This is a genomic window from Actinophytocola gossypii (assembly GCF_025165815.1).
Taxonomy (GTDB): domain Bacteria; phylum Actinomycetota; class Actinomycetes; order Mycobacteriales; family Pseudonocardiaceae; genus Actinophytocola; species Actinophytocola gossypii.
In genome coordinates this window covers 226,887-283,473 of the sequence record NZ_JAFFZE010000012.1, presented here as the reverse complement: position 1 = coordinate 283,473, position 56,587 = coordinate 226,887, and the positions used below count along the sequence as shown (strand labels likewise).

Below are 56,587 nucleotides of genomic sequence, written 5' to 3'. Positions count from 1 at the left end.
CCTGTGCTTCCTGCAGCGCGTCCAACAGTTCCGGGCACCGTGCCGCGTGCGGGTAGAAGTCGGCGCGCAGCCCGAGCACGACCACCATCGCCCTCGGGCCGAGTTGTGCGGCGGCCAACGCGGTCAGGAACGCGCGTCGCTCGTCGTGGTCGGTGCACAGGATGAACAGCTCCTCGAACTGGTCGACCACGACCAGGAGCCCGCGGTCGTCCGGCGCAGCGGCGAGCTGCCTGGTCAGCTCCATCGTCGGGTACGCGCCCGGAGTGAAGAGGACCTCCCGCCAGGCCGCGACGCCCGGCACCGGCGATTCGCCGGCGCAGAACGCCGGGATCAGTCCGGCGCGCAGCAACGAGGACTTGCCAGACCCCGACGGCCCGACGACCACCACCGGTCCGGTGCCGGGCCACCGGCCGGCCACACGCTCGACCAGCGTGCGGGTCAGCGCCTCGCGGCCGTGGAACCACTGCGCGTGCTCCGGCTGGAAGCTCTCCAGCCCTCGGTAGGGAACCGGCGCGTCGGACGGCCGTCGACCAGGCGCGCGCCGCACTCGACCGAGCGCTCGCCGCCACTGGTCCACCTCGTCCTCGGCGCGGACGCCGCAGGCCCGGAGAATGTCGGTGAGCAGGCTGACCGGCTTGATCGGGGGCAGGTGGCGACCGCTGAAGTACCCGCCGATCGTGCTGTCCGGGATTCCCACCTCTTTTGCCACGTCACGAATGGTGAGACCGGCGCGCTCGCGGAGCGCGGTGAGTACGCCGGCGAACTCCTGCCGCGATGCCACCGTCGCCAAGGTCATTTCCTCGTTGCCGTCGAAGGCAAGGTCCGACACGAGTTCCTCCAGGTTTCCCCCGCCTGCCCCGTCCATCGCCAAACCGGCGTCCGTGGTTACCCGAGGCCTGTTTCCGGGATTTGTCCGTACAACCCCGTACGGCGGGTTCCGCACGGACTTGTCCGGCCATTTTTCGATCTCTTCCTGGCGCGGGCGCGAACGACTTGACTCCACCTCGGTGGCGGAGGAGACGGAGGAGGACGATGACCGACCGAGTGGGTGTTGCGGGCGCGTGGGACCAGAGCGAGGTGCGCTCCGCCCGACGGTATGTGCTTCACGTCAGGAAATCAGGCGATCGGGTGGCGGACCGCCGGGCGCCGGCGGCACTCGTGCCGGATCAGGTGTGTGCGCCGGTTCACCGGGCCATCGTCGCGCTGGACATCGCCCGATCCACGGTTCGAGCGGACCCGGTGAAGGCCCGGCTCCGGCGACGCATGTACCACATTCTCGACGAAGCCATGTGGTCGAGTGGAATTTCCGGGCAGCACCATGATTTTCCGATCGACCGCGGCGACGGCGCGCTGGTTCTGATCAAACCTTCCGACCAGGTGCCCAAGACAATCCTGCTGGCCAGGCTGATGCCCGCACTCGCCTGTTTCCTCGCCGACTACAACGCACGATATCCGCACCAGGCGTTTCAACTTCGCGCGTCGGTGCACGCCGGAGAGGTGAACTACGACCGTTGGGGTCCGTTCGGCGAGGCGCTCGACATCGCCTGCCGGTTGCTGGACGCCCCCGAGTTGAAGAACGCGCTCGCCGGGTCGACGGCGCCACTCGCCTTGGTGGTGTCCGACGACATCTACCGCTCGATCGTCAGGCACGGCTACGACCAGATCGACAGCGAGCACTTCAGCCCGGATGTCCGGGTCGAGGTCGCCGGCATACCGCATCTCGGCTGGGTTCGCGGGTCCGGATGAGCAATGCCCTGAACGACCCTCTTGGGACGCTCAGTGACGCAAGAGGGTCGTTCAGGGCATTCGGGTCAGGAGTGGGTGACCTCGATGTCGTGGATGATCACCTGGCCGTAGTTGGAGTCGCTGCACGGGTCGGAGCGGTCGCAGTTGGCCTGGGTGTAGGCGCCCGCCTTGAAGTAGCCGGAGTCGAAGTCGGCCTCGAGGGTGGTCTCCAGTTCGCCGTTGTAGTAGGCCTCGATCTCGCCGTCTCGCACCACGAACTTCGCCTCGAACACGGTGCCGAGCTCGTAGTCCTCGGTGATCAGGTGGTGGTCGGAGGTGTCGCCGTCGGTGACGTAGAGGTTGCTGCCCTCCAGCCGGAACACCGACACGTCGTCGTCACCGCCGTGGATCTGGCCGGCGACCACGTCCGGCTTGTCGTTCGGCACGTCGGTGATGGCCTGGCGGATCACCATGGTGTGCGTGCCGTCGTTCGACGACCACGCCGTCTCGTCGGAGCCGTCGGCGGTCATCTCGCGCAGCTCGGAGCGCGGGTAGCTGGAGCCGCCGGTGGTCACACCGTTGACCGCGGACCGGAACTGGACGCCGTCGCAGGCCTCGGTCGGGGTGAACCACGGGTCGACGGCGAAGGTCGCCAGGTCGGGTTGGGTGATCTCCTCGGGGTCCTCGTCGTCGCCGGTGGGCAGCGTGACCTTCCAGCCGGTCAGGTCGAGCACGTCCGCCGGGTACTCGCAGTCACCCGGGTCGGGGCCGGGGTCGTCGCCGCCGCCGTCCGCGCCGAAGATGTCGACCTCGGTGATGCTGGTCCAGTCGTTGTTCGTGTTGCCGTAGCCGACCACCCGCAGGTACCGGGCGTCGCGGTCGGCGAAGTCGTAGGTCTCCTGCTCCCGGGTCTCGCCGCCGGTGGTCCGCCTGCTCACCGCGGTGTCCCAGCTGTCGCCGTCGGTGGAGGTCTGCACGGCGAACGTGGTCTCCCGCTCGTCGCCCTCGTGCCAGGCGACGGCGACCGAGCCGACGCTGACCGCCGAGCCGAGGTCGTACCGGATCCACACCCCGTCGCCCTCGTCGGACCAGCGGGTGCCCAGGTCGTCGTCGAGAGTGTTCTCGGGGACGTTGCCGTCGTCCCCGCTGGCGCTCACCGCGTCGACGGTCAGCGACTCCTCCGCGTGGGCGATCCCACCCACGCCGAGTACCGCCACGGCCGGCACCAACGCCGCCGCCGCGAGCCGAACCCGATTCATGTCCCAGCACCTCCGTGCTCGTTCGACTACCCCTCTCACCGTGATGATTACGGATCGTCGCCACGCGCACGTGTCGCTGGCCACATCCGGCCAGTACCCTGGCCACCCAGAGGGCCTGGCGCTGAGCCGTCGCCGTGAGCCGGGCGCGGTCGGTGTCCTGACGGAGGCGGTGCGCCTGGCCGAGGACGTCCAGCTCGAGGCGACGGCGGTGGAGGGGCTGGGGCTCGCGCTGGTCGCCGAGGGCAGGTTCGCGAAGGCCCGCGCGCACCTGGGACCGCAACCTGGAGCTGGCGCGGGGAATCGACGACCCGCGCCGGACCGCGCTGGCCCTGCTGCACGCCGCCAAGACGCGCGAGCCGGCCGTGCACGGCGGACGCGCACAGCGGCCCGGCCCAGCGCGGGGTGTCGAACGCGACCGCCCGCTCGGCGGTGCCGACTACCCAGCGGCCGTCCGGGCCGAGGGCGCCGGCGAGCAGGGAGCGTTCGCCCCAGGTGGAGGACAGCACGGCGAGGCGCTGACCGTCGCCCGCCCCGAGGGAGTCCCGGTAGGAGGGCCGCAGCGGGCGGCTGGCGAGGAGGCGGTCGAAGCAGACGTCACCGGCGACGACGGCCGCCGGAACGGCCTCCGGGCACGCCTTGCGCAGCCGGTCGAGCTGCTCGTCGTGGGAGAGCACGATGTGGGTCGGAACCAGCCGCCCTCGGTGAGTCAACCGTTCCCGCGAAAGCCAGAAGACCGATTTTCGATTTCGATTTTCGAGGAAGATGTTATAGCCCGTTCCGTGTGGAATGGTCAGCAAAGGCGCGGCGATGTCGTGCAGGTTTCCGCCGTGCTCGCCGAGATCGCCAGGTCGAAGTCCGCGCCCGCGGCGTCGGCCCAGTCCAGGACGTGCACCTCGCGGCCGACCAGCGCCTCGACCGTTCCGGCGTGGAAGGCCGACGAGCCGGGCAGTACGTCGAGCAGACGGGTGAGCGCGGTCAGGTTGTGCACCACGGCCAGCACCGAACGCTCGGGACGGAAAGTGCGCCAACGCGGTGGCGGCACGGCGTCCATGATCGCGGTGGTAACCCACGTTACCGTCCGGTCATGAGCTTCTCGCTGGAGCAGGTGCGGGGGTTCGTCGCCGTGGCCGACGAGCTGCACTTCGGGCGGGCGGCGGCCCGGCTGCGGATGACCCAGCCGCCGCTGAGCCGGCAGGTCCAGAAGCTCGAACGGGCGGTCGGCGCGCGGCTGCTGGAGCGGGACAACCGGCGGGTCACGCTGACCGCGGCCGGGCGGGCGTTCCTGGTGGAGGCGCGGCGGCTGCTCGCGCTGGTCGAGGCCGCTCCGGAGCTGGCCCGGCGGGTGTCGGCCGGGTTCAGCGGGCGGGTCCGGATCGGGTTCACCGCGGCGTCGGCGTTCGGGGTCCTCGGGCGGCTGCTCAACGAGGTGTCCCGGGAGCTGCCGGACGTCGACGTCGACCTGGCCGAGCTGGTGACCCGCGAGCAGGTCGCCGGGCTGGTCACCGAGAAGATCGACCTCGGTCTGGCGCGCCCGCCGTTCGACCTGGAGACGTTCGGCTCGCGGCTGCTGCACCGCGAGCCGCTGCTGGTCGCCGCGCCGGTCGGGCACCCGGTGCTCGCGCTCGGCCGGGACGTGCGGCCGGCGGACGTGGCGGCCGAGCCGGTGGTCATGTACTCGCCGACCGAGGCACGCTACTTCTACGACCTGGTCGCCGGCGCGGTGCCGATCGCGCCGGAGAACACCGTGCACACGGTCAGCCAGGTGCTCACCATGCTGTGGCTGGTCGCCGCCGGCCGGGGCATCGCGTTCGTGCCGGCCTGCGCCGCACGGATGTCGGTCGAGAGCGTCGGCTTCGCCCGGCTCGCGCTGCCGGTGCCCGAGCCGGTGGAGCTGCATCTGCTGTGGCGCCGCGACTCCGCGAACCCGGCCCTCTGGCGCGTCCTGGACGTGCTCGACAGCACGATGCCGTGACGGCATCGCGTCATGCGGAAACGCTCCTGGACGGGCATCGATCCGGAGGTCTTGGATGGGACGTGTGACGCCACTGCCTCCGCAGGCCCTCGCCGAGCGGCTCCGGTCCGGCCTGCTCTCCTTCCCGGTGACCCATTTCGACGCCGACCTGGAGTTCGACGAGCCCCGCTACCGGGAGCACCTGGCCTGGCAGGCGGGCTTCGACGTCGCCGGCCTGTTCGCCGCGGGCGGCACCGGCGAGGGCTTCTCGCTGACCCCCGCCGAGGCCGACCGGGTGGTCCGGGCCGCGGTGGCCGAGGTCGCCGGCCGGGTGCCGGTCGTCGCCCCCGCGACCGGCGCGACCGCGGTCGCCGTGGCGCAGGCCAGGGCCGCGCAGGACGCGGGCGCCGCCGGTGTCCTGCTGTTCCCGCCCTACCTCACCGAGGCCGGGCAGCGCGGGCTGGCCGAGCACGTCACCGCCGTCTGCCGCGCCACCGACCTCGGCGTGATCGTCTACAGCCGGGCCAACGCCGTGTTCACCGACGTCACCGTGGCCGAGCTGGCCGAGCGCAACCCGAACCTGGTCGGCCTCAAGGACGGCGTCGGCGACATCGAACGGCTGACCCGCACCTACGCCAAGGTCGGCGACCGGCTCGTCTACATCGGCGGGCTGCCGACCGCGGAGACGTTCGCGCTGCCCCTGCTCCAACTCGGCGTCAGCACCTACTCCTCGGCGCTCTACAACTTCCTGCCCGAGTTCGCGCTGCGGTTCCACGCCGCCGTGCTCGCCCAGGACCGCCCGGCCGTCTACCGGATGCTCGCCGACTTCGTCATCCCCTACCTGGACATCCGCGACCGGGGCCGCGGCTACGCGGTGTCGATCGTCAAGGCGGGCCTCACCGCCGTGGGCCGCGACGGCGGCCGGGTCCGCCCGCCGCTGACCGACCTCACCCCCGACGAACTCGCCGACCTGACCGCCCTGATCAAGAAGGTCACGTGACCCCGACGATCGCCGGGGTCGAGGCGGTGCCCGTGGCCGGGCACGACAGCATGCTGCTCAACCTGTCCGGCGCGCACGGTCCGTTCTTCACCCGCACCATCGCGATCGTCACCGACAGCGAGGGCCGCACCGGCGTCGGCGAGGTACCCGGCGGCGACGCGATCCGGCAGACCATCCTCGACGCCGCCGACCTGCTCGTCGGCCGGCCGGTCGCGCAGCACAACCGGCTGCTGCGCGCGGTCGCCGGCACGTTCGCCGACCGCGACGCCGCCGGCCGGGGCGCCCAGACCTTCGACCAGCGCACCACGGTCCACGCCGTCACCGCGCTGGAGTCGTGCCTGCTCGACCTGCTCGGCCAGCACCTCGACGTGCCGGTGGCCGACCTGCTCGGCGAGGGCCAGGTCCGCGACACCGTCCCCGTGCTCGGCTATCTGTTCTACGTCGGCGACCGCCGCGCCACCGACCTGCCCTACGTCGCCGAGCCGAACCCCGTCGACGACTGGGAACGTCTGCGCCGCGAGCCCGCGCTGGACCCCGACGCCATCGTCGCCCTCGCCGAGGCCGCCCGAACCCGCTACGGGTTCGCCGACTTCAAGCTCAAGGGCGGCGTGCTGCCCGGCGAGCGGGAGGCCGACGCGGTGCGCGCGCTCGCCGCCCGGTTCCCCGACGCCCGGATCACCCTCGACCCCAACGGCGCCTGGCCGCTCGCCGACGCGATCGCGCTCGGCCGTGACCTGCGCGGCGTGCTCGCCTACGCCGAGGACCCGGTCGGCGCGGAGGGCACGTTCTCCGGCCGGGAGACCATGGCCGAGTTCCGCCGGGCCACCGGGCTGCCGACCGCGACCAACATGATCGCCACCGACTGGCGCCAGCTCGCCCACGCGGTGCGCACCGACGCCGTCGACATCCCGCTGGCCGACCCGCACTTCTGGACCATGCGCGGCTCGGTCCGCGTCGCGCAGCTGTGCGCGGACTTCGGGCTCACCTGGGGCTCGCACTCCAACAACCACTTCGACGTGTCGCTGGCCATGTTCACCCACGTCGGCGCCGCCGCGCCCGGCCCGATCACCGCCCTGGACACGCACTGGATCTGGCAGGACGGCCAGGCGCTGACCACGCGCCCGCCGCGGATCGAGGGCGGCGCGGTCGCCGTTCCGACCGGTCCGGGGCTCGGGGTCGAGCTGGACCCCGACGCGCTGGCCGCCGCGCACGAGCTGTACCGCGAGCACGGTCTCGGCGCCCGCGACGACGCGGTGGCCATGCGTTACCTGGTGCCCGGCTGGCGGTTCGACCCCAAGCGCCCGTGTCTGGCGGAGGTGCCGGCGTGATCGACGAGATCAGCGGGATCACCCTGTCCTCGGTGCGGCTGCCGCTGCCCACCGGCATCAGCGACGCCAAGGTGTTCACCGGCCGGCAACGCCCGATGACCGAGGTCATGCTGCTGTTCGCCGAGGTCCGCACCGAGGCCGGCCTGGACGGGCTCGGCTTCAGCTACGCCAAGCGCGCCGGCGGCCCGGCCCAGTTCGCGCACGCCCGCGAGGTCGCGCCCGACCTGCTCGGCGAGGACCCCAACGACATCGGCCGGCTGTGGACCAAGCTCGTCTGGGCAGGCGCGTCGGTCGGCCGGGGCGGCGCCGCCACCCAGGCGCTCGCCGCGATCGACGTCGCCCTGTGGGACCTCAAGGCCAGGCGCGCCGGGCTGCCGCTGGCCAAGCTGCTCGGCGCGCACCGCGACTCGGTGCGCTGCTACAACACCTCCGGCGGGTTCCTGCACGAGCCGATCGAGCGGGTGCTGGACAACGCCACCGCCACGCTGGAGTCCGGCGTCGGCGGGGTCAAGATCAAGGTCGGGCAACCGGACCGGCGGGCGGACCTGCGCCGGGTCGCCGCCGTCCGCGCGCACCTCGGCGACGACGTGCCGCTGATGGTCGACGCCAACCAGCAGTGGGACCGGCCCACCGCCGCGCGCGTCTGCCACGACCTGGAGGAGTTCGGGCTGGTCTGGATCGAGGAGCCGCTGGACGCCTACGACGCCCAGGGCCACGCCGACCTCGCCCGCGCGCTGGTCACGCCGGTCGCCACCGGCGAGATGCTCACCAGCGTCGCCGAGCACGACGAGCTGATCCGGCACCGGGCGGCCGACATCCTGCAGCCGGACGCGCCGCGGATCGGCGGGATCACCCAGTTCCTGCGGCTCGCCACCCTCGCCGAGCACGCCGACCTCGGGCTCGCGCCGCACTTCGCGATGGAGTTGCACGTGCACCTCGCGGCCGCCTACCCGCACGAGCCGTGGGTGGAGCACTTCGACTGGCTGTACCCGCTGTTCAACGAGCGGCTGGTGACCGAGGGCGGGCGGATGCGGCTTTCCGACCGGCCAGGACTGGGTATCACCCTCAGCGACCAGGCCCGCGCCTGGACCGTGGATACCGTCGCATTCGGCGAGCACTGTTCGGAACAGGCCGACGGGCCGTAACTTGTCGAGGAGAGTGGCATTGCCAACCGAGGTCGGCCGAACTTGTGAACAGTGCTCGTACTCAGGAGGAACACCGTGACCGACGTGCGGAGCGTCGACCCCCGCACCGGCGAGGCCACCGAGGTCGTCGCGCAGGAGACCACGCCGGAGGAGGTGGCGCTGCTGTGCGAACGGGCGCTGGCCGCCGCGCCCGAGCTGGACGCCCTCGGCCGCACCGGCCGGGCCGCGCTGCTCCGCGCGCTGGCCGACGCGCTGGAGGCCCGCCGCGACGACCTGGTCGCCGTCGCCGACCGGGAGACCGCGCTCGGCCCGACCCGGCTGAACGGCGAACTCACCAGGACCGCGTTCCAGCTGCGCCTGTTCGCCGAGGTGCTGGACGACGGCGGCTACCTGGAGGCCGCGATCGACCACGCCGGCGACACCGCCATGGGTCCGCGCCCGGACCTGCGCCGGATGCTGGTGCCGCTCGGCCCGGTCGCCGTGTTCGGCGCGAGCAACTTCCCGCTGGCGTTCTCCGTGCCCGGCGGCGACACCGCGTCCGCGCTGGCCGCCGGCTGCCCGGTCGTGATCAAGGCGCACGGCTCGCACCCGGCGACCGCGCGGCTGTGCTTCGAGGTACTGGTCGAGGCGGCCGGGAAGGCGGGCGCGCCGGAGGGCACGTTCGGCCTGGTGCACGGCGTCCAGGGCGGCGCGGACCTGGTGGCGCACCCGGCGATCCGCGCGGTCGGCTTCACCGGCTCGGTGTCCGGCGGGCACGCGCTGCTCCGGATCATCGAGCAGCGGCCGGACCCGATCCCGTTCTTCGGCGAGCTGAGCAGCCTGAACCCGGTCGTCGTCACGCCCGCCGCGGCGGGCGAGCGCGGCGAGCGGATCGGCGGCGAGCTGGTCGGCTCGTTCACGATGGGCGCCGGCCAGTTCTGCACCAAGCCCGGCCTGGTGTTCGTGCCTTCGGGCGACGCCGGCCGCGCGGTCGTCGAGGCCATGACGGCGGCGGTGCACGACACCGGCGCGCAGGTGCTGCTCAACGAGGGCATCGCCGACACCTACGGCCGGACGGCCGCGGACCTGGCCGACCTGCCGGACGTGGAGACGCTCGCCCGCGGCGGCGCCGAGGGCCCTGGCTTCACCGCGACCCCGCTGCTGCTGGGGACCTCGGCGACGGCCCTGCCGGCGGAGGTCACCGAGGAGTGCTTCGGGCCGGTCGCGGTGGTGGTCCGGTACGACGGCGAGGACGAGCTGTTCGGGGCGCTGGCCACGTTGCCGTCGTCGCTCACCGCCACGATCCTGCGTGGGGAGGGCGAGACCGAGCTGCCGCTGGCGGTGTCCGAGCGGTTGCGCGCGCGTGCCGGGCGGCTGGTGTACGACGGGTATCCGACGGGGGTGGCGGTCTCCTGGGCGCAGCACCACGGGGGGCCGTGGCCGTCGACGAACTCGCAGCACACCTCGGTGGGCACCAGCGCCATCCGGCGGTTCCTGCGGCCGGTGACCTGGCAGAACGCCCCGGTCGAGGTGCTGCCCGCGGAGCTGACCGACGATTACACCGGTATCGCCCGGCGGGTGGACGGGACGCTGCGGCTGCCCTGAAAAGCGTTTGCCGTGCCCGGAGGGGCCTCGGGAGACTCCCTGCGTGCTGCACACCGACGGACGCGCTGGGATCGACGCCGCACTGGTGCGTCGGCTGATCGCCGCCCAGTTCCCGCAGTGGGCCGACCTGCCGGTGACGCCGGTCGAGGTCGAGGGGTGGGACAACCGCACCTACCGGCTCGGCGACGAGCTGACCGTGCGGCTGCCGACCGGCGCCGGGTACGCGCCAGCCGTGGAGAAGGAGCACCGGTGGCTGCCGGTGCTGGCGCCCGCGTTGCCGGTGCCGATCCCGGAGTCGCTGGCCATGGGGAAGCCGGGGGAGGGCTACCCGTTCAACTGGTCGGTCCGCCGCTGGCTGGACGGCGAGACCGCGACCCCGGAGCGGATCGCCGACCTGTCCGCGTTCGCGGTCTCGGTCGCCGAGTTCGTCCTCGCCCTGCAGCGGGTCGACCCGACCGGCGGGCCGGTGGCCGGCGCGCACAGCTTCTACCGGGGCACCCCGCCCGCCCACTACGACGACGCGACCCGCCGCGCGATCGACGCGCTGGGCGGACGCGTCGACGGCCGGCGGTGCACGGAGGTCTGGGAGGCCGCGCTCGCCGCCACCTGGGACGGCCAGCCGGTGTGGTTCCACGCCGACCTCGCCCACGGCAACCTGCTGGTCCGCGACGGCAGGCTGGCCGCCGTCATCGACTTCGGCACCTCCGCTGTCGGCGACCCTGCCTGTGAGCTGGTCATCGCCTACACGATGTTCACCGGGGAGAGCCGGGCCGCGTTCCGCGACACGGTCGGCCACGACGACGGCGCCTGGGCGCGGGCCCGCGGCTGGGCGCTGTGGAAGGCGCTGATCGTGCTGGCCGACACCACCGATCCCGAGGTGGCCTCGGTCAATCTGCGCGTGATCGACGAGGTCCTGGCCGACCACGCCGCGTTCAGTGCACGCCGCTCATCAGGCGCCGCACGTACGGGCTGATCAGCGCCAGCAGCACCCCGAACCCGACCGCGGCCAGCCCGACCGTGGCGAAGTACGGCGCCTCGGCGTCCACGGCGTAGTACTTCGCCAGGGCCCCGGCAGTCGACGTACCGAGCGCGATCGACAGGTAGTTCAGCGCCACCATCTGCGTGCGGAACGCCCTCGGCGCGAGCTTCGTGGACAGCGACAGCCCGACCGGCGACAGCATCAGCTCCGCGATCGTGAACAGCAGCAGGATCGCCACCAGCGCGAGCAGTGGCGTCGTGTTGCCCTCGCCGCCGGCCCACGGGAGGAACAGCAGGAACGCCAGGCCCATCACGGTCGTGCCGACCGCGAACTTGATCGGCGTGGACGGCTGGCGCGGGCCGAGTTTCGTCCACAGCGCGGCGAACACCCCGGCCAGCAGGATGATGAAGACCGGGTTGATCGAGTTCACCCAGGGCACCGGCATCTCCCAGCCGAAGAAGGTCCGGTCCAGCCGCTGGTCGGTGTAGATCACCACGACGGTGAACTGCTGCTGGAACAGCGACCAGAACACGAAGCTCGCCAGGAACATCGGAACGAAGCTGAACACCCGCCGCCGCTCGACGTCGGTGATCCGCCCGCTGCTCAGGATCACCGCGAAGTAGCCGACCGCCGCGACGATGATCAGCACGACGGTCACCGTGGCGAGGTTCGCCGGGGTGATCACCCCGGTCAGCACCAGCAGCACGATCACGGCGACCACCGCGGCCGCGCCGCCCGCCACCAGCGCCCGCCCCGCGTGCGGCAGCGGGTTGGGCACCACGTTGGCGTCCGGCCCGAGATGCCGGCGCCCGAACGCGTACTGCACCAGGCCGGCGGCCATTCCGACCGCGGCGAGCCCGAAGCCGTAGTGGAACCCGAGCTGCTGCTGGGTGAGCCCGGTGAGCAGCGGGCCGGCGAACGCGCCGAGGTTCACCCCGAGGTAGAACAGCGAGAACCCGGCGTCGCGGCGGTCGTCGTCCTCCGCGTAGAGGCCGCCGACCAGCGAGGTGGCGTTGGCCTTGAGCCCGCCGCTGCCCAGCGCGACCAGGCACAGCCCGACACCGACGCCGACGAACCCCGGGAGCAGCGCCAGCGACACGTGCCCGAGCATGATCATCACCGCGCTGCCGAACAGCACCCGCTCCGACCCGGCCACCCGGTCCGCCAGCCACGCGCCGACGATCGTCGACAGGTACACCAGCCCGCCGTAGGCGCCGACGATGCTGGTCGCCGTTCCCTCCGACAACCCGAGCCCGCCGTCGGTCGCGGAGTAGTACAGGTAGATCGTGAGGATCCCCTGCATCCCGTAGAAGGAGAACCGCTCCCACATCTCCAGCCCGAACAGGGTGCCGAGGGAGCGCGGATGCCCGAAGAAGCCCTTCCGGGGCTCGGTCGCCGTGCTCACGGCCGCCTGCCCAGCGCCCTGCCCCGACGCCGCCGGACGATCGCCCCCACGATCCCGACGGCGAGCGCCACCGTGACCACGGCGAGCACGACCGGGTAGACGTCCTGGTAGCCGCGGCTCAGGGTGAGGAAGAAGAGGCCGACCATGAACGCCAGGCTGGCGAACGCGGCCGCGACCTTCGCCGGGTACAGCCGTTCCTCCTGTGTCTTCTGTTCGCGCATACCCAGGCGATACCCACCGATCGAGTGAGCTGCACATGTCGATCGGATGAAGTGGACACGAGACCGTAGACCCGCCGGGCGGGTTGCGGCCGGGACAGGCGGGTAGTTCCAGGGAATGACGAGGTCGCGGAGTTGGGGACTGGTACTGCTCACCACCGCCGTCGCGCTGACCGGGTGCACCGGGGAGGAGGGCTCCCTGCCGGAGCCAGGCTCGACCTCCACCGAGGCCCCGCCGGTGGACGTGGCCGAGACCGGCGGCTACGCGGAGCTGGTCGACCGGGTCGGGCCGAGCGTGGTGACCGTGCTGACCGACGGTGGGCTCGGCAGCGGGGTGGTGCTGCGCGAGGACGTCGTGGTGACCAACGCCCACGTCGTCGGCGAGCAGCGCGAGGTCACCATCGCCTACGCCGACGCCACCCGCTCGGCCGGCGAGGTGCTCGCCACCGATCCGGTGACCGACCTCGCCGTGATCCGCACCGAGCGCACCGGCCTGCCGGTGCCGGAGTACCGCGAGGAGCTGCCAAGGCCGGGGGAGGTCGCGGTGGCCATCGGCAGCCCGCTCGGCTTCGAGAACTCGGTGACCGCGGGCATCATCTCGGGCCTGCACCGGGAGATCCCCGGCTCGGCGACCAGGACGCGGTCCCTTGTGGACCTCATCCAGACGGACGCCTCGATCTCGCCCGGCAACTCCGGCGGCGCGCTGCTCGACTCGTCCGGCCGCGTGGTCGGCGTGAACGAGGCGTACATCCCGCCGTCCGCCGGCGCGGTCTCGCTCGGCTTCGCCATCCCGTCGGCCACCGTCGTCGACGTCGCCGAGCAACTGCTGGCGGACGGCGAGGCCACGCACTCCTACCTCGGGGTGTCGCTCGGCCGCCTGACGCCGGCGATCCAGGAGCAACTCGGGGTGGCCGTCGACCACGGCGCCCTGGTCCTCGACATCGACCGCGACGGCCCGGCCGCCGAGGCGGGCGTGCGGCAGGGCGACGTCGTCGTCGAGTTCGCCGACCAGGAGATCCGCAGCGTCGAGGACCTGCTCGCCGCGCTGCGCGACACCGAACCCGACCAGCGCACCACCGCCGTCGTCGCCCGCGGCGACACCCGCGAGGACCTGACCATCACCATCGGCGCCCGCTGAACCGCGATGAAGGGGGCCGTCATCGCGTTCGCAGGTCGCGGCGGCGGTAGGCCTGGATGCCGAGGTGGGTGAGGGCGGCGGCGATGGCGACCATGGTGAGCGCGGCCGGCCAGTTCGGCGGGGCGGCCGGTACCGGGGCGAGGTGGGCGTACGGGGTGAGCGGTGCGAGCGGGGGCACGGCCGCGTGCAGCAGGAACCCGCCCGCGGCGGGCAGCGCGCCGACCGCCAGCACGGCCCGCGGCAGCCAGCCGTGCGCGAGGGCCGCGGCGCCCAGGGACAGCAACGCCACCGGCGCGGTCGTCAGCGTGCCGGCGAGCGCCGCGCCGAGTCGGAGCCCGGAACCGGCCGCGTACGCCACCCCCGCGACCGCGAGCAGCACGAGGAGCGCCGCCGCCGTCACCGCGACCTCGGTACCCAGGTGACGTGCCCGGGACACCGGCAGCGCGAGCAGCGGCGTGGTCCGCCGGGCGGCCTCGTCGGCGGTGAGCGCGGCGATCCGGCTCGCCGCGAACACCCCGGCCGGGATCGACACCACGCCGAACATCGCGGCCGCGAAGCCCTCGGGGGTGCCGAGGGCGGTGAACCCGGCCCCGGCCGCGAGGTCGGCGAGCCGGCGGTTCTCGTCGAGGAACCGCACGATCTCGCCCACCAACGAGCCCACGAACAGCAGGAACCCGGCCACGCCGACGGTCCAGCCCAGCGTCGGCCCGATCGCCCGGCGCACCGCGAACCCGCCGACCGACCCGAGCAGCGCGAACCTCGGCCGCCGGCGCACCCGGTGCCGAACCCGCCCCTGCCCGAGATCACGCCCGCGCGCCGCCAGCAGCGCGACGCAGGCGAACCCGACGGCCAGCGCCGCGAGCACGAGCAGCGGCCCCATCCGGTTCCCCGCGAACGGCACCGACCGGCCGGCCAGCCCGAACGGGGTGACCCAGCCGAGCGGCTCGGTCCGCTCACCCAGCATCCTGGCCAGCAACGCCACCCCGAGCACGGCGGCCGCGAACCCGCTCGCCCCACCCCGGGACGGCATCACCTGCCCGGCGAGCACCCCGACCCCCGCGAACACGAGCCCGGTGCCCGCGACGCCGGCACCGTGCACCACCGCACCCGCCGCGCCGGCTCCGCCCGCCACCAGGCCCGCGGACACCGCGACCCCCGCGACCACGACGCCGGCCGACACCGCCGCGAGCGCCCGCACCGCGAGGCCGGTCGGGGTGAGCCGCCCGGCCAGCAGCTGCTCCGCGCGGCCGGCGTCCTCCTCGCCCCTGGTCAGCCGCGTCGCGGTGAGCATCGCCCATGCCGACACCAGCACCGCCACCGCCGTGCCGGTGCGCCACACGGTGAACCCGCCCGGGTCGTCCAGCGCGAGCGGCGGTCCGAAGAGGACCCGGATCGCCGGGTTCTCCGCGAGCGCGCGCAGGCTCGACCCGTCCAGGGCTCCGATCGTCGTCCGGTAGGTGGCGGCCACCAGCGCGGACATTCCACCGGCGGCGACGGCGACGACCAGCGCGCCCCGGTAGCTGAGCCGCAGCGCGAGCGCGGTCACCGGCCGGAGCCGTAGTAGGAGAGGAAGATCTCCGCCAGGGACGGCTCCCGCATCACCACCGCCGTGGGGTCCGCTGTGGACAGTGCATTCAGCGCCGGCCCCGGGGGCCCGGACAGCGTGAACCGCACCCGGTTCCGGTCCAGCGACTCCACCGCCAGCACCCCTGGAACGTCCACAAGCGACGGAACATCGTCCCGAAAGGACGCCTCGACGACCGTCTGTCGCAGCCGCCGCAGCTCGGCGACCCCGGCGATCTCCACCAGCCGTCCGGCCCGCAGGATCCCGACCCGGTCGCACACCGCCTCCACCTCGGCGAGCTGGTGCGAGCTGAGGAACACCGCCTGGCCGCGGTCCCTCGCCTCGGTCACGCAGGCCCGGAACTCCCGCTCCATCAACGGATCCAGCCCGCTGGTCGGCTCGTCGAGCACGAGCAGCGGCGCCCGGGTGGCGAACGCGGCGACCAGCGACACCTTCTGCCGGTTCCCGGTCGAGTAGGTGCGTGCCGGCCGGTTCACGTCCAGTTCGAACCGGCGGACCAGCTCGTTCCGGTAGCCGCGGTCGGTGCCCGGCCCGACCTCGGCGAGCAGCTCCAGGACCTCCGCCCCGGTCAGCGTCGGCCACAGCGCGACGTCGGCCGGCACGTAGGCCAGGTGCCGGTGCGCCCGCCGCACGTCGCCCGCCGGGTCGCCGAAGATCAGCGCCGCCCCGGCGGACGGCCGGACCAGCCCGAGCAGCATCCGGATGGTGGTCGACTTGCCGGCGCCGTTCGGCCCGAGGAACCCGAACACCTCACCCGGCTCGACGGTCAGCGACAGGCCGTCGACGGCGAGCACGCGGCCGAACCGCTTGCCCAGTCCGTCGGCCCGGATCGCGGGAGTGGACACGGGCATACCTCCGCCAGGTCAGGGAACATCCACCGCCGACCAGGCTTCCCGGCACACCGACGAGAAGCGTAGCCCTGCCGGTTTGCCTACCGGCCGGTCCATACGGCATCTTTGCGCGCGGCGCGCCGGACCGTCTGGTCGGCACGGTCGTCGACGTGGGCAGGGGTGGAACGTGGCGCTGGTTCTCGCTTTCGGGATCGTGCTGCTGATCAGCGTGTCCTTCTCGGGCGTGGCCGCCAGGACGGTCCTGTCCACCGCGCTGCTGTTCCTGGTCGCCGGCGCGCTGATCGGCGACGGCGGGTTCGGGCTGGTCGACATCCCGCACGACGGACCGTTCGTCACCATGCTCGCCGACGTCGCGCTGTTCACCGTGCTGTTCACCGACGGGCAGCGGGTGGGGCTGCCGGCGCTGCGGAAGACGTGGCGCCCCTCCGGCCGGGCGCTCGGGCTCGCCATGCCCCTGACCATGCTCGGCATCGCGGTACCAGCGCACTTTCTCGCCGGGCTGGACTGGCCGACCGCGTTCCTGGTCGGCGCGATCCTCTCGCCGACCGACCCGGTGTTCGCCGCGGCCATCGTCGGCCGCGACGACGTGCCGCTGCGCCTGCGCCGGCTGCTCAACGTCGAGTCCGGGCTGAACGACGGGCTGGCGTTGCCGTTCGTGCTGGTCTTCCTGGCCGTCGCGACGCACGAGGACCCGCACCTGGCCACCATCGGCACCGAGCTGCTGCTCGGGCTCGTGCTCGGCGTCGCGGTCCCGGCGGTCGTCGCACTGGCCTGGCGGCTGCCGGTGCTGACCGCCGAGCCGCGGCTGCAGGCGCTCGGGCCGCTGGCCATCGGCGTGATCCTCTACGCCGCCTGCGACCTCACCCACGCAAACCCGTACCTGGCCGCGTTCGCCGCCGGTTCCACGATCGCCACCATCGACCCGGTCGTCGCCGAGCGGTTCGAACACCTCGGCGACCTGCTCGCGGAGACGACGAAGTTCGCCGCGCTGCTCGTGTTCGGCGCGCTGATCACCCCCGACCGGATCGCCGACCTCACCCTGGGCGACTGGGCGGTCGCGGTCGTCGCGATCCTGCTGGTGCGACCCGCGGCGATGCTGCTGTCGCTGTGGCGTACCCGGCTCTCCGGGCGGGAGCGCTCGGTCGCCGCGTGGTTCGGCCCGAAGGGCTTCGCGTCGGTGGTGTACGTCCTGCTGGTCGTGCAGGCCGGCGTCCCGTCCGGCGACCACGTCTTCGACCTGGTGGCGATCACGATCGCGTTGTCGATCGTGCTGCACTCGTCCACCGACGTGCCGATCGCGAAGGCACTGCGGGTGGAGCCGCCGGACAACCTGCCCGCCGGCGGCCCGCAACGCGAGGAGGATCACTCCTCCGAGTGATGGCCGACCGGCGTGGCGGGCGAGGTTGCCGGTCACCGGCAACGAACCGGGCCCGCTGGTTGGCCGCCTCGCGCGTTGGCGCCGATCAGGACACGGCGAACAATCGGAGCGCGGAAGTGCTCGCCGTCGGCGACGGGAGATGTCATGCGCGCTGCCGACGTCGCGGAAGCACTGCCCACCGCGCGGATGGACGACGGCGTCCTGCCCGCCGTGCGGATGGTCGCGCGGCACCGCGTGCCCGGGCTGGCGGTCGCCGACGAGCACGGGCACGTCGTCACGTGCGTGTCGTCGGTCGACCTGCTCCGGCTGGTGCTACCGAGACACTTGTGGGACGAACCGTGCCTGGCCAGGGTGTTCGACGAGGCGCACGCCGACCGGGTAGCCGGAAGGCTGGTCGGCGTGCGGATCAGGGACGTGGTCGCCGAGGTCGCGGGCAGGGTTCCGGTGGTCCGACCGGAGGCCACCGTCGTCGAGTTGGTGGAGCTGATGACCCGATCGGGTTGTCCGCTGGCGCTGGTCGGCGAGGCCGGTGGCCGTCCAACGGGCATCGTGACCGCCAACCGCCTGCTCGACCTGATGGCGGCCGAAGTGGAGAACGCGGGGGAGGAGGGGCCCTGATGACCGCGCCGATGACCGCGCCGATGACCGCGCCGATGACCGTTGCCGCGCCGGCAGCGCCGAAAGGTGGTCCCATGCTGTCCATGGAGTCCGGGAAGGGCGTCGGCGAGGACGGCGCGGTTGGCGGCGTGGAGAGCGGCGTGGACGACTTCGCGGGGCTCGCCGCGAAGGCCAGCGCCGATGCCGGTGGCGTGCCGGCCACGTTGCTGGACGGCTACCCCAGAACCCTCGTCGAGGTGAGCGTGAGCGGCCGGCGGCCGAACTCGGACGAGCTGCGCAGGTGGCGGGAGGTCGGTGCCGCCGCGGCCGAGAGCGGCGTGCCGATGCGCGGTCTGATCAACCTGTACCTGAGCGCGACCTCGCTGGCCTGGCCCCAGCTCCCCGGGGTGCGGCAGCAGGGGAGCGCCGAGCTGCTGCGCCCGGCCGGTGCGGCGATCCTGCGCGCCGTCGACGCGGCCGTCATGACCCTGACCGAGGGCTACGAGGAGGTACAGCGGTGGGCCGTGCGCCGGGAGGAGTCCCTGCGCCGCGAGTTCATCGACGACCTGCTCGACGGACGCGGCATCGGCGGGCTCGCCGAGCGCGCCGAGCGGTACGGCCTCCAACTGGCCGCCACCCACGTCGTCGCCGCGGCCCGCGCCCCGGAGGCGTTCGTGGACGGCGGCTCGGCGGCCCGGCAGGTGGAGACCGGGCTGCGGTTCCGCTGCGGCCCGAGGAACGTGCTGGTCAGCACGAAGGACGGGCTGCTGATCTGCCTCGCCCCGCACCGCCTGGAGCAGGTGGCCGACGAGTTCGTCCGCCAGCTCACCGGCGTGCTCGGCGAGGCCGTGCCGTGGCGGGTGGGCATCGGCGGCCCCCAGTCCGGGCCTGGCGGCGTGGTCCGCTCGTTCGAGCAGGCCCGCAACGCGCTCGACACCGGCGAGCGGCTCGACCTGCCGGAGCGGGTGCTCCGCGCCCGTGACCTGCTCGTGTACCAGGTGCTCGGCCGGGACAGCGCCGCGCTGGCCGAGCTGGTGTCCGAGGTGCTCGAACCGCTGCGCGCGACCCGGCTCGGCCCGGAACCGCTGCTGGAGACGCTGTCGGCGTACTTCGCCGCCGGGCGCGTCGCGACCGTCGCGGCCCAGCGGCTGCACGTGGGCGTCCGGACCGTCACCTACCGCCTGCAGCGGGTCGCCGAGCTCACCGGGTACTCCGTCGACGACCCGGCGCAGGCGTTCACCCTGCAGGTCGCCGTCCTCGGCGCCCGGCTCATCGGCTGGCCGAACCGTGGCGGAGCCGCGTGAGCCGGTCGACGAGAAGCGAGACGACGCGGTGGGTCCTGCGGATGGCGCCGCTGTTCGCCCTGTTCTGGGTGCTCCTGTCCGGGCACTTCACCACCCTGCTCCTGGTGCTCGGCGCGTTGTCGGTGGCGCTGGTCTGCCTGCTGGCCCGGCGAGCCGGCCTCACCGCCAGTGCCGGCGCGTCCATTCCGCACGCGCTGCGGCTGCCCCGCTACCTGCTGTGGATCGGCAAGGAGGTGCTGGTCTCGGCGGTCGCGGTGGTGCGGCGGGTGTGGTCGCCGCGCCCCGACCTGCGGCCCGCGGTGGCGGCCACGCCGGCCGCCGGGATGAGCGAGCTCGCACAGGTGACCTACGCGAACTCCATCACCTACACCCCCGGCACGCTCTCCCTCGACGTCGACGAGGACCAGGTGCACGTGCACAGCCTGGTGCCGGCGGACCTCGAGGCGCTGCGCGCCGGCGCGATGCTGCGCCGGGTACACCGCCTCGACCAGGGCCGGAGGGCCGGCCGATGATCGTCGCGGTCATGGCCGCGCTGCTGGTCACCATGGTTCTCGCGCTGGCCAGGGCGTTCGTCGGCCCCGGTCGCTACAACCGGATCCTGGCGATCAACATGTTCGGCACGAAGACCGTGCTGTTCGTCGCGGTCGCCGGGTTCCTGTTCGGCCGGCCGGAGTTCCTGGACATCGGCATCCTCTACGCGCTGGTCAACTTCGTCGCCGTGGTCGCGGTGCTGCGGCTGACCCACTACGACGACGACCTGGCCGACGATCTGGCCGACGATCTGGCCGACGACCTGGCCGACGAACCCGCGACGGACGGGGAAGACCGAGCATGATCGTCCTCGACATCGCCAGCGTCGTGCTGCTGGCCGCCGGAGCCCTGTTCGTCGTGTCCGGCGGGGTCGGCCTGCTCCGCTTCCCGGACTTCTACACCCGCGTCCACGCCGCCGGCATCACCGACTCCGCCGGTGCCGGGCTGATCCTGCTCGGCCTGCTCCTGCGCACGCCGAGCTGGGAGACCGGGGTACGGCTGCTGGTCATCATGCTGTTCCTCGCGCTCACCGGCCCCACGGCCAGCTACGTGCTGGCGTTCGCCGCGCGCCGCGACGGGGTGCCGATCTGGCGGGAGGGCGACCCGCGCCGATGACTGTCTTCACCCTGATCAACATCTCCCTGCTGGCGATCCTCGTCGCGACGGCACTCACCGTCTCGCGGCTGCGCGCGCTCTACGAGGCGGCCATGCTGTCCGCGCTGTTCAGCCTGGTCACCGCCTGCCTGTTCGTGCTGCTCGACGCGGTGGACGTGGCGTTCACCGAGGCCGCGGTCGGCGTCGGCATCAGCACCGTGCTGCTGCTCGGCGGGCTCGCGCTGACCCGCTCCCGCGAAGCCGTCACGCCCCGCCGGCGCCGGCTGCCCGGCGCGGCCGTGGCGATCCTGGCCGGCGGCACGCTCGTCTACGCGAGTCAGGACCTGCCCGCGTTCGGCTCCGCGGACAGCCCGGTGCAGCGCCACCCGCTCACCGACACCTACCTGCACCAGTCCCAGGAGGACATCGGCATTCCCAACACCGTGACCTCGGTGCTGGCGAGTTACCGCGGCCTGGACACGCTGGGCGAGCTGCTGGTGGTCTTCACCGCCGGGGTCGCCGTGCTGGCGCTGCTCGGCCCGCTCGCGCACCCGGTGGACGCCCGCCGGCGCGACGACCTCGACCTGGTCGACTACCGCGTGCTGCGGGTGATCAGCGCGATGCTCATGCCGTTCATCCTGCTGTTCGCGCTGTACGTGCTGTTCCACGGCGACTTCGGTCCCGGCGGCGGCTTCCAGGCCGGCGTGATCTTCGCGGCCGGGTTCGTGCTGTACGGCCTGGTGTTCGGCCTGGACAAGGCGCAGCAGGTGGTGCCGAGGGTGGTGCTGTGGGCCCTGATCCCGTTCGGGCTCCTGCTCTACCTGGGCGTCGGGGTGGTGAACATGCTGCTCGGCGGCTCGTTCCTGGACTACGACACGCTGAGCTCGGATCCCGCCGCCGGCCAGCACCTGGGCATCCTGCTCGTCGAGTCGGCCATCGGCATCACCGTCGCCGCCGTCATGACCACGGTCTTCTTCAGCTTCGCCAACCGGAGGGCCACGCGGTGATCGGGACCCACTACGTCTACTGGCTGCTGTTCGCCCTGATGATGATCGGGCTCTACGTCGTGATCAGCCACGGCAACCTGCTCAAGAAGCTGATCGGCCTCACCCTGTTCCAAGTCGGGGTGTTCCTCTTCTTCATCAGCATCGGCAAGGTCGACGGGGGCAGCGCGCCCATCGTCTCCGACGACGTCGAGACCTACTCCCACCCGCTGCCGCAGGTGCTGATCCTGACCGCGATCGTGGTCGGCGTCGCGACCCTGGCGGTGGGGCTCGGGCTGGCCGTGCGGATCTTCGAGACCTACGGCACCGTCGAGGAAGAGGACGTGCTCGAACGGGACACGACGCCGTGACCGCACATCTGCCCGCACTGCAGGTGCTGGTCCCGCTGGGCTGCGCGCCCCTGTGCCTGCTGCTGCGCCGCTTCCGCACCGTGACCTGGCTGGTGTTCCTGCTGGCCGCGCTCAGTTCGCTGGCCTGCGCCGTCCTGCTCGCCACCCGGGTCGACGACGGCCCGCTGCACTACGAGATGGGCGGGTGGCCCGCGCCGTACGGCATCGAGTTCGTGGTCGCCGGGTTCAACACCCCGGTGCTGCTGGTGGTGTCGGTCGTCGCCGTCGTCGCCGCGGTCTACGCCAGGCGCAGCGTCGGCGACGAGGTCGACGACCGGCGCGCCCCGCTGGTCTACACCTGCCTGTGCCTGACCCTCACCGGCCTGCTCGGCCTCACGGTCACCGGCGACGTGTTCAACGCGTTCGTCTTCCTGGAGATCAGCTCGCTGTCGACCTACGCGCTGATCGCCATGGGCCGGCGGCGCCGCGCCCTGCTCGCGAGCTTCCGCTACCTGGTGATCGGCACCGTCGGGGCCACGTTCGTGCTGATCGGCATCGGCTTCGCCTACGCGGTCACCGGCACGCTCAACATGGCCGACCTGGCCGACCGGCTCACCGACCTGGACGGCAACCGCGCGCTCTACGCGGCGGTGGTGTTCGTCTTCGTCGGGCTCGCGGTCAAGATGGCCGTCTTCCCGCTGCACGCCTGGCTGCCCGCCGCCTACGGGGAGGCGCCGTCCGCGGTGAGCACGTTCCTGGCCGCGGCCAGCACCAAGGTCGCGATCTACGTGTTCTGCCGGTTCGCGTTCACCGTGTTCGGCGCCGGGCTGGTGTTCACCACGATGCCGGTCGGCGAGGTCGGCCTGCTGCTCGCCGCCCTGGCGATGCTGGTCGGGTCGGCCGCCGCCTGCTTCCAGCGGGACCTGAAGTACCTGCTCGCCTGGTCCAGCGTCGCGCAGATCGGCTACATCGTGGCCGGGATCAGCCTGGCCACCGCCGCCGGGGTGTCCGCGGGCTACCTGCACGTGATCAACCACGCGGTGATCAAGGGCGCGTTGTTCGGCGCGGCCGGGCTGCTGGTGCTGCGGCTCGGCTCGGCCCGGCTGGACGACCTGGCCGGGCTCGGCAGGCGGATGCCGTGGACGTTCGCCGCGATCGTCGTCACCGGGCTCGGGCTGGTCGGCGTGCCGCCGACCGCGGGGTTCGCCAGCAAGTGGGCGCTGGTGTCGGCACTGCTCGACGCCGGCGCGTGGCCGGTGCTGGTCGCGGTGCTGGCCAGCTCGCTGCTCGCCCTGGTCTACGTCGGCCGGATCGTCGAGGCCGCCTGGTTCCGCGACCCACCGGCCGACCTGCCCGCCGACCAGCCGCGGGCACCGGTGTCGATGGTGGCGGCGGTCTGGGCGCTGGTGCTGCTGTCGGTCTACTTCGGGATCGACGCCAGCCTGCCCGGCGGCCTCGCCGACGCCGCCGCGGCGGCCCTGCTCGGGACCGGGGGTGCGTGACGTGGACGTCCTCCTGCCGATCGCCGTGGCGATCCCGCTGCTCACCGTCGGCGCCGTGCTCGCGCTGCGGCGCCACCCGAACGCCCGCGAGACCGCCTCGGTGCTGGGCGGCCTCGCACTGGCCGCGACCGTGCTCGCCCTGTGGCCATCGGCGGGCGAGGACCTGCGGTTCGAGCTGTGGTCGTGGCTGCCCGGGCTCTCGCTGGAGTTCGCCCTCGAGCCGCTCGGCCTGCTGTTCGCCACGGTCGCCGCCGTGCTCTGGCCGGTGACCACCGTGTACGCGGCCGGCTACCTGCGCGCCGAGGGCGAACACGGGCAGACCCGCTTCTTCGCGTTCTTCGCGCTGACCATCGCGGCCGCGATGTGGATCGCGCTGTCGGCGAACCTGATCACGCTGTTCATCGGCTACGAGATCATGACGCTGGCCACCTGGCCGCTGGTCACGCACACCGGCGGGCCGAACGCCCGGCGCGGCGGCCGCACCTACCTCGCGGTGCTGCTCACCACCTCCATCGGGCTGCTGCTCCCGGCGATCGTGTGGACCTGGCTGCTGGCCGGCAGCACCGACTTCCGGCCGGGTGGGCTGCTCGCCGGACAGGCCGGCACGGGCGTGCTGACCGTGCTGTTCGCGCTGTACCTGTTCGGCATCGGCAAGGCGGCGCTGATGCCGGTACACCGCTGGCTGCCGGCGGCGATGGTCGCCCCGACACCGGTGTCGGCGCTGCTGCACGCGGTCGCCGTGGTCAAGGCCGGCGTGTTCACCGTGCTCAAGGTGACCGTGTCGGTGTTCGGGCTCGACACCCTCACCGAGACCGGCGCCGCCGCCCCGATGACCTGGGTCGCGGCGTTCACCCTGCTGGCCGCGGCCGTGGTCGCCATGCGGTCGGACAACCTCAAGCGCAGGCTCGCGTACTCCACGGTCAGCCAGCTCGCCTACATCGTGCTGGCCGCGACCCTCGCCAGGGACGTGGCCGTGGCCGGTGGCGCGCTGCACCTGGTGACGCACGCGTTCGGCAAGATCACCTTGTTCCTCTGCGCCGGCGCCATCGCCGTCACCGCGCACCGGACCCGGGTCAGCGAGCTGGACGGGCTCGGCCGGGCCATGCCGTGGACCTTCGCCGCGTTCCTGGTGGCCTCGGTGTCGATCATCGGCCTGCCCCCGCTCGGCGGCACCTGGAGCAAGTGGCTGCTGCTGCTCGGCGCGGCCGAGGCCGACCAGGTCGTGGCGCTGGTGGTGCTGCTCGTCGGATCGTTGCTGGCGCTCGCGTACCTGCTGCCGATCCCGGGGCGCGCGTTCTTCCGGCCGCCACTGGAGCCGGTGGGGCACGGCGAGGCGCGGCCGGCGCTCGTCGCGCCGCTGATCCTGACCGCCATCGGCTGCGTGGCGCTGTTCTTCGCCGCCGACGCCGTGCTCGCCCCACTCGCCGGAACCCTGGAGCTGCCGTGACCGACGACCGGCGCTGGCTCGACGAGCCACGCAACGTGACCCGCATCCTGTACGTGCTGGCCGCGCTCTGCGCGTTGTCCGCTGTCGCCGACCTCTTCTACACCAAGCACCCGCACTTCACGGTCGAGAGCTGGTTCGCCTTCTACCCGCTCTACGGGTTCCTCGGCAGTGTGTTCCTGGTGCTCGCCGCGAAGCGGCTTCGGCGCTGGCTGCGCCGCGACGAGGACTACTACGACGCGCCGGAGCACCGGGATGACTAATCCCGCCCTGGTCCTGATGCTCGGCGCGGTCGGCGTGCCGCTGCTGCGCGGCTGGCCGCGCCGGGTGCTGCTGGCCGCGTTGCCGATCGCCGCGCTGGTCGTGCTGTGGTTGCTGCCCGAGGGCACCGCGGGGTCGTTCGGGTTCCTCGGCCTGGAGCTCACCCCCCTGCGGGTGGACGCCCTGTCCCGCGTGTTCGCCACCGGGTTCCTCGTCGCCGCGCTGCTGACCTCGGTCTACGCCATGCACCTGCGCGACTCGCTGCAGCAGGCGGTGATCCTGGTCTACGCCGGCACCGCGGTCGGCGGCGCGCTCGCCGGCGACCTGATCACCCTGTTCGTGTTCTGGGAGCTCGCCGGGCTGTCCTCGGCGTTCCTGATCTGGGCCGGCCGCACCGAACGCAGCCACCGGGCCGCGATGCGGTACCTGGTCGCGCAGGTGACCTCCGGCCTGCTGATGCTGGCCGGAATCGTCTGGCGGGTGCACGCCGGCGAGGGAATCGAGTTCGGCTACCTCGGGCTGGACGGCCCCGGCGGCGTGCTGATCCTGCTCGCGATCGGCATCAAGTGCGCGTTCCCGCTGCTGCACGCGTGGCTGACCGACACCTATCCCGAGGCGACGATCGTCGGCACGGTCGCGCTCTCGGCGTTCACCACCAAGTTCGCCGTCTACACGCTCGCCCGCGGCTTCCCCGGCACCGAGGCGCTGGTCTGGATCGGCGCGGCGATGACGGTCTTCCCGATCTTCTACGCGGTGATCGAGAACGACCTGCGGCGCGTGCTCGCCTACAGCATGATCAACCAGTTGGGGTTCATGGTCGCCGGCGTCGGCATCGGCGGCGCGCTCGGCGTCAACGGCGCGAGCGCGCACGCCGTCGCGGACATGGTGTTCAAGGGCCTGCTGATGATGGCCATGGGCGCGGTGCTGCTGCGCACCGGCACGGCGAAGGGCTCCGAGCTCGGCGGGCTGTACAAGTCGATGCCGCAGACGACGGTGCTGTGCATGGTCGGCGCCGCGTCGATCTCGGCGTTCCCGCTGTTCTCCGGGTTCGCCACCAAGTCGATCATCCTGGAGGCCGTCGCGGCCGATCACCGCACCGTGGTCTGGCTGTTGCTGCTGTTCGCCTCCGCCGGCGTGTTCCACCACGCCGGCATCAAGATCCCGTTCTTCGCGTTCTTCGCCCACGACCGGGGTTACCGGGTGGCGGAGGCGCCGCTGAACATGCGGGTGGCGATGGCGCTCGGCGCGCTGGTGTGCGTCGGCATCGGGGTCGCGCCGGACCTGCTGTACGGCATCCTGCCGTACGCGATGGACTACGAGCCGTACACCACCGCGCACGTGGTCAACCAGCTGCAGCTGCTGCTGCTCGCGTCGCTGGCCTTCACCGTGCTGATCCGCACCGGTCTGTACCCGCCGGAGATCCGCTCGGTGAACCTGGACGTCGACGTGCTCTACCGGCGCGCCCTGCCCGCCGGCTGGCACGCGCTGTCCCGCCGGACGTCCCGGCTCGGCGACCGGTTCGGTCCGCCGCTGCGCCGGCGGACGGCACGGTTGTGGGCGGTCGGCACCGCCCCGCTGCGGCCGGAGGGCAGGCTCGCCACGTCCTGGTCGACGCACCTGATGGTGTGGTGGGTCGCGCTGCTGCTCGGCGCGGTGCTCCTGGTGACCCTGCTCCGATGACCCGCGTCAGGCGAGTACGAAGTAGCGCAACCACAGGTACGGCGCGGCGAGCGCGACGGTGATCAGGGTGACCATGGCGCCCTTGCGGGTGAACTCCCAGAACGAGATCGGCGTGCCGTTGCGCAGCGCGATACCCAGCACGACGACGTTCGCGCTGGCGCCGATCGCGGTCATGTTGCCGCCGAAATCGGCGCCGAGGGCGAGCGACCACCACAGCGCCTCGGCGTGGGTGGGGTTGTCGATGGCGGTGGCGAGCTCGGCGACCAGCGGGCTCATCGTCGCCACGTACGGGATGTTGTCGATGATCCCGGACAGCAGCGCGGACACGAACAGGATCAGCATGACCGCGGTGAGCGCGTCGCCGCCGGTGGCGTCGGTGGCCAGGCCAGCGAGGTCGCCGATGACGCCGGTCTTCACCATCGCGCCGACCATGATGAACAGGCCGGCGAAGAACAGCAGCGTCTCCCACTCGACCGCGGCCAGGAACGCGCTGGGTCGGCTGCGCGAGATCAGCACCAGGATCCCGGCGCCGAGCAGCGCCACCACCGACGGCTCCACGTGGTGCACCGAGTGCGTCACGAACGCGGTGAACACCACGCCCAGCACCACGCCGCACTGCACCAGCAGCCGGGTGTCCTGGATGGCCTCCCGTTCGTTGAGCTCCATCACCCCGGCCGCGCGCTCCGGGTCGACGGCGAACGAGCCGCGGAACAGCCACGGCAGGATCAGGGTGAACACGATCAGCTCGATCACCACGATCGGCGCCATGTGCACCAGGAAGTCGTTGAACGTCAGGCCGGCCCGGCTGCCGATGATGATGTTCGGCGGGTCGCCGATCAACGTCGCCGCGCCGCCGATGTTGGACGCGAGCACCTCGGCGATCAGGAACGGGACCGGGTTGATGTTCAGCCGGTCGCAGACCAGCAGGGTGACCGGCGCGATCAGCAGCACCGTCGTCACGTTGTCCAGGAACGCCGAGGCCACCGCGGTGATCAGCACCAGCAGCACCATGATCCGGCGCGGCGACCCCTTGGCGCGCTTGGCCGCCCAGATCGCGACGTACTCGAACACGCCGGTCCGCCGCAGTACCCCGACGATGATCATCATGCCGAGCAGCAGGAAGATGACGTCCCAGTCGACGCCGGTCTCGTGCGAGTAGAACGCGTCCTCCGAGCCGACCACGCCGACCCCGAGCACGACGCCCGCGCCACCGAGCGCGGCGACCATCTTCGGGATCTTCTCGGTGGCGATCAGGACGTAGGCCACCACGAACACGGCGACCGCGATGACCACGCTCATACCCACCCGCGACCGTTCAGCGCGAGGTCAGCGCGAGTTGCAGCAGCCGGGACGCGGTGATCACGCCGAGCAGCTCCCCGCGCCGCAGCACCGCCGCCAGCGGGCAGCTCAGCCGGGCCATCACGGCGGCGACCTCGACGATCGTGTCGTCGTCGTTCACCACCGCCAGCTCCGGCACGTCGCCGTCGTCCGGGATCAGCGCCCGCACCTTCTTGCCGCGCAGCTTGTCCGCCACCCGGTCGGCCATCGACTCCGACAGCACCCCGGCGAGCGACGGGTCGTCCTGCACGTAGGTCGGCACCAGGATCCGCACCACCTGCGAGCTGGGCAGGATCGACAGCGGCCGGCCGTCGGTGTCGATGACCACCAGGCCGGGCAGCCGCCGCTCGGCCAGCTGAGTGACCGCGTCCCAGGCGTCGTCCTCGACACCGATCACCGGGAAGTCCTCGGCCATCTCGCTCGCGTGCACGGACCGCAGCGTAACCTGATCGACTCCCTTGCGGTTGCCTGACAGTCGGCTCAGGCCACCCCACCCGCGCCCGCTCCCGGGCAACAATCGGTCAGGCAGGTACCCCTCCGGCGCAGGGAGCGCTATGCGCGGCACGACGAAGGTCGGGACGGACTGGGAAGGCCGCCGGGACCAGGTGGCGACGCTGGTCGCACTCGAGGTGCTGCTGCTGTGGCCGAGGGGCCTCGACCCCTCGCCGGCGACCGTCGAGGAGGCCGGCCGGTGGCCGGTGTTCGTGCTGGTCGTCGGGGAGCGGCCACGCGCGGAGATCCCCTCCGCCGAACCCCTGTTCGACCTGCTCGACGCACCCCGGTTCGACGGGGAGATGGCCCTGGTCACCGGGCGCTGCCGGTGGTCGATCGTCGACCCGAGGAACGCCCTGCTCAAGGTCGCCGTGCGGGCCCACGCGCCGGAGCGGTTCGACCTGGACGTGCTGGTCCCGGCCCGCCGCGTGCTCGGCGTCCTGGACGTGGTGGCCCGCGGCGCGACGATCGGCGTGACCACCAGCCGTCATGTGGGCAAACTCACCGGCCGGGTGGACATCCGGCAGGCCCTGCACGAGCTCGTGCTCATCGGGTGTGAGCCGTCGACGGAGCTGGCGACGATGGCCGACCTGCTCCGCCGGACCGGCCCGGTGGACTGACCTGGCTCGGGGACGTCGGCCCCGCGCTGGACGTGGTGACCGTCGGGGTCGGGCCCGCCTCGGTGTCCACGCTCGGCGGCGCCGGCGGCTGCTGGATCGAGGTCTCCTCCAGGGGCTGCGGCTCGTCCTGACTGGTCACCCCGCAGCCGGCCACTCCCAGCACGGCCACCCCCAGCACGGCCAGCGCCGCGAGCACCGGGCGAACACACGTCATTCCGTCACCTCCGGAAGTTCCACCACGAAGCGTGCCCCACCGCCGGGCCGGTCCTCCACCCACACCCGCCCGTGGTGCCGGCGAACGTGCTGCGAGACCAGCGCGAGCCCGAGCCCGACCCCGCCGCTGTCGGCCGAGGCGCACCGCGCGGGCGATCCGCGCGCGAACCGCTCGAACACCTGGTCGCGCGCCCCGGCCGGGACACCGGGGCCGGCGTCGTCGACCTCGATCCGGGCGTGCCCGTCCCGGCGCAGCACGCCGAGCCGGACCAGCCCGCCGCCGTGCCGCCCGGCGTTGTCCAGCAGGTTCGCCACCGCGCGCTCCAGCCGGACGCGGTCGGCCAGCACCCACGCGTGGTCGGCGATGGCCAGCGCGTCCGGCGGCACCGGGCCGTGCCGGCCGGCGATGGCCGTGACCAGCGGCGCGAGGTCGACCAGCTCGAAGGTGGAGCGGTCGGTGTCGTGGTCGCCGCGGGAGATCTCCAGCAGGTCGTCGACCATCCGGCGGAACCGCCGCAGGTCGGTGTCGAGCAGGTCGACGGCGTGCCGGCTGCCGGCCGGCAGGTCGGCGCTGCGGCGCTGGAGCACGGCCATGGCGTTGAGCATCGTGGTCAGCGGGGAGCGCAACTCGTGGCTGACGTCGCCGGCGAACCGGGTGTCGCGGGTCACCCGCTGCTGGAGCCGGTCGGCGGTGTCGTTGAACGCCTCGGCCAGCGGGACCAGGTCGGGGTCGCCGGTGGACGGCAGCCGGACGTCGAGGTCGCCGCGGGCGGTGCGGGCGGCGGTCTCGGTGAGCCGGCGCAGCGGGCGCAGGGCGTGGTTGGTGGCCCACCGGCCGAGCAGGGCGCCGGCCAGGCCGCTGGCGACGGTGCCGGCCACCAGGAGCCAGCTGAGGAAGCGGAAGGTACGGTCGAGTTCGCGCATCGGGGAGACCTCGACGTAGGTGGCGCCCAGTTCGGGTAGCGGGAGGCCGACGGCGAGTACGGGTGCGCCGCCGAGCATGGTCCGCTGGTGGGCCGGGACGCCGCCCTGCACGAGCCGCAGGAACCCGGTGGGCAGGCGCGTTGGGTCGACCAGGTTGCCGCCGGTGATCCACTCGCCGTCGTCGACCACGAGCACGCCGGACTCGTACTCCGCACCGAGCCCGGTGAGCAGTTCGGCGAGCCCAGGGGACTCCCGGTCCAGCGCGGCCGCGACCAGGCGGGCGTTGCCGCTGGCCTGGCGGATGGCGCTGTGTTCGCGCTGGTCGAGCATGTAGCCGGTGGACAGCAGCCAGGTGGCGACCGCGAGGGTGCCGGCGACCACGAGCGTCACCAGGCTGAACCACGCCATGACGCGCGTTCGCAGCGGGAGGCGGCTCGCGCTCATGTGGCGGTCGTACCCCACGACGGCCCTGGTCGAGTGATCGCGGAGCCGAATGTCAGAGAGTCGTCAGGTCGACCGGCGCGCACAGCACGGAGGATGACCTTGAGCGAAATTCGATTAGGAGCGTGAGCCCGGTTCCATGTACCGCTACGAGCAGCACTGCCCGGTCGCCCGAGCGGCCGAGGTGGTGACCGAGCCGTGGACCCTGCTGATCCTGCGTGAGCTGCTGTACGGCGGCGAGCGCCGGGCCGACATAGCGCGCGGCCTGCCCAAGATCTCCAACTCGTTGCTGGGGGCACGGCTGCGCACGCTCGAGGCCAACGGCCTGGTCACCCACGAAGCGGGGGCCAAGGGCGAGAAGCGGTACCGCCTCACCCAGGCGGGGGAGGAGCTGCGCCCGGTCGTCGAGGAGCTGGGCAGGTGGGGCCAGCGCTGGCTCAACCGTCCGCGGCTCGCGGACCTGGACCCGGAGCTGCTGGTGTTCGACATCTGCCGGGAGATCGACCGGGCGCGGCTCCCGGAGGACCCGCTGACGGTGGACGTGGACTTCGCCGACGCGCCGCCCCCGCGCCGCTGGAGCCTGATCCTGTCCACGGATGAGGTGGCGGTCCGCGAGGGCGCCCCGAAGTCACCGGCGAGCGTGCAGCTCAACTGCACCCTGGGCGCGCTGGCGAACGTGTGGCTGGGCAACCAGAGCTGGCTGGAGGCCGTGCGCGACCACGCCATCGTGTTGTCCGGCGAGAGCGCCGCGGTGCGTTCCCTGATCGACTGTCTTGGTGCGAGCCGCTACGCCGGCGCGGGCGAGAGATGACCGTGCCGCCGGGAACACGCGTGCTGGCCCGGGCGAGGTTGCCCGATGTCGACCCGGAGTTCCTGGCGGACGTGCGGCGGTGGCTAAAGTCGCCGCTGCACGGCTGCACCCCCGGTGCGGTGCGGGAGGCCGCCGTGGTGCTGGGGGAGTTGCTGGGGAACGCGTTCCGGCACGCCCGGCCGCCGTTCACGGTCGAGGTGTCGTTGCCCAGCCCCGGCACGGCCGTCCGGATGGCGGTCCACGACGCCACCCCGTCGCCCGCGGCCGGCTGGCCCCTTGGCCGCGGCCTCACGATCGTCCGCCGCCTCTGCCCGGACTGGGGCGTCGAACGCGACGCCGACGGCAAGGCGGTGTGGGCGGAGTTACCGGTTCTCGTCGCCCCGGTCTAGGTCCACGAACTCGCGGCCGGTGTCGTCGTCCGGGTGCCCGTACGAGGTGAGGAAGTAGCTCGACCCCCGTCGTTGGACGTCGTCGGGTTCGAGAAATGAATCGTCATACCTTAATATCGCCTTCTCGTCTTCTTCTGCCGTCGAGGGCTCATGGTTGCCGGAGTCTAAATGCCAGATCAGGTTTCGAGCCGATGCGGTGAAGACGATTTCGGCCGAGGATCTAGAGTTGTTGGATGAGCAGCATACTCGCTATATGAGTGAAGGTGACCTGCGCGATCGGCTGACCAGGGGTATCGTCCTTCCGGTTATCGCGATCATGAAGGCGGTTTCGGATCTTTCCACACTTAGAGGTGTCATGAGTAGATATGTTTCGAATCAGGTTTTTATTCATAAGGATATGCGCGACTGGTGGGATGCTCGACGGGTAAATGATTGAGGTTTGCAACTTTGTCCGAGAAACGCGGTGATCGTGCATTTCGACCTGAGTGACGAGAACTTTGGGTCGGACCGTGAGCGTAATGAAGTTCGCGCGCTAGGAAGGGAGGTTGAAAATGCGCTCGAAGTTGGTGGCGTAGGAACGTTGGATGGTCATGGATTTGGTGACGGGGAGGCGACACTGAGCCTTTGCCAACCTGGTGAGGGGGCTGGCCAGCGGTTGTGCGCGTGGCGTGCGGCCCGGGAGTGGATGTGCCAGCGCTGCGGCCGTCGTGGACAGCTTGGTGGGGGCGGTGGTAAAGGTGGTGCCCACCGTCCTGGGCGGACGGATCGATCGCGTCGCCTTCGCGGTTGGAGTGTCCGACACTCCTACGTTTGACCTGTTCCCTAGAGTCCGGCGGGTGAGTGAGAACGAAGCGTTGGATCGGACCCGCCGAGACTACGACGAGGTCGCCGAGTTGTACGACGACATGGTGCGACAGGGCGACCAAGTCATCGATGCGCTGTCAGCAGGGATGATCAACGCCTTCGCCGACCTCGTCCGCGCCGGTGGGTCGGTGGGTGCTGTGGTCGATGCGGGTTGCGGTCCCGGACAGTGGACCGATCACCTGGATCGAGCCGGTATCCGGGCTTACGGGATCGATCTGTCACCGGCCATGGTCGCGATCGCCCGCCGGTATCGTCCCGACCTGCGCTACGAGGTCGGTTCTATGCTCCATCTCGACGCAGGGGACGAGTCGATCGCGGGCATCCTGGCGCACTTCTCGTTGATCCACACGCCGCCGGACCTGCTTCCGCGCGTCCTGACCGAGTTCGCCCGAGTGGTAGAGCCGGGCGGACCCCTGCTGATCGGTGTGCAGATCACCGACACCGCAGACACCAACGGTTGGGTCCCGTACGACCACAGAGCCTCACCGGCGTATCTGTGGACCCTCGACGCGCTCGCCGACCGACTGCGCGAGCACGACTTCGCCGAGCTCGGACGCCTGCGAATCGTTGCTCCGGCGCCGGGCAAGCCGCCCGCCGGATACCTGCTGGCGCGCCATGAGGCCAGAAGTAACGAATAAATTTGCCGACCTGGGCGGGCAGTCAGCGGTGTGCAGCGTGGCGTGACCTCGAATGGGTGAATCTCCTGGTAGACGGGCGATTGCCTAGATCAACACGTCCAACCAGGAGCTCAACGTGCTGTCCTACCCGTCCGGGATGACCGTGTCCAGCCGCGCCCTCGGCGTGCTCTCCGATGCGCTGCGAGCGCAGCGCAACCAGCGCCGAACTCGGTGGCGGAAGCTCTCGCCCGGCCGGCAGGCGCTGCTCGTGGTCGCGCACCTGCGTAAGGGCGAGACCTACGCCGACCTGGCCTGCGGCTTCCGCATCGGGACCTCGACGGTGTACCGGTACATCCGTGAGGCGCTCGAACTGCTCTCCGCGATGGCTCCCACCCTGGCCCAGGCGATCGAGGTCGCCCGCCGCAAGGCGTTCGTGATCCTCGACGGCACCCTGCTGCGCATCGACCGGGTAGGCATGACATCGGGCTATGACCGGGCCTTCTACTCCGGCAAGCACAAGGCCCACGGGCTGAACGTGCAGGTCGTCGCCGACCCGATCGGCCGGCTGGTGTGGATCTCGCCGCCGCTGCCCGGCGCGAGACATGACATGGGCGCTGCCCGTGAGCACGGGATCATCGACGCGCTGGCCACCCACGAGATCCCCGCGGCGGCCGACACCGCCTATCAGGGCGCCGGGCCGACGGTCGCGGTTCCGCAGCGGCGCCGTCGGAAGGATCTGGGCACCGGCCGCTACCGGCGCCTGTCCCGGAACCAGAAGGACGTCAACACCGCCCACGCCCGCCGCCGTGGACCCGGCGAGCGGGCCAACGCCGAGCTGAAGAACTGGCGGGTCCTGCGGAAGATCCGCTCCACCCGAACACCGCCCACCGGCTCATCGCCGCAGTTCAGACCCTCATGATCGCCAGCGCATGATCAGGTTGGCAAAGGCTCACTGTGTCTCTATGGCTCGAATGCGGGCGCTCTGTACGAGTCGATTTCAATGCTGCTGCAGGACAGTCCCATACGTCCCGATTACGTGATCCTGCGTTTCGGCGAGGCGGATGACCCGGCGTCGTAGGAGGGAGGCTCCGGCATCTGGCACAGTGCACGTCTGTGCGTGTTGTGAGGGTTCTCGGGGTGGTCTGGGGTGCGGTGGGGGTGCTGGGCGGGGTGGCGCCGGCGGCTCACGCCGACGAGGAGTTGCCGCCGAAGTTGGACGTGGACGCGGCGATCGAGGCGCTCGCGGACACCGACATCCACCGGGCGCCGGGGGCGGTGGCGTACCTGGACGAGGACGTCGTGCGGGAGGCGTTGCCGGACGGGGTGAAGGTGCTGGTCGCGCCGTACATGGGGCCGATCGAGCCGGGGGCGAACTACGCGGACGGGGACGCGCATCTCGCCGAGGTTTACCAGCCACTTGATGACTGGGCTACCGAGAACGATGTGGGGCTCGTCGTGGTCGAGGGGATCTACGTCTCCGTCTACGGGGAGCGCGGCGCGGGGATCGGGCCGACCGACCTCCCTTCCCTGCGGCAGACCACCGCCTACCTGGACGTCACCTCGCCGGTGGTCTACGGGGCGAAGTTCGCGGGCGGCGACGATGATCCGGAGGACACCGTTCCACCGACCGATACCGTCGAGCCGTCGGAGGAGCAGGTCGACGAGGTGGTGGCGGCTTTGCGGGACGAGCGGGTGTACAACGCGCCGGGCCGCGAGGACACCATCGACCCCGTGGTCACCGACCTCGCGGACGAGTTCGGGATCTCGGTTCGGGTCGCGGCGTTTCCGGTCGTCGAGCCGGGGGAGCGGGTGGTGGACTACGCGCCCGCCCTCGCTCGGGCGTTTCCGGATGACCTGATCCTGGTGACCACCGGGCGGTGGTTGGACGTCGCGGGGGCGGAACGGGACAAAGCCGTCTCGGCGCGGGATTACGCGTTCGGGCGGTTCCAGATCGGGAGCTTCCGGCAGGGCAGCTCGATGAACGACCGGATCGGGACGGTGTTGGAGCGGCTGGACACCTTGCTGGAGGAGACCGCGTTCGGGCGGCCGCAGCCCGCGCCGCAGCCGCCGGTTCCGGAGTTCGACGTGCGGCAGACGGTCGGCGCGATCGGGCCATGGGTGCTGGTCGGGTCGGCCGCGGTGCTCGGCGCGGGCGGGGTGCTCGGGTACCGGCGACGCGCCGCCCGGCGGGAGCGCGCCGAGGAACTCGCCCTGCACCGGGCCGGTGCCGCCGCGATGGCCAGGATCGGGCAGTTGGGGGCTCGGCTGCTGGCGGCCGGCGAACGCGGTGAGGACGTCGACCCCGCTGCGGCCGAGCGGCACGCGACCGCCCGGAGCCTCTACGACCGGGCACACACCGCCGCCGCCATGGCCGAGGTGATCAAGATCGCCGACGAGGGGGTGCGGCTCTCGTGAGGGCGAGCACGCGCAAGCGCATCGGCAGCTGGCTGAACCGCGACCACTGGGGCATCCCGCACTGGGTTCTCGCCATGCTGGCGATCGGCGTGCTCCTCGGCTACCTCGTGTTCGGGCGCGAGGTGGAGGAGCCGCACCGGATCTCCGACCGGGTGCGGGCGATCGCCGAGGGGCTGCGGACGACCTCGGTGTACGAGGAGGAGCCGGGCGTTCCGGGCGTCATCGATCCGGAGCGGGCCAGGGAACTGCTCGGCGACCGGCCGATCGTGCTGGTGCTGCTCGACGACACGCCCCTGCCGGAGCCGACCGAGCCGCTGACCTCCTCCGTCGGCGACCTGTGCGACGAGATCGCCTCGGTCGTCACCACGAGCCTGGTCGTCGTGTACGCCACCATCCACACCGGCGAGTACGACCAGGCCTACTGCACCGGCCCGCAGTTCTCCAACCCGGACAACCCGGTCGACGCGGACAACTACAACTTCGGGCTGATCGGGGTCGCCGAGCTCGCCTGGCAGTACCGGACCTCCGAGACCGACCGGTTCCCCGAGGTCGAGGAGTTCGTCTACGCCTTCGACGCGCAGGCCAGGGAGGACTACCCGGACGGCGTCCCGACCCGCGCGGTCGTCGTGCCCCCGCCACCGACCCCGGACGCGTTGCAGACCAGGCAGGTCGTGCTGTCCCTCGGCGGGCTGCTGCTCGCCCCGGTCGCCCTGTTCGCCCTGCTCCGCTTCGCCGGCGGCACGCTGCGGCGGCGGGACGGGCGCGCGGCGCGGCGCCGTACCCGGCAGGAGGCCGCGGGCGCCCGGCTCAGCGCGCTCGCGGACGCCGTCCTGCACCCGCCGGAACCGGCCGACGCCGCCACGGCCCAGCGGCAGGCCGACCTCGCCGGGCGGTACACGCTCCTGCTCGGCTCCTACGAGGACGCCCGCACCGACCAGGACCTCGACGACCTGGAAGCGGAGCTGACCGAGCTGGAAACAGCCCTCAGAGGGTGAGCACGACCTTGATGTCGTCCGGCTCCGGCTGGAACGCCTTCTCGAACTCCGCCAGCGGCACGCGGCGGGTGATCAGCCCGGCCAGCCAGTCCTGGTCGGCCATGGTCAACGCGTCCGCCGCCGCCCGGTAGTGGCGCTGGTTGGCGTTCACCGAGCCGACCACGGCGTCGTTCTCCAGCACGATCTCGCGGTTCAGCGCGCCCAGGTCGACCCGCAGCGACCGGCCCGCCGACGACACGCCGGTGAGGCAGACGACGCCGTAGTGGTTCGTCGCCCCCATCGCCTCGAAGATCACCGACGACACGCCGGTGGCCTCGATGACCACGTCCGGCTCGCTGTCGCGGACGGCCTCGGCGACGCCGTCGTGGTGGTAGGTCGCGCCGAGCCGCCGCACCAGGTCCGGTTTCGGGCCGTCGGTGACCACGTCCAGCACGTGCACGTCCAGGCCGCGCTGCGCGCCGATCATCGCCGCCAGCATGCCGATCGGGCCGGCGCCGGTGACCAGTACCCGCTCCGGCTCGAACCACGACCGCCCGCCCACCAGGTCGACCTGCTCCCACGCCTTCGCGACCACGCTCGTCGGCTCCAGCAGCACGCCGACCTCGGACAGGGCGGGGTCCAGCCGCACCGCGTACTCCGCCGGCACCCGCCACGCCTCGCTGGCGTAGCCGTCCAGCTCCTTGATCCCGCGCTCGGTGTACCGGCCGTTGCGGCACATGTCGAACTGGCCGTGCGCACACGCTCCGCACGGCTCCGGGTCCGGGCGGCGGACCACGCCGACGACCAGGTCACCGGAGGCGAAGCCGGACCCGTCCGGGGCCGAACGCACCCGGCCGAGCGACTCGTGCCCCAGCACCAGCCGGTCCCGGCCGGGCGGCGCGGTGCCGTACTCGCCGGCGATGATCTCCCGGTCGGTGCCGCACACGCCGACCGCGAGACCCTCGACCAGCAGTTCGCCCTCGGCCGGTTCCGGGTCGGGCACGTCGGTGACGGCGAGCGAACCGGGCCGGTCCGGACGCAGCGACAGGGCACGCATCAGGAACCTCCGAGGTAGCGTGCGGAGTTCACCAGGCCGATGTGGCTGAACGCCTGCGGGGTGTTGCCCACCTGCCGCCGCGCCCGCGTGTCGTACTCCTCCGACAGCAGCCCCACGTCGTTGCGCAGGTCCAGCAGCCGCTCGAACAGCTCGTGCGCCTCCCGGTTCCTGCCCATCCCGATCAGCGCGTCGACCAGCCAGAACGAGCACGCCAGGAACGCGCCCTCCTCGCCGGGCAGCCCGTCGACGCCGCCGTCGGTCGACATCCGGTACCGCAGCACCAGCCCGTCCTCGCACAGCTCGCGGCGCACCGCCTCGACCGTGCCGACCACGCGTTCGTCGTTCCACGGCAGGAACCCGACGCGGGGGATCAGCAGCAGCGCGGCGTCCAGCCCGGTGGAGCCGTAGAACTGGGTGAACGTGCCTCGGTCGGCGTCGTAGCCCCGCGCGCACACCTCGTCGTGGATGCGTCGCCGCAGGTCGCGCCAGCGCTCGACCGGGCCCGCCAGCCCGTGCCGCTCCACCGCGTACACCGCGCGGTCCACGCCGGCCCAGGCCATCACCTTCGAGTGGGTGAACTGCCGCCTCGGCCCGCGTACCTCCCACAGGCTGTTGTCCGGCGCGTCCCACGAACCTTCCAGGAAGTCCAGCAGCGCGCGCTGCAGGTCCCAGGCGTCGGTGGACGGGGCAAGGCCGGCGTCGCGGGCCAGGTGCAGGCCGTCGAGCACCTGGCCCCACACGTCGAGCTGGAGCTGCTCGGCGGCGGCGTTGCCGATCCGCACCGGGCGGGCGCCCTCGTAGCCGCCGAGCCAGTCCACTGTGTACTCCGGGATCCGGCGGGTGCCGTCGAGCCCGTACATGATCCGCAGGTCGGCCGGGTCACCGGCGACCGCGCGCAGCAGCCACTCCCGCCACGCCTTGGCCTCCTCGACGTACCCGGTGCCGAGCAGCGCCTGCAGCGTCAGGCTCGCGTCGCGCAGCCAGCAGAAGCGGTAGTCCCAGTTCCTCGGTCCGCCGAGCTGCTCGGGCAGCGAGGTGGTGGCCGCGGCGACGATCCCGCCGGTCGGGCCGTAGGTCAGTGCCTTGAGCGTGACCAGCGAACGCCGGACGGCCTCGCCGTACTCGCCGTCGTAGTCGCACCGGCCGATCCAGTCGTCCCAGTACCGGCAGGTGTCGTCGACCGCGACCAGCCCGTCGATCGCCCTGGGCGCCGGCAGGTGCGACGGCGAGTACGTCAGCACGAACGGCACCCGGTCACCCTCGGCGACCTCGAAGGTGGCGCCGATCCGCCCGTCGTCGACCTCGGTCGGCACCGGGCCGGACAGCCATACCGCGTCCGGGCCGGCGATCGCGGACAGCTCGCCGTCGACCTGGCGCACCCACGGGTCGACCGAGCCGTAGTCGAAGCGCAGGTTCAGGTCCAGGTGCATCCGCACCCGCCCGGACACGCCGACCACGACCCGGACCACGTCGGCGGCCTGCTCGCGCGGCGGCATCAGGTCGAGGACCCGCACGGTGCCGGCCGCGGTCCGCCACTCGGTCTCCAGCACCAGCGAGTCGCCGAGGTAGCGCCGGGAGCACGACCCGCCGCCCGCCGGCGCGAGCAGCCAGCGCCCGGCGCTCTCGTCGTCGAGCAGCGCGGCGAAGCAGGCGGGCGAGTCGAACCGAGGCAGGCACAGCCAGTCGATCGACCCGTCCCGGCCGACCAGCGCCGCGGTCTGCAGGTCACCGATCAGCGCGTAGTCCTCGATCCTGCCGACCAAGCCCATTCCCTCCCATCGGACGCCACGCATCAGGCGGTCTGGCTGACGTACTCCGCGGCCCGGCGGGCGGGCAGGCGATTGGCGATCGCGTACCCGTAGACCAGCGCGCTGAACACGGCCAGCACGAGGAAACCCCACAGTAGTGACAGCGGGCCGTCGCCGCCGTTCAGGATGAGACCGGGGTCGGCGGGCGCGTTCGGGTCGATGTCGCCGAGGTAGCTGACCACGGCCAGGCCAACCACCCAGATCGGGAACCAGGAGCCGGCGCGGAAGTCCAGCGGCGGCATCCGGTCCTTGTTCACCGCGTGGTAGACGGCGAACAGGACGTAGCCGGCGAGCAGCGCGATGAACATCTTCTCGTTGATCGCCCAGCCGGACCAGAACACCAGCAGGCTGGAGGCCAGGAACGCCAGGAACGGGAACAGGTCGCCGCCCGGCACCCGGAACGGGCGGTCCTGGTCGGGCAGCTGCCGGCGCATCGCGCCCACCACGAGCGGCCCGGCGCCGAAGGACACCGCGAACGCGGAGGTGATGAACCCGATGAACTGCTGCCAGCCGGGGAACGGCAGGAAGAAGAAGCAGCCGACCACGAACATCACCACGACCGAGATCCACGGGATGCCGCGGCTGTTCAGCTTGGTCAGCGCCTTGGGCGCGTTGCCGTTGCGGGCGTTGGCGTAGGCGAGGCGGGTGGTCACGCCGGCGTAGATCAGTCCGGTGTCGGCCGGCGAGATCACCGCGTCGACCCGGAGCAGCACCGCGAGCCACACCGCGCCGAGCACCAGCGACAACCCGGCCAGCGGCCCGGCGGCGTCCTCGAAGGCGAGCGCGGCCCAGCCGTCCTCGAGCAGGTCCGGCGGCAGCGCGGTGAGGAACGCGATCTGCAGCGCCACGTAGATGACGCTGGTGATGACGATCGAGCCGATGACCGCGTACGGCACGTTGCGCCTCGGGTTGTCGGTCTCGCCGGCGAACTCGATGCCGTTGCGGAACCCGAGGTAGGCGAACGCGACCCCGGCCGCGGGGATGGCGGCGAACACCGACCCGAACCCGCTCGGCGCGAACCCGCCCTCGGCGGTCAGGTTGCCCGGGTTGAACGCCAGCACCACGAAGGCCACCACGACCAGCGCGATCACCGCGAGCTTCCACCAGACCAGCGCGTTGTTGAGCCGGGCGAACAGCCGCACGCCGAGCACGTTCACCAGGCTGTAGAGGAACATCAGCACGATCGCGACCACGAGCCCCGGCCCGGTGAGCACGAACACGCCCTCCTCGGAATCCATCAGCCACGGGATGTACGGGTCGGCGTACTGGGTGGTCGCCAGCACCTCGATCGGGGTGACGGCGGCCGCGGCCAGCCAACTGGTCCAACCGGAACTGAAGCTCGCGAACGAACCGAACGAGTAGTGCGGGAACCGGATGATGCCGCCGGACACCGGGAACATCACGCCCAGCTCCGCGTACACCAGACCGATGATCATGATCATCAGTCCGCCGATCACCCAGGACAGGATCGCTGCCGGCCCGGCGATCTGCGCCGCGTACAGCGCCCCGAACAGCCATCCGGAGCCGATGATCGCCCCGACTCCGGTGAACAGCAGGCTGCCTCGGGTTACGTCCCGACGCAATCCGGTGTCCAGGCGCACGTCGACCTGGCGTGGCGCCTCGTTCGTGCTCGTCACTGTTCCGCCTCCCCGGATTCATCCCTTGTGGTCACGATGTGGATAGAAGCGCTCGGTTTGGTCACGTACTTGTGGCTGGGTTGCGTCACGTTCCCCTGAGGTGCGGTTGGGCGGGGGGCGAGTTGCTTCGGCGTCGGGCGCGACCTGGCTGATGCCATCAGGTTTCCTCCGTCCGCGAGGTGGAAGGCTCCGGTCCGCAGGCGCGCAGGCCGTCGACCGTCTCGTGGGGGTGGCTCTGCACCATCACGTCGATCGTGGTGCGTATCCCGGCGGCTCCGCCACCGGCGAAGGTGAAGGTGAGGGGGATCGTGGTGCCCTCCCGGACGGTGGTGGTGAGGTCGTTGAGCACGAGGTGGTACGGCAACCGTCCCACGTCATTCGCCCTTACGGGTGATGGAACGGTGCCGTCAGGCAGCAGCGGGATCGCGTCCACCCGCTCGGCGGTGCCGTCGCAGCCCTCGTCCCAGTGCCGCGTCACGGCCCGGGCGTGCGAGGTGGTGACCTCGAGCAGCCGGTCCGGGTGGTCGGCCTGGTTGACCACCACGGTCAGGTACACGCGGGCGTCGTCACCCTCGCGGTAGACGCCGTCCGAGGGGCGTTCCACCCGGACGTTGCGCAGCAGGATCGAGCCGGCTTCGGCGTTGGTGCCGAGGGTGTCGATCACCTCGCCCGCGTTCGACCCGGCGAAGCACCCGGTCGTGGCGGTGACGAGGACGAGAGCGGCGGTCGCCCGGATGGGCTTCACGCTGGCTCACCTCCTAGCGGTCCGAGCCCGCGGTGGCGAGCCCGATCAGGGCCAGAGCGGTCACGAGGACGCCGACGAGCACGTCGTTGAGTGTCGCGGTGGGATACTCGGGGGTCAGCCGGTACCGCAGGGCGAACGGCGCGATGGTTGTCCACGCACCGAGCAGTACCCCGACGAAGCTGGTGTAGACCTGGTTGATCGCGCCGACGAACCGGGTCAGTCCGATGAGGACGACCGCGACGCCGATGGTGAGGTCGTTCCACAGTGCCGACGAACCAGCGCCGGTGGCGTCGTAGTTCCACAGGAACGGCGCGAGCAGCAGCCACACCCCGGCGATCAGCAGCCCGGCGGTCACCACGGGGTACAGGCGATCGCGGAGACCGGGCCGGGTGTCGGACGGCGTCATACCCAGCACCGTGCCGCCCGCACGTTGAGACGGCCCGGCCCGGTGTTTTGCGATCGTGTGACGAACCGAAGTCAGGGCGGGTCGGCCAGCGGGAGGCGGACGACGAACCGGGCGCCGCCGGCCGGGCTGTCGGTGCACTCGACGGTGCCGCCGTGCTGGACGACGGTCTCCCGGACCAGGGCGAGCCCGAGACCGGTGCCGCCGGCCGCGCCCCGGGCGCCGGAACGGGTGGCGAAGCGCTCGAAGATCCGCTCCCGGTCCTCGGCCGGCACGCCCGCGCCCGCGTCGTCGACCAGCACCTCGACGGCCCGGCCCGCGCCGCGCACGGTGACCCCGGTCAGACCGCCGCCGTGCCGGTCGGCGTTGTCCATCAGGTTGACGAACGCGCGTTCCAGGGCCAGCTTCCGGCCACCGATCACGCCGTTCCTCATGTCGCCGGCGACCGACAGCAGGCCGGGGTCGCGGCCCGAACCGGTGACCGCGTGGGTGAGCAGCTCCGGCAGCGCGATCGGCTGCGGGGCGTCCTGGGCGATCCCGGCCTCGGTCCTGGCCAGCGCCAGCAGGTCGTCCAGCAGCCGGCGCAGGTGGCCGAGCTCGCCGGTGACCAGGCCGAGCGCGAGCCGGGACCGCTCCGGCAGGTCCTCGTCGTGCCGGCGCATCACCTCGACGCTGGTGACCAGCGTGGTCAGCGGGCTGCGCAGCTCGTGGCTGACGTCGGCGAAGAAGCGGCGTTCGCGCTCGATCCGGCGTTGCAGCGAGTCCACCATCGTGTTGAACGAGACCACCAGCGTGATCAGGTCCCGGTCGTGGGACTCCGGTAGCCGGGTGGCCAGCTCGCCACTCGCGATCTCGGCGGCCGTCCCGGCCAGGGTGTCCAGCGGCCGCAGCACCCGGCGGCTCGCCCACAGCCCGACGGCGGCCGCGGCCAGGGTGGCGAGCACCCCGCAGGAGACCAGCACCCCGCCGAGCACCCGCAGCGTCGACTGCAGCTCCCGCACCGGGGCCAACTCCACCAGCCAGGCGTCCTCGCCGGTCACGCCCGGCAGCGGCACGGCGACCGCGAAGTACGGGTCACCGCGCACGGTCACCGAGACCGTGTCCGTACCGCCAGTGTCCGTGCCGCCCGTGACGGCGTCGGTCAGCTCGCCCGGCAGGTCGTCCGGCCCGACGGCTGGCTCGGAGCTGAACCACTCGTCCCGCCAGCTCAGCAGCAGCACGCTGTCCACCGGCGGGTCGAGGGTGGCGAGCACCCTGGCCGGGTAGGCCCCGGCGCTGTCCAGCCGGCTGCCCAGCAGGTCGGCGTCCGCGCCGGCCTGCCGCTCGGCGGACCGCTCCCGCTGGTCGACCAGGTACCCGCGGCACACGGTGAACACCGAGATCGCGAGCGCCAGCGACACCAGCGCGGCACCGAAGGCGAAGGTGAGCATCACCCGCCCGCGCAGCCCCGGCCCGACGCGCCTAGCGCTGGGCATCTAGGCGGTACCCCAGGCCGCGGACGGTGACGACGATGCGCGGGTCGGCCGGATCCTTCTCGATCTTGGTGCGGAGCCGTCTGATGTGCACGTCGACGATGCGTTCGTCGCCGAAGAAGCCCCGGTCCCACACGCGCTCCAGCAGGGTGCTGCGGCTGAGCACCAGCCCGGCCTCGCCGGCCAGCTCGCACAGCAGCCGGAACTCGGTCAGCGTCAGGTGCACCTGGGCGTCGCCGCGCCGGACGGTGCCGGAGCCGGCCGAGAGCACCAGCGGGGCCGCCGGGTCGGCGTCGAGCACGACCTCCGGCGGCGGCTCGGTGACCACCGCGGCCCTGGCCCGCCTGCGCAGCGCCCGCAGCCGCGCGGTGATCTCCTTGATCTCGAACGGCTTGGTCACGTAGTCGTCCGCGCCCGCCTCCAGGGCGGCGACCACGTCGTGGGTGTCGTCGCGGGCGCTGACCACGATGATCGGCAGGTCGTGCTCGTGGCGGACCTGGCGGATGCAGGTGAACCCGTCCATCTCGCCCAGCATCAGGTCGACGATCATCACGTCGGGCGCGCCGTGCCGGTGCAGGCGGCCCAGCGCGGTCTCCGCGTCGGCCGCCTCGGTCACCTCGTATCCCTCGTCCTCGAGGGCGAGCCGGAGCGCGGCCCGGATCCGGTCGTCGTCCTCGACGATGAGCACCTTCGCTGCCACGGGCGTCATGCTGCCAAAGAACGGCGCGGAACCCGAACCGCCGGCTACAGGGGCGCGTTCAGGGCGTCGGTGATGACCGTGTCCGCCGCCGAGGCGGCGACGGCCGGGTCGGTTCCGGTGAGCACCTCGGTCAGGAACTTCTTGATCGGGTTGTTCGCCTCGACCGCGGTCCAGTTCGGCGAGTTCGGGGTGGCGTGGCCGTTGGCGGCGCCCTCGGCCATCGCGGCCGCGCCCGGGTCGGAGTTGACCGAGCCGGCGAGCGAGATCCGGTTGGGCACGTAGTTCATCGTGGTGGCGAGCTGGACCTGCCAGCGCTCGCTGGTCAGCGCCCTGACCACCTCGTAGGCGCCGTCCTGGGCCGGCGAGTCGGCCGGGATGATCAGGTCGGAGCCGCCGGTGAACACCGCGCCCGGCGTGCCATCGGTCTTGCCCGGGATGGGGAAGTAGCCGAGCTTGTCGGTCAGGTCGGGGTTGGTCGTGGTGATCTGCTTCGCCTCGCCGGGCACCGCGATGAGCTGCGCGACGTCGCCCTCGGCGAACACGTCGGCCTGCGGTGGCTCGGCCTCGTCGGAGTCCACCGGGCCGTCGCCGAGCTCCTGGAGTCGCTGGTAGAAGTCGACGGCGGCGAGTCCCTCCGGGGTGTTCAGCCCGCCGCGCCACCGGTTCCCGTCGCGCACGGCGAGGTCGCCGCCCTCGTCCCACAGGAAGCCCGCGAGCACGTACCAGTTCTGGCCGGGCAGGTAGATGCCCTGCACCTCGTCGGAGTCCAGCTCCTCGGTCACGTCGATCCATTCGTCCCGTGTGGACGGTGGAGTGAGGCCGGCCTGCTGGAACAGGTCGGTGCGGTAGATGACCACGCGGTTGGCGGCGTAGAACGGGATGCCGTACTGGCGGCCCTCGATCGCGCCCGGGTCGGCGAGGCCGGGCAGCCAGTCCTGGCCGCCGAGGTCGTCGACCCGGTCGGTGAGGTCGGTGACGCCGCCACTGGCCACGTACTGGGCCACCTGGGTGTTGCCGACCTCGATCACGTCCGGCGGATCGCCGCCGGACAGCGCGGCGGCGACCTTGTCGGTGATGCCGTCCCACTCCTGGATCTGGATGTCCAGCCGCAGGTCGGTGTGCGCGCGCTCGAACTGGGCCTCGAAGTCGATGACGAACGCGTCGGTCGCCGTGCCCCGCATCAGCCAGACGGTCAGGTGTCGCTTCTCGCTCGGCTGGGCCTCGTCGGCGGAACCGCACGCCGCGACGGGCGCGACCAGCGCCAGTGCCAGGACGGCGGCGAGTAATCGCTGGGACACCGGGTCACCTCACTGTTGACCAACAGGCAACGTCCCCCGACCCGGCGACAAAGTGGCATAGACCAATCTGAGAAGTCAATCCCCGTTCGTCTTGTTGTCACTCTTGACGTAGGTGGGGTGGAGGTGCACCGGCTCCTTGGTGCGCTTGGCCTTGGCCCGCAGGTTCAGGAGCTCGACGAACACCGAGAACGCGATCGGGCCGTAGACGTAGCCCTTCGGGATGTGTTGGTCGAAGCCCTCCGCGATCAGGCTGCCGCCGATGAGCAGCAGGAACGACAGCGCGAGCATCTTCACCGTGGGGTGCTGGTTGACGAACTCGCTGATCGGCTTGGCCGACACCAGCATGATGATCATGGCCACCACCACGGCGGCGATCATGATGCCGAGCTCGTCCACCATGCCGACCGCGGTGATCACCGAGTCCAGCGAGAACACGATGTCCAGCACCAGGATCTGCGCGATCACCCCGGCGAACGAGACCGTCTTGCGGTCCTTGCCGTGCTCGGCGCCCTCGAGCTGCTCGTGGATCTCGTAGGTGGCCTTGCCCAGCAGGAACGCCCCGCCGAGCAACAGGATCAGGTCGCGCCCGGAGATCTCCTGCCCGAACATGGTGAACAGCGTCGCGGTCAACCCGATCACCCAGGACAGCGACGCGAGCAGCAGCAGCCGGGTGATCAGCGCCAGCGACAGGCCGAGGACCCGTGCGCGCTGCTGCTGGTGCTCGGGCAGCCGCCCGGCCAGGATCGAGATGAACACGATGTTGTCGATGCCGAGCACGATCTCGAGCAACAGCAGCGTGCCGAACGCGATCCACAGTTCCGGACTCGTGACCCATTCCACGCGGAGAGCGTAACCGGGGGCAATCGGGACAATCCACGCGGGCACGGAGGTGCTGGCGGCGGTGAGTACGCTGTCCCGGTAGCCGTCCGTGCGCGAGGTGTGAGGGGCACATGGAAACGAAATCGCCGAGCCAGGTCCCCGTCGGAGTCGATCCGAACCGGCCGAGTGTCGCCCGCGTGTACGGCGGGTTCCTCGGCGGCAAGGACATGTACGAGGTCGACCGCCAGGTGATGGCGACGATCAACGCGGCGGTCCCGGAGGCCGTCGACATCGCCAGGGGCAACCGCGGGTTCCTCAGCCGGGCCTGCCGGTTCCTGTCCCGCCAGACCGAGATCGACCAGTTCCTCGACTGCGGCTCCGGTTTACCGACCGCCGAGAACACCCACCAGATCGTGCAGCGGTTCAACGACGAGGCCCGCGTCGTCTACGTCGACAACGACCCGGTCGTGCTCGCGCACGGCCGCGCGCTGCTGGTGGAGAACGACTACGTGCGGATGGTCGGCGCCGACATCTACGAGCCGGACCAGGTGTTCGAGGACGAGGTCGTCCGCACTCACCTCGACTTCGCCAGGCCGATGGTGCTGCTGCACGTCGGCACCGTGCACCACTACGAGGGCGACGGCGCCGCGCTGATGCGCGAGTACATCGACCGGATCGCGTCCGGCAGCTACGTGGTGTTCTCCCACTTCTACGACCCCGAGGTCCCCGAGCTGACCCGGGTCGCCAAGAAGATCGAGGACATCCTGGTCAACGGCCCGTTCGGCGCCGGCCGGTTCCGCACCCACCCGGAGATCATGGCCATGCTGGACGGCCTGGAACTGGTCGCGCCCAACGGCTCCACCGAGCCGGGCCGGCTCGTGCCCTGCGACGAGTGGTGGCCGGACGGCCCGTCGCTGACCCCGCTCAGCGACGCCGGCCAGTGCATCGTGGCGGCCGTCGGCCGCAAGCCCTAACTGGCCAGGACCTGCGGGGACAGGGTCTTGAGCATGGCGTTGGCCCACTTGAGCTGGCGCAGCGTCTGCGGGTGACAGCGCTGGGCCAGTTCGAGCAGGTTCTCGTCCTTGACGCCCTGGGCGCCCTGCGCGAGCAGCTCCCAGTCCAGGGAGACGCCCGCCGCCTTGCGGTGCAGCCGGCGCAGGTCGGCGAGCAGCAGCAGGCCCGGCTCGGCGCGCCGGCCGGACAGCTCGCTGACCTTGCCGCGCAGGGTGTGCAGCGGGCCGGTGTCGCTCGGCGGGTCGTCGTCGAGCCGCAGCCCGTACTCCCGCCCGATCGTCGCCAGCTCGTGCAGGTGCCGGGCGGACCAGCCGGCGAGGTCGCGGGCCACGTGGTGGACCTCGTGCTCGACCTTGTGCCGGTCGGACATCTTCAGCAGGTCGCGGGCCAGCGACTTCTCCGAGCGGTGCAGCTCGCGCAGCGCGAGGTCGAGCTTCATCGGTTCCCTCCAGCGGTGGCGTGCTCCTCGGTACGGGCGGCCGGCCCGCCCTCGGTGGGTGGGATGCCGTCGGCCGTGTTCGGCGCGGAGGCCGTGGTGGTCGGTGCCGGCGCGGCGCCCGCCACCGTCTCGACCCGGGTGACCGCGGCCGCCGAGGTCTTGAACAGCGGCTGCTTGGACACCGGATCCCAGTCGGTGACGGTGACCTCGTTGGCCGCGCGGCCGCCGGCCGAGCCGGTGGGGTCGTCGGTGTCCCAGTAGCCGTAGTGGAACGGCAGGAACAGGACACCCTCGCGGATCCCGCTGATCCGCACCCGCGCGCGGACCGAGCCGCGCGGGCTGGTGACCTCGGCCAGGTCGCCCTCGGCGATGCCGTGCCGCTCGGCGTCGGCCGAGGACATCTCCACCCAGACCTCGGGGGCGGCGTCCCGCAGCTGCGGCGTGCGCCCGGTCTTCGTCCTGGTGTGGAAGTGGTACAGCGTGCGGCCGGTGATCAGCGCGTACGGGTGGTCCTCGCCGGTCGGCTCGTGCGGTGGGACGTACTCGGCCACCTTGAGCATCGCCTTGCCGTCGGGGTTCATCGCCCGGTACTCGGTCGGCTCCATCGGCGCGCCGGTGACCAGGTCGCGGCCGTAGTTCTCGCAGTAGTCCGGGGCGGCGAAGAACTTCCCGTCGGTGTAGAGCCGCTCGGTGCCGTCCGGGTTCTCCTCGTTGCACGGCCACTGCACGCCGTTGTGCACCCGGAGCTTGGCGTAGCTCAGCCCGGTGTAGTCGCACGGCCGGCCGGCGGAGGCCCGCTTCCACGCCTCGAACGCCGACTCCGGGTCGTTCCAGGAGGGGAACGGTTGGCCGTCCTTGTCGCGGAAGTCCATCCGGCGGGCGTAGTCGAGCAGGATCTCCAGGTCCGAGCGGGCCTCGCCGGGCGGGTCGACCGCCTTCTCCGACAGGTGCACGGTGCGGTCGGTGTTGGTGAAGGTGCCGGTCTTCTCACCCCACATGGCCGCGGGCAGCACGACGTCGGCGAGCTCCGCGGTCTCGGTCAGGTAGCAGTCCTGGACCACCAGGAACACCCGGTCCTGGGTGAGGATCGAGCGGACCCGGGACAGCTCGGGCAGCGAGACCGCCGGGTTGGTCGCCGACACCCACCACATCCGCATCGACCCGTTCTCCAGGTACCGCAGCATCTGCATCAGGTGGGTGGGCGGCGAGTAGTGCGGGATCTGGATCTGGTCGAGGTTCCACAGCTCCGCGAGCTCGGCGACGTGCGAGTCGTTGGCCCAGTTGCGGAAGCCGGTGAGGTCGCCGTCCGCGCCGCACTCGCGGGTGTTCTCCGCGGTCGGCTGCCCGTTCATCTGCAGCACGCCACAGCCCGGCTTGCCGAGCATGCCCCGGACCAGCACCAGGTTGTTCACCTGCACCGACGCGGCGGAGGCCTGGTGGGACTGGTAGAAGCCCTGCAGCACCGTGCACAGCAGCCGCTTCGCCTGCCCGACCAGGCGCGCGGCGGCCTGGATCTCGTCCGCGCCGACGCCGCAGATCTCGGCGACGCGCTCCGGCGGGTAGTCGGCGACCATCGAGGCCAGCTTCTGGTAGCCGACGGTGTTGCGGTCGAGGAAGTCCTGGTCGATCCAGCCGTTGCCGACGACCTCGTGCAGCAGGCCGTTCATCAGCGCCAGGTTCGTGCCCGGCAGCGGGGCCAGGTGCACGGTCGCCGCCTCGGCGACCGGGGTCCGGCGCGGGTCGACGCACAGCAGCGCCGGCGGCTCCGGACCGGCGAGCCGGTCGAGGATCCGGCTCCACAACACGGCCTGCGTCTCGGCCATGTTGTGCCCGAACAGCGCGATCGCGTCGGCGTGGTCGATGTCGGTGTAGGAGGCGGGCTGCCCGTCGCAGCCGAAGGTCTCCTTCAGCGCCGCGGCGGCGGTGGCCGTGCACAGCCGGGTGTTGCCGTCCATGTGGTTGGTGCCCAGCGCGCCGTGGCCGATCGCGGCGAGGGTGTAGTACTCCTCGGCGAACAGCTGCCCGCTGGTGTGGAACCCGATCGCGGACGGTCCCTGCTCTTCGAGAAGTTCCTTGGTGCGCTTGACGACCAGCCCCATCGCTTCGTCCCAAGTGGACTCCACGAGCCGCCCGTCGCGACGCACCAGTGGGGTGGTCAGCCGGTCGGGGGAGGCGTTGGCCTGCCAGCCGTAGAGGTCCTTCGGGTCGAGCCGCCCGTGGTTGACCCGGTCCTCGGCGCGGCCCCGCACGCCGACGATCCGGCCGTCCTTGACCGCCAGCTCCATGCCGTCGCCGTTGGAGTGCAGCACCGCCGCGGTGGGTACCCACCGGTCGACGTCCGCCGCGTCGACCCCGTCGGCCAGGTGCGAGTCGATCCGGACCGGCCACGGCTCGCCGGGACCGTACGGTGTTCTGCTGCCCCATGGCTGCGCGATGCCGTCCCTGTCGACCATCTGACCTCCTCGGCTCGGCGCGTGCGGGTGCGGATCGACTACCCGATCGAGTGATCGTCAAACTGTGCGAGGCTGACCACAATTCCTTTGTGAACGATGGTTCCCTGGATGGGGCAATGTTGCGCAATGACTCGTCCGGGTCGCCCGGCAACGTGGTGCAGGCGCAATGGATCGGGTCGGTCACCTTCGCCGCGCCCGAGCCGCCGTCGGTGGTGCCTTCGCAGGTGCCGCCCCCGCCCGGGGTCTTCACCGACCGGGAGGAGCAGATCACGTTGCTGCGCGGACTCGCCGACGGGTGGGCGGGGCGGACCTTCAGGCCGGCGGTGGTGGCGGTGCGCGCAGGTCACCGCCCTGCTGCCGAACTCGCCGGCGAGAATGGTGCTGGTCGCGGGGAACCGCGCGCTGGAGGAGCTGTACGTGGACGGCGCGGTCGACGTCGCGCTGCGCCCGCTGCCCACGGCCGACGGGGTGCGGCTGCTCGCCGGGATCTGCGGTGCCGCCCGGGTGGACGCCGACCCCGCCGCGGCGGCCGAACTGGTGGACGCCTACGAGGGGCTGCCGCTCGCGATCCGGGTGGCCGGTGCACGGCTCGCCTCCCATCCGAAGTGGACGATTCGACGGCTGGTCGAGGAGCTGCGGGACGCCGCGGCCGGGGCGAGCCAGGTCGACGCGCGACTGTTCGCCATGTTCGACGTGGTGCACGCGGATCTGGCCGAGCCGCTGCGCGGGCTGTACCGGGCGCTCGGCGTGCTCGGCGGCGTGCACTTCGTCCACTTCGGACCGGAGGTGCTGGCGGCGATGACCGGGCGGCCGGTCGGCGCGGTGCGGGACGAGCTGGACGAGCTGTGCCAGGCGGGTCTGGTCGAGGAGGACGGCGAGGACACCTACCGGCTGCACCGGATGGTGCGCCGGCACGCGGCCCACCGCGCGGCCGAGGAGGACGCCGAGGACGACCGGCGCGGGTCGCTGCTGCGCCGCGCGGTCCGCTGGTGGCTGTTCGGCGCGATGACCGCCGACGTGGCGATCGACCCCGGACGGCTGTGGGTCGCGGACCCGGACGGGCTCGCCGTCGGTGACGCGGTGCCGGCGGCGGCCGGGCTGGACTGGCTGGACCGCGAGCACGCCAACCTGCTGGCGGTGCTGCGCGCGGCGGCCGGCGCGGGCTGGCGCGCGGAGGTGTGCCGGCTGTTCGAGGCGCTGTTCGCGCTGTCCAGGCAGGGGTCGCCGGCGACGGCCGCGCGGGGCACGAGCCGGGGTTCGACGGCGCGCACGGTGTCGAGCTGGCCGGGATGGGCGAGCACCAGCGTGCTCGGCACGACGCGGTCGCCGTGCACGAGGGTCGAACGCCGCAGCCCGGAGATCGCCCCCGGCTCGCGCGGGGCGTAACGCTGGTAGCCGACGCCGTGCGGGAGGAGTACGAGCGGTGCCCGCAGCCGGTGCAGGTCACCGTTGTCGCTGGCGGCGATGGCCAGGTCGAAGCGGTGGCGGAACGCCTCGTCCCAGCCGAGCAGGCGGGCCCCCGCGCCGGCGAGCCGGTCGGGCAGGCCGGCGGAGAACCGCGAGCCGGGGTCGACGGTGAACACGAGCCGGACGCGGGGGTCGCCGGAGAGCGCGGGGAGCACGTCGAGGAGCCGGTTCAGGGCGACCGGCGTCCTGGCCACCACCAGCACGTCCCGCTCGGCCACCACGGTGTCCACCCGGAGTAACCGGGTCGGTCATCCGCGGATCGCCGGCCGGTCACGGGCCTCAGTGTACGAAGCCGCCGGACGGTGCCTGCTATCGTCGGCGACAGCGGCGGTGGGGCTCGCCGCTCCGGCCAGACCGGACAACCGCGGCGACGCCGCCAACGGTCCCTACTTTCCGACGTGGAGAGTAGGAGTGTGCCCGTGCCGGACCCGATCGACCCGGATGTCGGCGTCCGCGTCCCGGTAATCGGTGTGGTCGCGGTCGGGGGTGGGCTCGGCGCGCTGGCCAGGTACGGGCTGGCCGTGCTGCTGCCTGGCGGGTTCCCCTGGGCCACGTTCGCCGTCAACGTACTCGGCTGCCTGCTCATCGGCGTGCTGATGGTCCTGGTCACCGAGGTCCGGACGCCGCACCGGCTGGTTCGCCCGTTCCTCGGCACCGGCGTCCTCGGCGGCTTCACGACGTTCTCCACCTATGCCGCGGAGGTCGACGCCCTGTTCCGTACGGGTGCGGCCGCCCTCGCGTTCGGCTACCTGGCCGGCACGCTGGTCGCGGCGCTGCTCGCGGTGGTCGCCGGGATCCGGGTGACCCGCGCGGTGACGGGGGTGCGGTTGTGACCGCGTCGCTGGTGGTCGGTCGCGCCGCGGTGGGCGGCGGGATCCGGGTGACCCGCGCGGCGGTGGGGCGGCTGTCGTGACCGCGCTGCTCGTCGTCCTCGGGGCCGCGGTGGGGGCGCCGCTGCGGTATCTGGTCGATCGGGCGGTTCAGGCGCGTCATCGCGGTCTCGTGCCGTGGGGCACGTTCGCGGTGAACGTCGTGGGCAGTCTGGTGCTCGGCGCGCTCGCCGGTGCGGGCAGCGTGCTCCCCGGACCGGTGTGCGCGTTGGTCGGCACCGGCTTCTGCGGGGCGCTGACCACCTACAGCACGTTCGGCTACGAGACCGTGCGGCTGGTCGAGCGGGGCGCCCGGCGGCACGCGGTCGGCTACGTCGTGCTCAGCGTCGTCGCCGGGCTCGGTGCGGCGGCGCTCGGGTTCGCGGCCGCGCGGGCGCTGGTGGGCTGAAACCCCGGTCGGGAAGGCAACGCCGTCGTCGTGGGGTTGTTGGCGTTGCGCTGGCTGTTCGCCCAGCTGGCCCGCCGCCCGAAGACCCGGACGTGGCGCCTGGAGACGAACCCCGACCACGGCCGCACCGTTCACCGCCGAACTCCGGACCTACCCCGGTGTTCCACAACGCCCACGCCACCTCACCGGCGACCAGGACGACCCTGCCCTGGCCCTGGTGATCGCCGTGGAACAGGACGCCGACCTCGCCGACCTCCGCACCCACCCCGACGAGCACGGCCTGCCCCGCCTCCGCCAGGCCCTCGACCTCGCCGATCTCCCGGTCACCATCGAGTTCCGCTTCACCGCCACCACGGGCGCCCGTGTGCACTGAGCGGGTTCGGAAATTTTCGGAAAGTACGCACCGAGGCTTCGGACATATCCTTTCTTGACCCAGTCCCATACCTGGCTCTAACTTGTGAAAGTCGCGAGCCATATCTCCGAAACTATCGGAGACTCACAGGGTGGTGGGTATGGGCAGAAGAACGTCGATCCTCAACGTGGCCGGCATCGTGGCGTTGACCGTCGCGTTGGTCGCCGGGCTGTTCCTGCTCGGGAGCCAACGGGACGGGCACCGGCCGGGGTACCGGGGAGGCGGCGAACACTGGGTCAACACCTGGGTCTCGATGCCGCAGCTCACCGAGCCGCACAACATGCCGCCGGCGCCGTTCACGGGCACGGACGGGGTGTTGGACGACAGTACGCTGCGGCAGACCGTCCGGGTCACGGTCGGCGGGGACCGGATGCGGTTGCGCTTCTCCAACGCCTTCGGCGGCGCGGAGCTGCCGATCACCGCCGTCTCCGTGGCGTTGCCGGCGGCCGGGCGCGCAGGCGTCAGCGCGATCGAGCCGGGCACCTCGCGGACGGTCACCTTCAGCGGGAAACGGTCCTTCGTCGTCCCGGTCGGCGCGCAGGTGGTGTCCGATCCGCTCGGCTTCCGGCTCCGGCCGGGCACCAACCTCACCGTCACCACCTACCTCGCCGACGGGCAGGACTCGCTCGACGTCACCTCGCACCCCGGCTCGCGCACCACCTCGCACCTGATCACCGGGAACCGCGTCGACGACGCCGAACTTCCGGGCGCCACGCCGACCGATCACTGGTACTTCCTCAGCGGGGTCGAGGTTCTGGCCGACCGGCGCACGGCGGGCGTGGTGATGCTCGGCGACTCGCTGACCGACGGCCGCGGCTCCACCACGAACGGCAACGACCGCTGGCCCGACCAGCTCTTCGACCGGCTCCAGGGCCACCACCGCACCGACCACGTCGCCGTGCTGAACCAGGCCGCTGGCGGCAACCGGGTGCTGCGGGACGGGCTCGGGCCCAACGCGCTCGCCCGGCTCGACCGGGACGTCCTCGCGCAGAGCGGCGTCCGCTGGCTGCTCGTCTTCGAGGGCGTCAACGACATCGGCACCGCCGAGCCGACCGAGGCGGCGCGGAAACAGGTCGCCGACGACCTCATCGCCGCCTTCGACCAGATCGTGGTCCGCGCGCACGCCAAGGGGATCCGGGTCTACGGCGCCACCCTCCTGCCGTTCGGCGGCAACACCGCCTACGACGACCCGGGCGGCCACGGGGAGACCGCCCGCCAGGCGGTGAACCACTGGATCCGGCACAGCGGCCGCTTCGACGCGGTCGTCGACTTCGACGCCGCGGTTCGCGACCCGGCCGACCCGACCCGCCTGCTCCCGGCCGCCGACGACGGCGACCACCTGCACCTCAACCCCACCGGCTACCGGATGCTGGCCGACGCGGTCCCCGCCCACCTGTTCCGCTGACCACCCCACCGACCAGGGCTTGAGCGGGAATTCGTTTGCCGGGCGTGAAACAGGGCATCCTGGGAGATCATGTCGAAGGAGTCCGCGAGAGCCGCCGTGCTGGATGTCGGGTGTTTCAGCGCGCACCTGGTCGTCGTCGAGCAGGAACGCGGGCTGCGCAGGCCCGTGCTCTCGCACAAGGTCCGGCTCCGGCTCGACGACGCGATGGACCCCTCCGGGCGCATCGAGCGGGCCGGCATCGAGCGGATCGCCGACGCCGTGGCTGAGACCACCGAACGGCTCGGCGACGCGCGGCCCACGCTGTTCGTGCCCTACGCGACCTCGTGCGTGCGGGACTCGGCCAACGTCGGCCAGGTCGTCGCCACCGTCGCCGAGCGGACCGGGCTGCGGCTGCGGCTGCTGTCCGGCGAGCGGGAGGCCCAGCTGTCCTACGTCGCCGCGTGGCGGTGGTTCCAGCCGGACGGGCCGCTCGCGGTGCTCGACGTCGGTGGCGGCACCGTCGAGCTGGCGGTCGGGCGCACCGCGCGACCGGGGTTCACCCGCTCGCTGCCGATCGGCGCGCGGACGCTCAACCGCGCCGGGCTGGACAGCCGGGACCAGATTCCGGCGTTGCGCGACCACCTGCTGCGCCGGATCGACAACGCGCTCCCCGACGACGTGCTCGCCGAGTTCCGGCTCGGCCACGCGGTCGGCTGCTCGAAGGTGTTCCGGCAGCTGGCGAAGCTCGCCGGGAGCCGCCGGCTGTGCCGCGCTGACCTGGAGACCTGGATCCCGCGCCTGGCCGAGCTGCCGCCGGACCGCCGCGCCGAGCTGCGCGGCATCTCCCGCCACCGCGCGCGGCAGTCGCTGGCCGGCGCCGTGGTCGCCGACGCCCTGATGCGCGCCACCGGCCACGACGTCATCGACATCAGCCCGTGGTCGACCAAGGAGGGCCTGCTGCTCACCCTGCTGTGCCAGCTGCGGGACCGCGACGTAGCTCCGTGAACAGCAGCCACAGCAGGTAGCCGCCGCCGATCGCGGTGGTGACCACGCCCACCGGCAGCGCGACCGGGGCGAGCAGCAGCTGTGCGGTCAGGTCCGCGGCCAGCAGGAGCACCGCGCCGGTCAGCGCGGCCGGCAGCAGCGGCACCCCGGCCGCCCCGGCGAGCCGCCGCCCGATGTGCGGCGCGGCCAGCGCGACGAACACGATCGGCCCGGTCACCGCCGTCACCGTCGCGGTGCAGCCGACGCCGGCGAACACGGTCAACAGCCGCAGCCTGCCCACCGCCACCCCGCTCGCGACCGCCAGCT

The 56,587-nt window shown here is 72.1% G+C and carries 57 protein-coding genes and 1 pseudogene (2 of these 58 only partly in view); 36 read left to right on the top strand and 22 right to left on the bottom strand.

Annotated elements, in window-relative coordinates; all coding sequences use genetic code 11:
- Positions 1-829 carry the beginning of an nSTAND1 domain-containing NTPase gene (locus JT362_RS15195; protein ID WP_260191849.1) on the bottom strand. It extends 3,011 nt beyond the left edge of the window, so the window shows 829 of its 3,840 coding nt (coding positions 1-829); its start codon is at positions 827-829; the stop codon falls past the left edge of the window.
- Between the two features lie 203 nt (positions 830-1,032).
- Between JT362_RS15195 and JT362_RS15190 the strand changes: the two genes are divergently transcribed.
- Complete coding sequence (locus JT362_RS15190) at positions 1,033-1,746, top strand: hypothetical protein (RefSeq protein ID WP_260191848.1); 714 nt, start codon at positions 1,033-1,035, stop codon at positions 1,744-1,746.
- Between the two features lie 65 nt (positions 1,747-1,811).
- Here the strand turns inward: JT362_RS15190 and JT362_RS15185 are convergent, their stop codons facing one another.
- Positions 1,812-2,984: a polysaccharide lyase family 7 protein gene (locus tag JT362_RS15185; RefSeq protein ID WP_260191847.1), complete on the bottom strand. Its 1,173-nt coding sequence runs from the start codon at positions 2,982-2,984 to the stop codon at positions 1,812-1,814.
- A gap of 790 nt (positions 2,985-3,774) precedes the next feature.
- The gene (locus JT362_RS15180; RefSeq protein ID WP_260191846.1) at positions 3,775-4,026 is read right to left on the bottom strand and encodes a hypothetical protein; all 252 of its coding nucleotides are present in this window, start codon (positions 4,024-4,026) and stop codon (positions 3,775-3,777) included.
- A 42-nt stretch (positions 4,027-4,068) separates the two neighbouring features.
- Here JT362_RS15180 and JT362_RS15175 point away from each other — a divergent pair, with 42 nt between their 5' ends.
- The 6 genes from JT362_RS15175 to JT362_RS15150 all read left to right on the top strand — a co-directional run bounded on the left by JT362_RS15175 (position 4,069) and on the right by JT362_RS15150 (position 10,965).
- Positions 4,069-4,956 (top strand): LysR family transcriptional regulator, encoded by an 888-nt coding sequence (locus JT362_RS15175; protein WP_260191845.1) that lies wholly within the window; start codon positions 4,069-4,071, stop codon positions 4,954-4,956.
- A gap of 64 nt (positions 4,957-5,020) precedes the next feature.
- On the top strand, positions 5,021-5,935 hold the full coding sequence (gene kdgD / locus JT362_RS15170) for a 5-dehydro-4-deoxyglucarate dehydratase (RefSeq protein ID WP_260191844.1): 915 nt from the start codon (positions 5,021-5,023) through the stop codon (positions 5,933-5,935).
- The gene (locus tag JT362_RS15165) at positions 5,932-7,263 is read left to right on the top strand and encodes an enolase C-terminal domain-like protein (protein WP_260191843.1); all 1,332 of its coding nucleotides are present in this window, start codon (positions 5,932-5,934) and stop codon (positions 7,261-7,263) included. Before kdgD ends, JT362_RS15165 begins: the two co-directional genes overlap by 4 nt.
- Complete coding sequence (locus tag JT362_RS15160) at positions 7,260-8,408, top strand: L-talarate/galactarate dehydratase (protein WP_260191842.1); 1,149 nt, start codon at positions 7,260-7,262, stop codon at positions 8,406-8,408. Before JT362_RS15165 ends, JT362_RS15160 begins: the two co-directional genes overlap by 4 nt.
- A 75-nt stretch (positions 8,409-8,483) precedes the next feature.
- Positions 8,484-9,992: an aldehyde dehydrogenase (NADP(+)) gene (locus JT362_RS15155; RefSeq protein ID WP_260191841.1), complete on the top strand. Its 1,509-nt coding sequence runs from the start codon at positions 8,484-8,486 to the stop codon at positions 9,990-9,992.
- A 43-nt stretch (positions 9,993-10,035) separates the two neighbouring features.
- The gene (locus JT362_RS15150; RefSeq protein WP_260191840.1) at positions 10,036-10,965 is read left to right on the top strand and encodes an aminoglycoside phosphotransferase family protein; all 930 of its coding nucleotides are present in this window, start codon (positions 10,036-10,038) and stop codon (positions 10,963-10,965) included.
- Here JT362_RS15150 and JT362_RS15145 read toward each other — a convergent pair.
- Positions 10,925-12,376 carry a peptide MFS transporter gene (locus JT362_RS15145; protein ID WP_260191839.1) on the bottom strand — a complete coding sequence of 484 codons (1,452 nt, stop codon included), beginning with the start codon at positions 12,374-12,376 and terminating at the stop codon, positions 10,925-10,927. The two genes, JT362_RS15150 and JT362_RS15145, sit on opposite strands and share 41 nt — an antisense overlap.
- Entirely contained in the window at positions 12,373-12,597 is a 225-nt protein-coding gene (locus JT362_RS15140) for a hypothetical protein (RefSeq protein ID WP_260191838.1), read from the bottom strand. The genes JT362_RS15145 and JT362_RS15140 overlap by 4 nt, the downstream gene beginning before the upstream one ends.
- Before the next feature lie 115 nt (positions 12,598-12,712).
- Here JT362_RS15140 and JT362_RS15135 point away from each other — a divergent pair, with 115 nt between their 5' ends.
- Positions 12,713-13,732 carry a S1C family serine protease gene (locus JT362_RS15135; protein WP_260191837.1) on the top strand — a complete coding sequence of 340 codons (1,020 nt, stop codon included), beginning with the start codon at positions 12,713-12,715 and terminating at the stop codon, positions 13,730-13,732.
- A gap of 19 nt (positions 13,733-13,751) precedes the next feature.
- Here the strand turns inward: JT362_RS15135 and JT362_RS15130 are convergent, their stop codons facing one another.
- Both JT362_RS15130 and JT362_RS15125 read right to left on the bottom strand, forming a co-directional pair.
- Entirely contained in the window at positions 13,752-15,278 is a 1,527-nt protein-coding gene (locus JT362_RS15130) for an efflux permease Rv1217c-related protein (RefSeq protein ID WP_260191836.1), read from the bottom strand.
- Positions 15,275-16,168 (bottom strand): ABC transporter ATP-binding protein, encoded by an 894-nt coding sequence (locus tag JT362_RS15125; RefSeq protein ID WP_375546499.1) that lies wholly within the window; start codon positions 16,166-16,168, stop codon positions 15,275-15,277. The genes JT362_RS15130 and JT362_RS15125 overlap by 4 nt, the downstream gene beginning before the upstream one ends.
- A gap of 166 nt (positions 16,169-16,334) precedes the next feature.
- Here JT362_RS15125 and JT362_RS15120 point away from each other — a divergent pair, with 166 nt between their 5' ends.
- The 12 genes from JT362_RS15120 to JT362_RS15065 all read left to right on the top strand — a co-directional run bounded on the left by JT362_RS15120 (position 16,335) and on the right by JT362_RS15065 (position 26,792).
- Positions 16,335-17,546, top strand: coding sequence for a cation:proton antiporter (locus JT362_RS15120; protein ID WP_260191834.1), 1,212 nt, complete (start codon positions 16,335-16,337; stop codon positions 17,544-17,546).
- A 144-nt stretch (positions 17,547-17,690) separates the two neighbouring features.
- Positions 17,691-18,164 (top strand): CBS domain-containing protein, encoded by a 474-nt coding sequence (locus tag JT362_RS15115; RefSeq protein ID WP_260191833.1) that lies wholly within the window; start codon positions 17,691-17,693, stop codon positions 18,162-18,164.
- The gene (locus JT362_RS15110) at positions 18,164-19,447 is read left to right on the top strand and encodes a PucR family transcriptional regulator (RefSeq protein ID WP_260191832.1); all 1,284 of its coding nucleotides are present in this window, start codon (positions 18,164-18,166) and stop codon (positions 19,445-19,447) included. The genes JT362_RS15115 and JT362_RS15110 overlap by 1 nt, the downstream gene beginning before the upstream one ends.
- Complete coding sequence (locus tag JT362_RS15105; protein ID WP_260191831.1) at positions 19,444-19,959, top strand: Na+/H+ antiporter subunit E; 516 nt, start codon at positions 19,444-19,446, stop codon at positions 19,957-19,959. The genes JT362_RS15110 and JT362_RS15105 overlap by 4 nt, the downstream gene beginning before the upstream one ends.
- Entirely contained in the window at positions 19,956-20,282 is a 327-nt protein-coding gene (locus JT362_RS15100; protein WP_260191830.1) for an MrpF/PhaF family protein, read from the top strand. Before JT362_RS15105 ends, JT362_RS15100 begins: the two co-directional genes overlap by 4 nt.
- The gene (mnhG, locus tag JT362_RS15095) at positions 20,279-20,593 is read left to right on the top strand and encodes a monovalent cation/H(+) antiporter subunit G (RefSeq protein WP_260191829.1); all 315 of its coding nucleotides are present in this window, start codon (positions 20,279-20,281) and stop codon (positions 20,591-20,593) included. Before JT362_RS15100 ends, mnhG begins: the two co-directional genes overlap by 4 nt.
- Positions 20,590-21,579: a DUF4040 domain-containing protein gene (locus JT362_RS15090; protein ID WP_260191828.1), complete on the top strand. Its 990-nt coding sequence runs from the start codon at positions 20,590-20,592 to the stop codon at positions 21,577-21,579. Before mnhG ends, JT362_RS15090 begins: the two co-directional genes overlap by 4 nt.
- A complete protein-coding gene (locus JT362_RS15085) occupies positions 21,576-21,926 on the top strand; it encodes a cation:proton antiporter subunit C (protein WP_260191827.1) in 351 nt (116 codons plus the stop codon). Before JT362_RS15090 ends, JT362_RS15085 begins: the two co-directional genes overlap by 4 nt.
- Positions 21,923-23,407, top strand: coding sequence for a monovalent cation/H+ antiporter subunit D family protein (locus JT362_RS15080; protein WP_260191826.1), 1,485 nt, complete (start codon positions 21,923-21,925; stop codon positions 23,405-23,407). Before JT362_RS15085 ends, JT362_RS15080 begins: the two co-directional genes overlap by 4 nt.
- A gap of 1 nt (position 23,408) precedes the next feature.
- The gene (locus JT362_RS15075) at positions 23,409-24,854 is read left to right on the top strand and encodes a proton-conducting transporter transmembrane domain-containing protein (RefSeq protein WP_260191825.1); all 1,446 of its coding nucleotides are present in this window, start codon (positions 23,409-23,411) and stop codon (positions 24,852-24,854) included.
- Positions 24,851-25,114 carry a hypothetical protein gene (locus JT362_RS15070; RefSeq protein ID WP_260191824.1) on the top strand — a complete coding sequence of 88 codons (264 nt, stop codon included), beginning with the start codon at positions 24,851-24,853 and terminating at the stop codon, positions 25,112-25,114. Before JT362_RS15075 ends, JT362_RS15070 begins: the two co-directional genes overlap by 4 nt.
- Positions 25,107-26,792, top strand: coding sequence for a Na(+)/H(+) antiporter subunit D (locus tag JT362_RS15065; protein ID WP_260191823.1), 1,686 nt, complete (start codon positions 25,107-25,109; stop codon positions 26,790-26,792). The genes JT362_RS15070 and JT362_RS15065 overlap by 8 nt, the downstream gene beginning before the upstream one ends.
- Before the next feature lie 6 nt (positions 26,793-26,798).
- Here the strand turns inward: JT362_RS15065 and JT362_RS15060 are convergent, their stop codons facing one another.
- Both JT362_RS15060 and JT362_RS15055 read right to left on the bottom strand, forming a co-directional pair.
- Positions 26,799-28,091 (bottom strand): ArsB/NhaD family transporter, encoded by a 1,293-nt coding sequence (locus tag JT362_RS15060; protein WP_260191822.1) that lies wholly within the window; start codon positions 28,089-28,091, stop codon positions 26,799-26,801.
- 16 nt (positions 28,092-28,107) lie between these two features.
- Positions 28,108-28,560, bottom strand: coding sequence for a CBS domain-containing protein (locus tag JT362_RS15055; protein WP_260191821.1), 453 nt, complete (start codon positions 28,558-28,560; stop codon positions 28,108-28,110).
- A gap of 124 nt (positions 28,561-28,684) precedes the next feature.
- Between JT362_RS15055 and JT362_RS15050 the strand changes: the two genes are divergently transcribed.
- The gene (locus JT362_RS15050) at positions 28,685-29,242 is read left to right on the top strand and encodes a hypothetical protein (protein WP_260191820.1); all 558 of its coding nucleotides are present in this window, start codon (positions 28,685-28,687) and stop codon (positions 29,240-29,242) included.
- Between the two features lie 210 nt (positions 29,243-29,452).
- Here JT362_RS15050 and JT362_RS15045 read toward each other — a convergent pair whose 3' ends face one another.
- A complete protein-coding gene (locus JT362_RS15045) occupies positions 29,453-30,823 on the bottom strand; it encodes a HAMP domain-containing sensor histidine kinase (protein ID WP_260191819.1) in 1,371 nt (456 codons plus the stop codon).
- 136 nt (positions 30,824-30,959) lie between these two features.
- Between JT362_RS15045 and JT362_RS15040 the strand changes: the two genes are divergently transcribed.
- The 7 genes and pseudogenes from JT362_RS15040 to JT362_RS15010 all read left to right on the top strand — a co-directional run bounded on the left by JT362_RS15040 (position 30,960) and on the right by JT362_RS15010 (position 36,911).
- Positions 30,960-31,631 (top strand): winged helix-turn-helix transcriptional regulator, encoded by a 672-nt coding sequence (locus JT362_RS15040; RefSeq protein ID WP_260191818.1) that lies wholly within the window; start codon positions 30,960-30,962, stop codon positions 31,629-31,631.
- A complete protein-coding gene (locus JT362_RS15035) occupies positions 31,628-32,020 on the top strand; it encodes an ATP-binding protein (protein WP_260191817.1) in 393 nt (130 codons plus the stop codon). Before JT362_RS15040 ends, JT362_RS15035 begins: the two co-directional genes overlap by 4 nt.
- A gap of 196 nt (positions 32,021-32,216) precedes the next feature.
- A complete protein-coding gene (locus JT362_RS15030) occupies positions 32,217-32,456 on the top strand; it encodes a hypothetical protein (RefSeq protein ID WP_260191816.1) in 240 nt (79 codons plus the stop codon).
- 400 nt (positions 32,457-32,856) lie between these two features.
- A complete protein-coding gene (locus JT362_RS15025) occupies positions 32,857-33,522 on the top strand; it encodes a class I SAM-dependent methyltransferase (protein ID WP_260191815.1) in 666 nt (221 codons plus the stop codon).
- Between the two features lie 115 nt (positions 33,523-33,637).
- Positions 33,638-34,434 (top strand): annotated as a pseudogene (locus JT362_RS15020) (transposase family protein).
- Between the two features lie 180 nt (positions 34,435-34,614).
- Positions 34,615-35,916, top strand: a complete 1,302-nt coding sequence (locus JT362_RS15015) for a hypothetical protein (RefSeq protein WP_260191814.1) — start codon at positions 34,615-34,617, stop codon at positions 35,914-35,916.
- Positions 35,913-36,911, top strand: coding sequence for a hypothetical protein (locus JT362_RS15010; RefSeq protein ID WP_260191813.1), 999 nt, complete (start codon positions 35,913-35,915; stop codon positions 36,909-36,911). Before JT362_RS15015 ends, JT362_RS15010 begins: the two co-directional genes overlap by 4 nt.
- On the opposite strand, the gene JT362_RS15005 is transcribed toward JT362_RS15010, so the two are convergent.
- The 9 genes from JT362_RS15005 to JT362_RS14965 form a co-directional block, all read right to left on the bottom strand.
- Entirely contained in the window at positions 36,901-37,947 is a 1,047-nt protein-coding gene (locus JT362_RS15005) for a glucose 1-dehydrogenase (protein WP_260191812.1), read from the bottom strand. The two genes, JT362_RS15010 and JT362_RS15005, sit on opposite strands and share 11 nt — an antisense overlap.
- A complete protein-coding gene (locus JT362_RS15000; RefSeq protein ID WP_260191811.1) occupies positions 37,947-39,710 on the bottom strand; it encodes a glycoside hydrolase family 15 protein in 1,764 nt (587 codons plus the stop codon). The genes JT362_RS15005 and JT362_RS15000 overlap by 1 nt, the downstream gene beginning before the upstream one ends.
- Positions 39,711-39,739: 29 nt before the next feature.
- A complete protein-coding gene (locus JT362_RS14995; protein WP_260191810.1) occupies positions 39,740-41,392 on the bottom strand; it encodes an APC family permease in 1,653 nt (550 codons plus the stop codon).
- 157 nt (positions 41,393-41,549) lie between these two features.
- On the bottom strand, positions 41,550-42,137 hold the full coding sequence (locus JT362_RS14990) for a copper chaperone PCu(A)C (RefSeq protein WP_260191809.1): 588 nt from the start codon (positions 42,135-42,137) through the stop codon (positions 41,550-41,552).
- Between the two features lie 13 nt (positions 42,138-42,150).
- Positions 42,151-42,543 carry an SPW repeat domain-containing protein gene (locus JT362_RS14985; RefSeq protein WP_260191808.1) on the bottom strand — a complete coding sequence of 131 codons (393 nt, stop codon included), beginning with the start codon at positions 42,541-42,543 and terminating at the stop codon, positions 42,151-42,153.
- Positions 42,544-42,614: 71 nt separating this feature from the next.
- Positions 42,615-44,015 (bottom strand): HAMP domain-containing sensor histidine kinase, encoded by a 1,401-nt coding sequence (locus JT362_RS14980; RefSeq protein WP_260191807.1) that lies wholly within the window; start codon positions 44,013-44,015, stop codon positions 42,615-42,617.
- Positions 44,002-44,721, bottom strand: coding sequence for a response regulator (locus JT362_RS14975; RefSeq protein WP_260191806.1), 720 nt, complete (start codon positions 44,719-44,721; stop codon positions 44,002-44,004). The genes JT362_RS14980 and JT362_RS14975 overlap by 14 nt, the downstream gene beginning before the upstream one ends.
- Before the next feature lie 35 nt (positions 44,722-44,756).
- Positions 44,757-46,010 (bottom strand): extracellular solute-binding protein, encoded by a 1,254-nt coding sequence (locus tag JT362_RS14970; protein WP_260191805.1) that lies wholly within the window; start codon positions 46,008-46,010, stop codon positions 44,757-44,759.
- A 75-nt stretch (positions 46,011-46,085) separates the two neighbouring features.
- Positions 46,086-46,850, bottom strand: coding sequence for a TerC family protein (locus tag JT362_RS14965; protein ID WP_260191804.1), 765 nt, complete (start codon positions 46,848-46,850; stop codon positions 46,086-46,088).
- 110 nt (positions 46,851-46,960) lie between these two features.
- On the opposite strand from JT362_RS14965, the gene JT362_RS14960 reads away from it, so the two are divergent.
- The gene (locus tag JT362_RS14960) at positions 46,961-47,803 is read left to right on the top strand and encodes an SAM-dependent methyltransferase (RefSeq protein ID WP_260191803.1); all 843 of its coding nucleotides are present in this window, start codon (positions 46,961-46,963) and stop codon (positions 47,801-47,803) included.
- On the opposite strand, the gene JT362_RS14955 is transcribed toward JT362_RS14960, so the two are convergent.
- Positions 47,800-48,282 (bottom strand): hypothetical protein, encoded by a 483-nt coding sequence (locus JT362_RS14955; protein WP_260191802.1) that lies wholly within the window; start codon positions 48,280-48,282, stop codon positions 47,800-47,802. The two genes, JT362_RS14960 and JT362_RS14955, sit on opposite strands and share 4 nt — an antisense overlap.
- Positions 48,279-50,735, bottom strand: coding sequence for a molybdopterin oxidoreductase family protein (locus JT362_RS14950; protein WP_260191801.1), 2,457 nt, complete (start codon positions 50,733-50,735; stop codon positions 48,279-48,281). The genes JT362_RS14955 and JT362_RS14950 overlap by 4 nt, the downstream gene beginning before the upstream one ends.
- Positions 50,736-51,110: 375 nt before the next feature.
- On the opposite strand from JT362_RS14950, the gene JT362_RS14945 reads away from it, so the two are divergent.
- The 7 genes from JT362_RS14945 to JT362_RS14915 all read left to right on the top strand — a co-directional run bounded on the left by JT362_RS14945 (position 51,111) and on the right by JT362_RS14915 (position 56,281).
- Positions 51,111-52,121, top strand: coding sequence for a hypothetical protein (locus JT362_RS14945; RefSeq protein ID WP_260191800.1), 1,011 nt, complete (start codon positions 51,111-51,113; stop codon positions 52,119-52,121).
- 17 nt (positions 52,122-52,138) lie between these two features.
- On the top strand, positions 52,139-52,441 hold the full coding sequence (locus JT362_RS14940; RefSeq protein WP_260191799.1) for a hypothetical protein: 303 nt from the start codon (positions 52,139-52,141) through the stop codon (positions 52,439-52,441).
- Positions 52,442-52,621: 180 nt separating this feature from the next.
- On the top strand, positions 52,622-53,035 hold the full coding sequence (locus JT362_RS14935) for a fluoride efflux transporter FluC (protein ID WP_260191798.1): 414 nt from the start codon (positions 52,622-52,624) through the stop codon (positions 53,033-53,035).
- Positions 53,036-53,111: 76 nt separating this feature from the next.
- Entirely contained in the window at positions 53,112-53,480 is a 369-nt protein-coding gene (crcB, locus tag JT362_RS14930; protein ID WP_260191797.1) for a fluoride efflux transporter CrcB, read from the top strand.
- A 217-nt stretch (positions 53,481-53,697) separates the two neighbouring features.
- Positions 53,698-53,853 (top strand): hypothetical protein, encoded by a 156-nt coding sequence (locus tag JT362_RS14925; protein ID WP_260191796.1) that lies wholly within the window; start codon positions 53,698-53,700, stop codon positions 53,851-53,853.
- Positions 53,854-53,992: 139 nt separating this feature from the next.
- Positions 53,993-55,297 (top strand): SGNH/GDSL hydrolase family protein, encoded by a 1,305-nt coding sequence (locus tag JT362_RS14920; RefSeq protein ID WP_260191795.1) that lies wholly within the window; start codon positions 53,993-53,995, stop codon positions 55,295-55,297.
- A gap of 69 nt (positions 55,298-55,366) precedes the next feature.
- Positions 55,367-56,281 (top strand): Ppx/GppA phosphatase family protein, encoded by a 915-nt coding sequence (locus tag JT362_RS14915; protein WP_260191794.1) that lies wholly within the window; start codon positions 55,367-55,369, stop codon positions 56,279-56,281.
- Here the strand turns inward: JT362_RS14915 and JT362_RS14910 are convergent.
- On the bottom strand, positions 56,238-56,587 hold the end of the coding sequence (locus tag JT362_RS14910) for a FecCD family ABC transporter permease (protein WP_260191793.1). 685 nt of this gene lie beyond the right edge of the window; 350 of the gene's 1,035 nt are visible here — the last part of the coding sequence; its start codon lies off the right edge, out of view — the gene reads right to left on this strand; the stop codon is at positions 56,238-56,240. The two genes, JT362_RS14915 and JT362_RS14910, sit on opposite strands and share 44 nt — an antisense overlap.

What these genes read in the sequence shown, in the direction of transcription:
- JT362_RS15125 (WP_375546499.1), bottom strand. Translation starts at nt 16,168, where the DNA reads ATGCCCGTGTCCACTCCCGCGATCCGGGCCGACGGACTGGGCAAGCGG.
- JT362_RS15185 (WP_260191847.1), bottom strand. Translation starts at nt 2,984, where the DNA reads ATGAATCGGGTTCGGCTCGCGGCGGCGGCGTTGGTGCCGGCCGTGGCG.
- JT362_RS14915 (WP_260191794.1), top strand. Translation starts at nt 55,367, where the DNA reads ATGTCGAAGGAGTCCGCGAGAGCCGCCGTGCTGGATGTCGGGTGTTTC.
- JT362_RS14975 (WP_260191806.1), bottom strand. Translation starts at nt 44,721, where the DNA reads ATGACGCCCGTGGCAGCGAAGGTGCTCATCGTCGAGGACGACGACCGG.
- JT362_RS15140 (WP_260191838.1), bottom strand. Translation starts at nt 12,597, where the DNA reads ATGCGCGAACAGAAGACACAGGAGGAACGGCTGTACCCGGCGAAGGTC.
- mnhG (WP_260191829.1), top strand. Translation starts at nt 20,279, where the DNA reads ATGATCGTCCTCGACATCGCCAGCGTCGTGCTGCTGGCCGCCGGAGCC.
- JT362_RS15100 (WP_260191830.1), top strand. Translation starts at nt 19,956, where the DNA reads ATGATCGTCGCGGTCATGGCCGCGCTGCTGGTCACCATGGTTCTCGCG.
- JT362_RS15050 (WP_260191820.1), top strand. Translation starts at nt 28,685, where the DNA reads ATGCGCGGCACGACGAAGGTCGGGACGGACTGGGAAGGCCGCCGGGAC.
- JT362_RS15110 (WP_260191832.1), top strand. Translation starts at nt 18,164, where the DNA reads ATGACCGCGCCGATGACCGCGCCGATGACCGCGCCGATGACCGTTGCC.
- JT362_RS15005 (WP_260191812.1), bottom strand. Translation starts at nt 37,947, where the DNA reads ATGCGTGCCCTGTCGCTGCGTCCGGACCGGCCCGGTTCGCTCGCCGTC.
- JT362_RS14950 (WP_260191801.1), bottom strand. Translation starts at nt 50,735, where the DNA reads ATGGTCGACAGGGACGGCATCGCGCAGCCATGGGGCAGCAGAACACCG.
- JT362_RS14945 (WP_260191800.1), top strand. Translation starts at nt 51,111, where the DNA reads ATGGTGCTGGTCGCGGGGAACCGCGCGCTGGAGGAGCTGTACGTGGAC.
- JT362_RS15190 (WP_260191848.1), top strand. Translation starts at nt 1,033, where the DNA reads ATGACCGACCGAGTGGGTGTTGCGGGCGCGTGGGACCAGAGCGAGGTG.
- JT362_RS14955 (WP_260191802.1), bottom strand. Translation starts at nt 48,282, where the DNA reads ATGAAGCTCGACCTCGCGCTGCGCGAGCTGCACCGCTCGGAGAAGTCG.
- JT362_RS15135 (WP_260191837.1), top strand. Translation starts at nt 12,713, where the DNA reads ATGACGAGGTCGCGGAGTTGGGGACTGGTACTGCTCACCACCGCCGTC.
- JT362_RS15090 (WP_260191828.1), top strand. Translation starts at nt 20,590, where the DNA reads ATGACTGTCTTCACCCTGATCAACATCTCCCTGCTGGCGATCCTCGTC.
- JT362_RS14960 (WP_260191803.1), top strand. Translation starts at nt 46,961, where the DNA reads ATGGAAACGAAATCGCCGAGCCAGGTCCCCGTCGGAGTCGATCCGAAC.
- JT362_RS15175 (WP_260191845.1), top strand. Translation starts at nt 4,069, where the DNA reads ATGAGCTTCTCGCTGGAGCAGGTGCGGGGGTTCGTCGCCGTGGCCGAC.
- JT362_RS14920 (WP_260191795.1), top strand. Translation starts at nt 53,993, where the DNA reads ATGGGCAGAAGAACGTCGATCCTCAACGTGGCCGGCATCGTGGCGTTG.
- JT362_RS15065 (WP_260191823.1), top strand. Translation starts at nt 25,107, where the DNA reads ATGACTAATCCCGCCCTGGTCCTGATGCTCGGCGCGGTCGGCGTGCCG.
- JT362_RS14980 (WP_260191807.1), bottom strand. Translation starts at nt 44,015, where the DNA reads ATGCCCAGCGCTAGGCGCGTCGGGCCGGGGCTGCGCGGGCGGGTGATG.
- JT362_RS14985 (WP_260191808.1), bottom strand. Translation starts at nt 42,543, where the DNA reads ATGACGCCGTCCGACACCCGGCCCGGTCTCCGCGATCGCCTGTACCCC.
- JT362_RS15115 (WP_260191833.1), top strand. Translation starts at nt 17,691, where the DNA reads ATGCGCGCTGCCGACGTCGCGGAAGCACTGCCCACCGCGCGGATGGAC.
- JT362_RS15045 (WP_260191819.1), bottom strand. Translation starts at nt 30,823, where the DNA reads ATGAGCGCGAGCCGCCTCCCGCTGCGAACGCGCGTCATGGCGTGGTTC.
- JT362_RS15060 (WP_260191822.1), bottom strand. Translation starts at nt 28,091, where the DNA reads ATGAGCGTGGTCATCGCGGTCGCCGTGTTCGTGGTGGCCTACGTCCTG.
- JT362_RS15040 (WP_260191818.1), top strand. Translation starts at nt 30,960, where the DNA reads ATGTACCGCTACGAGCAGCACTGCCCGGTCGCCCGAGCGGCCGAGGTG.
- JT362_RS15035 (WP_260191817.1), top strand. Translation starts at nt 31,628, where the DNA reads ATGACCGTGCCGCCGGGAACACGCGTGCTGGCCCGGGCGAGGTTGCCC.